At 62.8% G+C, this 57,671-nt stretch carries 52 protein-coding genes and 2 pseudogenes (1 of these 54 running past the window's edge); 28 read left to right on the top strand and 26 right to left on the bottom strand.

The features are described 5' to 3' along the window. The 7 genes from RM530_RS08820 to gatC all read right to left on the bottom strand — a co-directional run. On the bottom strand, positions 1–588 hold the 5' end (the start) of the coding sequence (locus RM530_RS08820; protein ID WP_311364856.1) for a hypothetical protein. It extends 1,599 nt beyond the left edge of the window; the window shows 588 of its 2,187 coding nt (coding positions 1–588); the start codon lies at positions 586–588; its stop codon lies off the left edge, out of view. Positions 589–618: 30 nt separating this feature from the next. Further along, positions 619–1,962, bottom strand: coding sequence for an OmpP1/FadL family transporter (locus tag RM530_RS08815; protein WP_311364855.1), 1,344 nt, complete (start codon positions 1,960–1,962; stop codon positions 619–621). Positions 1,963–1,999: 37 nt separating this feature from the next. After that, positions 2,000–2,206, bottom strand: a complete 207-nt coding sequence (locus tag RM530_RS08810) for a hypothetical protein (RefSeq protein ID WP_311364854.1) — start codon at positions 2,204–2,206, stop codon at positions 2,000–2,002. A gap of 433 nt (positions 2,207–2,639) precedes the next feature. Next, entirely contained in the window at positions 2,640–3,512 is an 873-nt protein-coding gene (gene hslO / locus RM530_RS08805; RefSeq protein WP_311364853.1) for an Hsp33 family molecular chaperone HslO, read from the bottom strand. 62 nt (positions 3,513–3,574) lie between these two features. Further along, positions 3,575–5,032 carry an Asp-tRNA(Asn)/Glu-tRNA(Gln) amidotransferase subunit GatB gene (gene gatB / locus RM530_RS08800; protein WP_311364852.1) on the bottom strand — a complete coding sequence of 486 codons (1,458 nt, stop codon included), beginning with the start codon at positions 5,030–5,032 and terminating at the stop codon, positions 3,575–3,577. Between the two features lie 70 nt (positions 5,033–5,102). Then, on the bottom strand, positions 5,103–6,560 hold the full coding sequence (gene gatA / locus RM530_RS08795) for an Asp-tRNA(Asn)/Glu-tRNA(Gln) amidotransferase subunit GatA (RefSeq protein WP_311364851.1): 1,458 nt from the start codon (positions 6,558–6,560) through the stop codon (positions 5,103–5,105). 87 nt (positions 6,561–6,647) lie between these two features. Further along, positions 6,648–6,935, bottom strand: a complete 288-nt coding sequence (gene gatC, locus RM530_RS08790; protein WP_349256206.1) for an Asp-tRNA(Asn)/Glu-tRNA(Gln) amidotransferase subunit GatC — start codon at positions 6,933–6,935, stop codon at positions 6,648–6,650. 207 nt (positions 6,936–7,142) lie between these two features. Between gatC and RM530_RS08785 the strand changes: the two genes are divergently transcribed. The 16 genes from RM530_RS08785 (at position 7,143) to RM530_RS08710 (ending at position 20,960) form a co-directional block, all read left to right on the top strand. Next, positions 7,143–8,180, top strand: coding sequence for a rod shape-determining protein (locus RM530_RS08785; RefSeq protein ID WP_311364849.1), 1,038 nt, complete (start codon positions 7,143–7,145; stop codon positions 8,178–8,180). A gap of 96 nt (positions 8,181–8,276) precedes the next feature. After that, a complete protein-coding gene (gene mreC / locus RM530_RS08780) occupies positions 8,277–9,284 on the top strand; it encodes a rod shape-determining protein MreC (RefSeq protein ID WP_311364848.1) in 1,008 nt (335 codons plus the stop codon). After that, positions 9,281–9,769 (top strand): rod shape-determining protein MreD, encoded by a 489-nt coding sequence (gene mreD, locus RM530_RS08775; protein ID WP_311364847.1) that lies wholly within the window; start codon positions 9,281–9,283, stop codon positions 9,767–9,769. Before mreC ends, mreD begins: the two co-directional genes overlap by 4 nt. A 98-nt stretch (positions 9,770–9,867) precedes the next feature. Beyond that, positions 9,868–11,823: a penicillin-binding protein 2 gene (gene mrdA / locus RM530_RS08770; RefSeq protein ID WP_311364846.1), complete on the top strand. Its 1,956-nt coding sequence runs from the start codon at positions 9,868–9,870 to the stop codon at positions 11,821–11,823. Then, positions 11,820–12,935: a rod shape-determining protein RodA gene (gene rodA, locus RM530_RS08765; RefSeq protein WP_311364845.1), complete on the top strand. Its 1,116-nt coding sequence runs from the start codon at positions 11,820–11,822 to the stop codon at positions 12,933–12,935. Before mrdA ends, rodA begins: the two co-directional genes overlap by 4 nt. 8 nt (positions 12,936–12,943) lie before the next feature. Next, on the top strand, positions 12,944–13,969 hold the full coding sequence (gene mltB, locus RM530_RS08760; RefSeq protein ID WP_311364844.1) for a lytic murein transglycosylase B: 1,026 nt from the start codon (positions 12,944–12,946) through the stop codon (positions 13,967–13,969). Next, a complete protein-coding gene (locus RM530_RS08755) occupies positions 13,966–14,811 on the top strand; it encodes a septal ring lytic transglycosylase RlpA family protein (protein WP_311364843.1) in 846 nt (281 codons plus the stop codon). The genes mltB and RM530_RS08755 overlap by 4 nt, the downstream gene beginning before the upstream one ends. Positions 14,812–14,898: 87 nt before the next feature. Continuing rightward, a complete protein-coding gene (locus tag RM530_RS08750) occupies positions 14,899–16,065 on the top strand; it encodes a D-alanyl-D-alanine carboxypeptidase family protein (RefSeq protein ID WP_311364842.1) in 1,167 nt (388 codons plus the stop codon). 3 nt (positions 16,066–16,068) lie between these two features. Next, the gene (locus tag RM530_RS08745) at positions 16,069–16,332 is read left to right on the top strand and encodes a YbeD family protein (RefSeq protein WP_311364841.1); all 264 of its coding nucleotides are present in this window, start codon (positions 16,069–16,071) and stop codon (positions 16,330–16,332) included. Continuing rightward, positions 16,329–16,964 (top strand): lipoyl(octanoyl) transferase LipB, encoded by a 636-nt coding sequence (gene lipB, locus RM530_RS08740; protein WP_432276085.1) that lies wholly within the window; start codon positions 16,329–16,331, stop codon positions 16,962–16,964. The genes RM530_RS08745 and lipB overlap by 4 nt, the downstream gene beginning before the upstream one ends. Before the next feature lie 244 nt (positions 16,965–17,208). Then, complete coding sequence (locus RM530_RS08735) at positions 17,209–18,027, top strand: ABC transporter ATP-binding protein (RefSeq protein ID WP_311364840.1); 819 nt, start codon at positions 17,209–17,211, stop codon at positions 18,025–18,027. Continuing rightward, positions 18,024–18,794, top strand: coding sequence for a lipid asymmetry maintenance ABC transporter permease subunit MlaE (gene mlaE / locus RM530_RS08730; RefSeq protein ID WP_311364839.1), 771 nt, complete (start codon positions 18,024–18,026; stop codon positions 18,792–18,794). The genes RM530_RS08735 and mlaE overlap by 4 nt, the downstream gene beginning before the upstream one ends. A 15-nt stretch (positions 18,795–18,809) precedes the next feature. Then, complete coding sequence (gene mlaD / locus RM530_RS08725; protein ID WP_311364838.1) at positions 18,810–19,289, top strand: outer membrane lipid asymmetry maintenance protein MlaD; 480 nt, start codon at positions 18,810–18,812, stop codon at positions 19,287–19,289. Positions 19,290–19,293: 4 nt separating this feature from the next. After that, positions 19,294–19,941 (top strand): MlaC/ttg2D family ABC transporter substrate-binding protein, encoded by a 648-nt coding sequence (locus RM530_RS08720; RefSeq protein ID WP_311364837.1) that lies wholly within the window; start codon positions 19,294–19,296, stop codon positions 19,939–19,941. Between the two features lie 24 nt (positions 19,942–19,965). Continuing rightward, positions 19,966–20,247 carry an STAS domain-containing protein gene (locus RM530_RS08715; RefSeq protein ID WP_311364836.1) on the top strand — a complete coding sequence of 94 codons (282 nt, stop codon included), beginning with the start codon at positions 19,966–19,968 and terminating at the stop codon, positions 20,245–20,247. Further along, positions 20,244–20,960 carry an MlaA family lipoprotein gene (locus RM530_RS08710; RefSeq protein WP_311364835.1) on the top strand — a complete coding sequence of 239 codons (717 nt, stop codon included), beginning with the start codon at positions 20,244–20,246 and terminating at the stop codon, positions 20,958–20,960. Before RM530_RS08715 ends, RM530_RS08710 begins: the two co-directional genes overlap by 4 nt. Positions 20,961–21,080: 120 nt before the next feature. Here the strand turns inward: RM530_RS08710 and purL are convergent, their stop codons facing one another. From purL to RM530_RS08695, 3 genes are read right to left on the bottom strand one after another with little or no spacing between them, the layout of a single operon-like run. Beyond that, a complete protein-coding gene (gene purL / locus RM530_RS08705; RefSeq protein WP_349256205.1) occupies positions 21,081–24,920 on the bottom strand; it encodes a phosphoribosylformylglycinamidine synthase in 3,840 nt (1,279 codons plus the stop codon). A gap of 23 nt (positions 24,921–24,943) precedes the next feature. Beyond that, complete coding sequence (locus RM530_RS08700; RefSeq protein WP_311364833.1) at positions 24,944–25,705, bottom strand: MBL fold metallo-hydrolase; 762 nt, start codon at positions 25,703–25,705, stop codon at positions 24,944–24,946. A gap of 10 nt (positions 25,706–25,715) precedes the next feature. Then, complete coding sequence (locus RM530_RS08695) at positions 25,716–26,051, bottom strand: DUF1820 family protein (RefSeq protein ID WP_311364832.1); 336 nt, start codon at positions 26,049–26,051, stop codon at positions 25,716–25,718. A gap of 211 nt (positions 26,052–26,262) precedes the next feature. Between RM530_RS08695 and RM530_RS08690 the strand changes: the two are divergent. Beyond that, positions 26,263–26,412: pseudogene (locus tag RM530_RS08690) on the top strand (transposase); the annotation flags it as partial. 74 nt (positions 26,413–26,486) lie between these two features. Here RM530_RS08690 and RM530_RS08685 read toward each other — a convergent pair. The 12 genes from RM530_RS08685 to RM530_RS08630 form a co-directional block, all read right to left on the bottom strand. Further along, positions 26,487–28,436 carry a hybrid sensor histidine kinase/response regulator gene (locus RM530_RS08685; protein ID WP_311364831.1) on the bottom strand — a complete coding sequence of 650 codons (1,950 nt, stop codon included), beginning with the start codon at positions 28,434–28,436 and terminating at the stop codon, positions 26,487–26,489. After that, positions 28,433–28,906, bottom strand: coding sequence for a response regulator (locus RM530_RS08680; RefSeq protein ID WP_311364830.1), 474 nt, complete (start codon positions 28,904–28,906; stop codon positions 28,433–28,435). Before RM530_RS08680 ends, RM530_RS08685 begins: the two co-directional genes overlap by 4 nt. Positions 28,907–28,913: 7 nt before the next feature. Then, positions 28,914–31,154 carry an ATP-binding protein gene (locus RM530_RS08675; RefSeq protein ID WP_311364829.1) on the bottom strand — a complete coding sequence of 747 codons (2,241 nt, stop codon included), beginning with the start codon at positions 31,152–31,154 and terminating at the stop codon, positions 28,914–28,916. Positions 31,155–31,281: 127 nt separating this feature from the next. Continuing rightward, complete coding sequence (gene nhaC, locus RM530_RS08670; RefSeq protein ID WP_311364828.1) at positions 31,282–32,754, bottom strand: Na+/H+ antiporter NhaC; 1,473 nt, start codon at positions 32,752–32,754, stop codon at positions 31,282–31,284. A gap of 131 nt (positions 32,755–32,885) precedes the next feature. Further along, positions 32,886–34,217: a sensor histidine kinase gene (locus RM530_RS08665; RefSeq protein WP_311364827.1), complete on the bottom strand. Its 1,332-nt coding sequence runs from the start codon at positions 34,215–34,217 to the stop codon at positions 32,886–32,888. 44 nt (positions 34,218–34,261) lie between these two features. Then, the gene (locus RM530_RS08660) at positions 34,262–35,599 is read right to left on the bottom strand and encodes a sigma-54-dependent transcriptional regulator (protein WP_311364826.1); all 1,338 of its coding nucleotides are present in this window, start codon (positions 35,597–35,599) and stop codon (positions 34,262–34,264) included. A 19-nt stretch (positions 35,600–35,618) separates the two neighbouring features. Next, positions 35,619–35,849: a hypothetical protein gene (locus tag RM530_RS08655; RefSeq protein ID WP_311364825.1), complete on the bottom strand. Its 231-nt coding sequence runs from the start codon at positions 35,847–35,849 to the stop codon at positions 35,619–35,621. Positions 35,850–35,892: 43 nt separating this feature from the next. Further along, entirely contained in the window at positions 35,893–37,104 is a 1,212-nt protein-coding gene (locus tag RM530_RS08650; protein ID WP_311364824.1) for an ABC transporter permease, read from the bottom strand. Between the two features lie 2 nt (positions 37,105–37,106). Further along, positions 37,107–38,414, bottom strand: a complete 1,308-nt coding sequence (locus RM530_RS08645) for an ABC transporter permease (RefSeq protein WP_311364823.1) — start codon at positions 38,412–38,414, stop codon at positions 37,107–37,109. A gap of 13 nt (positions 38,415–38,427) precedes the next feature. Further along, positions 38,428–39,138: an ABC transporter ATP-binding protein gene (locus tag RM530_RS08640; protein ID WP_311364822.1), complete on the bottom strand. Its 711-nt coding sequence runs from the start codon at positions 39,136–39,138 to the stop codon at positions 38,428–38,430. Positions 39,139–39,188: 50 nt separating this feature from the next. Continuing rightward, positions 39,189–40,460: an efflux RND transporter periplasmic adaptor subunit gene (locus RM530_RS08635; RefSeq protein ID WP_311364821.1), complete on the bottom strand. Its 1,272-nt coding sequence runs from the start codon at positions 40,458–40,460 to the stop codon at positions 39,189–39,191. A 161-nt stretch (positions 40,461–40,621) separates the two neighbouring features. Continuing rightward, entirely contained in the window at positions 40,622–42,073 is a 1,452-nt protein-coding gene (locus tag RM530_RS08630; protein ID WP_311364820.1) for a TolC family outer membrane protein, read from the bottom strand. 184 nt (positions 42,074–42,257) lie between these two features. Here RM530_RS08630 and RM530_RS08625 point away from each other — a divergent pair, with 184 nt between their 5' ends. The 4 genes from RM530_RS08625 to RM530_RS08610 all read left to right on the top strand — a co-directional run bounded on the left by RM530_RS08625 (position 42,258) and on the right by RM530_RS08610 (position 47,586). Beyond that, positions 42,258–43,472 (top strand): hydrolase, encoded by a 1,215-nt coding sequence (locus tag RM530_RS08625; protein WP_311364819.1) that lies wholly within the window; start codon positions 42,258–42,260, stop codon positions 43,470–43,472. A 122-nt stretch (positions 43,473–43,594) separates the two neighbouring features. Beyond that, positions 43,595–44,620: an arginine N-succinyltransferase gene (astA, locus tag RM530_RS08620; RefSeq protein WP_311364818.1), complete on the top strand. Its 1,026-nt coding sequence runs from the start codon at positions 43,595–43,597 to the stop codon at positions 44,618–44,620. 183 nt (positions 44,621–44,803) lie between these two features. Beyond that, entirely contained in the window at positions 44,804–47,086 is a 2,283-nt protein-coding gene (gene ggpS, locus RM530_RS08615; RefSeq protein WP_311364817.1) for a glucosylglycerol-phosphate synthase, read from the top strand. A 14-nt stretch (positions 47,087–47,100) separates the two neighbouring features. Continuing rightward, entirely contained in the window at positions 47,101–47,586 is a 486-nt protein-coding gene (locus tag RM530_RS08610; RefSeq protein ID WP_311364816.1) for a glutathione peroxidase, read from the top strand. 24 nt (positions 47,587–47,610) lie between these two features. On the opposite strand, the gene tgt is transcribed toward RM530_RS08610, so the two are convergent. From tgt to RM530_RS08595, 3 genes are all read right to left on the bottom strand, one after another. Further along, on the bottom strand, positions 47,611–48,735 hold the full coding sequence (gene tgt / locus RM530_RS08605) for a tRNA guanosine(34) transglycosylase Tgt (RefSeq protein WP_311364815.1): 1,125 nt from the start codon (positions 48,733–48,735) through the stop codon (positions 47,611–47,613). A gap of 38 nt (positions 48,736–48,773) precedes the next feature. Beyond that, the gene (locus RM530_RS08600; protein WP_311364913.1) at positions 48,774–49,784 is read right to left on the bottom strand and encodes an integron integrase; all 1,011 of its coding nucleotides are present in this window, start codon (positions 49,782–49,784) and stop codon (positions 48,774–48,776) included. A 78-nt stretch (positions 49,785–49,862) separates the two neighbouring features. Further along, a complete protein-coding gene (locus tag RM530_RS08595; protein WP_349256204.1) occupies positions 49,863–50,354 on the bottom strand; it encodes a DNA N-6-adenine-methyltransferase in 492 nt (163 codons plus the stop codon). Between the two features lie 118 nt (positions 50,355–50,472). On the opposite strand from RM530_RS08595, the gene RM530_RS08590 reads away from it, so the two are divergent. The 6 genes from RM530_RS08590 (at position 50,473) to RM530_RS18970 (ending at position 55,943) form a co-directional block, all read left to right on the top strand. Then, complete coding sequence (locus RM530_RS08590; protein WP_008927334.1) at positions 50,473–50,775, top strand: putative quinol monooxygenase; 303 nt, start codon at positions 50,473–50,475, stop codon at positions 50,773–50,775. 1,286 nt (positions 50,776–52,061) lie between these two features. Continuing rightward, complete coding sequence (locus tag RM530_RS08585) at positions 52,062–52,673, top strand: hypothetical protein (protein ID WP_311364813.1); 612 nt, start codon at positions 52,062–52,064, stop codon at positions 52,671–52,673. 33 nt (positions 52,674–52,706) lie between these two features. After that, positions 52,707–53,240, top strand: a complete 534-nt coding sequence (locus tag RM530_RS08580; RefSeq protein WP_311364812.1) for a hypothetical protein — start codon at positions 52,707–52,709, stop codon at positions 53,238–53,240. 55 nt (positions 53,241–53,295) lie between these two features. Then, positions 53,296–54,654 (top strand): SEL1-like repeat protein, encoded by a 1,359-nt coding sequence (locus RM530_RS08575; protein WP_311364811.1) that lies wholly within the window; start codon positions 53,296–53,298, stop codon positions 54,652–54,654. Between the two features lie 582 nt (positions 54,655–55,236). Next, a complete protein-coding gene (locus RM530_RS18975; RefSeq protein WP_311364810.1) occupies positions 55,237–55,392 on the top strand; it encodes a hypothetical protein in 156 nt (51 codons plus the stop codon). 371 nt (positions 55,393–55,763) lie between these two features. Then, a complete protein-coding gene (locus RM530_RS18970) occupies positions 55,764–55,943 on the top strand; it encodes a hypothetical protein (RefSeq protein WP_311364809.1) in 180 nt (59 codons plus the stop codon). A 242-nt stretch (positions 55,944–56,185) separates the two neighbouring features. Here RM530_RS18970 and cypR read toward each other — a convergent pair whose 3' ends face one another. Next, positions 56,186–57,235 (bottom strand): transcriptional regulator CypR, encoded by a 1,050-nt coding sequence (cypR, locus tag RM530_RS08560; protein ID WP_311364808.1) that lies wholly within the window; start codon positions 57,233–57,235, stop codon positions 56,186–56,188. A 128-nt stretch (positions 57,236–57,363) separates the two neighbouring features. Here cypR and RM530_RS08555 point away from each other — a divergent pair. Next, a pseudogene (locus RM530_RS08555) lies at positions 57,364–57,570 on the top strand (IS1380 family transposase); the annotation flags it as partial. Positions 57,571–57,671 lie beyond the last annotated feature (101 nt).

Genomic DNA, 57,671 nt, shown 5'->3' with positions numbered 1-57,671 from the left:
AAGCTGCGTCAATACCGGGTCCTGCACGAACTCGTCGGTGGGCTGCGCGAACTCCAGGGACTTGCCCCCAGCCGCCGCCGTAACGTCGCTGCCGATGACGATGCCATTGTCGGGATTGTCGTCGTCGTCGAAAGTCTGAAAGAAGACCGCGACATTGGTGGCGATGTCGTCCGCGCTTACGCCCGTAGGTACCCCACCGGCCGCAACCGTGCTGTCGGCAATCGTCTTTGGGGAAATCCTGTAGCGTCCTGGCACCGGGGCGCCGACCATGATGTTGCCGACTGAAAAGCCGAGCGTGTCGCCGCTAAGGTAGGTGAAGGCGCCGCCGGTGCCGGTCAGGCCGGACATTCCCGACGGTGCGCTGCTGAAGGCGACACCCTGGACGCCGGAATCGACGAGAAAGCCAGTCAGCGTCAGCGTATCGCCACGATCACCGCCATCACCGCCATCACCGCCATCGTCCATCATGTCACCACTATCGCCGCTTCCGCCGCCACAGGCGACCAGCAGCAATATCACCGAAGCTGCGATCGCACGGCGCAGCGTGCCAACGCCGCCGAGCCCCCACATCCGTCCGGATTCGCCCATTCTCCTTCCCCTTTCCATTTTCCTTCCCCTTTAAAGTGTGGCGCCGAAGATCAGCGTGAAGTTCGTCGCATTGATGTCCACCACCGACTGACCACCGAAATTGAGTTCTCCGAGGTCACCGAGCGTGCCGTGGCCGTCTCCCGAACTGAAGTAGAAACCAAGCTTGTAGGTCCGCGTGTCATCGCGGTAAGAGGCGGACAGGGCTCCACCCAGCAAGTCCACGGACTCACGGCGCTCGAACGCGCCAGCGTCTTCGGCATCCAGATTGGCGTTGTCAGTGTAGAGCGCCATTCGCAGACCCACGCGATCGCTCAAACGCCATTCGCTACCGATTGACCAGTTGGTTACAGCATCGAACTGGCGCGTCACCGGCGGCGAGGCTCCATCGGCACCGGCCACGATGTCGTCATCGACCGACAGGTATTGGTCGACCTGCACCGACACCGTCCACGAGGGCGTCAGGTCCATCGCCAAACCGAGCGAGAATTGCCAGGGATGCGCCTGCTTTTCGGAACTTTTGGAGTCCGCGGACGCATCGAGGTAGTCGACCAGGGCTTCGCTGCGGTCGGCATTGGTCGTGGTGAGATTGCGCACGGAACGATAGAAATAGTCGTAGTCGCGGGTCAGCGCGAAGTCCCGCGACACGGTCCAGCCCGCCTTGAACGCGCCGTTGCGATATTGCAGGCCGAGCTGCGGACGAACGCCGATCTGTGTGTCCTCGATGCGATAGCTGGTCAGCACGTACAGTCGGTCGGTCGATCCGGCTTCGGCGCCCGGCTTGGTGGCATCGCCACCGATGCTGCGGGCTTCGCGTTCATCGCGATAGGTCCCGAACAGGGACGCACCCCAGGACCAGTTCTGGTTCAGCGCCTGCGCGAAACTCGGGCCGATGTTGTAGTGACGATAGTCACCATCTCCGGTCAGGAACTGATCGACGTGGGCGCTGCCGACGTCGAAGCTGCCCCGATCCGACTGCCGATCCGACAAGTAATCGCTGACCGTGATCGAAAACCCGATGGTGCCGGTACCGATATGGCGCAGGATGCCGAAGTAGCTCGGAACCAGGCCCGAAGACCTCACCTCCAGCGAACCGCCGTCCGGAAAGAAGTCTTCGAATTCGACATTGGAGATGCTCAGCACGTTGACGGTGGCCGATGCCAACTCCTCCGAATAGACGGTACCGGCCGGGTTGTAGTACAGGCCGGCCGCGTCGTCCGACAAGGCGGCGTAGGCGCCGCCGAAGCCGGTGGCACGATCGCCGATCAGCAGGTTGCGATAGTGGAATGAGTCGGCGTGGGCGCGGGGTGCGCAAATGCCGGCGAGTAGCACGGCGACGGCCAGCAGGCCATTGCGGCTGAGAATGTGTCGTTGCATGGAAGCCATCCGAAAAAAGGTCGTCGAGCGTGACGGTCTAGCTGCCGTCGCTATCGATGGCGGAGTCGGCCGACTTGTCTCTGGCCGTAGCCGTCGCCGTACCGCCGTTCAGCGAGGGCGCGTTGGCAACGAAGCCCTGCAATGTGATCGATGACTTGTCGCCATCACCGCCGCCACCGCAGGCGGCCAGCAGCACAGAAAACAATCCAGCCGCCAACATGGCGGACCATCGTTTGTTGCTCATGGTTCATTCCCCCGAGAATGTCCTTGCCACTCGATGCGCAGGAAGAATGCGTAAAAACAGCTGCGTCGAGTTTAGAAACGGGGGGCGCTTCAAACCTGACCTTTTTGCGACCAAAGTCAGACGGAATCGTGAATGTATGGGGGTTCGCGGCCGATCGGCACGGCAGGCGGATCCGAAGTCAGTGATTGGGGAACAGCCGCGCCGACAGGGCGGCTACCCGGCCCTGCTGACGGTTCAACTCACTCGGGTACGCTTTTATCAGTTCAAGCGACCAGTGCAATGTGCGCGACTAACGGCTATGCCGCGAGCTGCGCCCTGCAGAATGAACCTGCTGCGGCACGGCCGTTCCCCTCATCCACCGCTCGCAGTCGCGCGCGCGCCCTCTCCCGCAAGCGGGCGAGGTCAGTCGGCATCACGTCGCGCGTGATTCACGTTAATGCGTCTGCTGAATCGGGTTCGGCTCACGCTGGGCCTCGGCGCCGTCGAACAGCTCCTGGACTTCGCTGCGTACATAGCGGTATTCCCGACCGCAGAACTCGCAGGTGACCTCGACATGGTCCCGCTCCTCGAAGATCGGTTCGATCTCGTCGCGGCCCAGAGACAGCAGCATCTGCGAAATGCTGGCGCGCGAACAGGTACAGGACAGCTGGACCTCACGCGGTTCGTGACGCCGCAGCGGCTCCTGATGGAACAGACGCCTGAGCACGGTATCGGAATCGGTCGAAAGCAATTCCTCGGCCTTCAGTGTGCCGAACAAGGCGCAGAGGTGTTGCCAATAGCCATCCGCATCGTCGCCGTCCGCGCCCGGCACGCGTTGCAACAGCAGGCCGGCCAGAGTGGTCGCCCCCGAGGCCAGCCGCAGCCGTGTCGGGAGCTGCTCGGACTGTGCGAAGTAGCCCTCCAGCGAGGCGGCGAGGCTGTCGCCGCTGATCTCGACGTAGGCCTGATAAGGCTGGCCATGCCGAGGCTCCAGCAACCAGGCAAGCAGCCCGCCCTGAAGCAGTTCCTTGAAACTGCCATCGATTTCGGGGCCAGCCTTGGCCATGGCACGCACGCGCAACTGATGATCCACCTGCGCCACCAGCAGCTGAATCCGGTCCCCGCCCTGAAACTGCAGGTTGATGCGGCCTTCGAACTTGAGGTGCGATGCCAACATCGGCGCCGCAGCCGCCGCCTCGCCCAGCAATTGCCGGACATCCGCCGAATAGTCGCGCGCACCGAACATCGCTTCCACACCCTCGTCGATGCGCAGGATCACGCCACGCGCGCCCTGGCGGGAGAAGTCGAATGGAATCAGTGTGTTCATGGCTTGCTCTTGAGACGTGAGGCGAAAGGGCTACGAGCCTCTCGCCTCACGCCTATCACTCATTAAGCCGCCGGTCCCAGCAATTGCTTGAGCAGGCGGTTGACCTCGGCCGGATTGGCCTTGCCGGCGGTCGCCTTCATGGTCTGGCCCACGAAGAAGCCGAACAAGCGGTCCTTGCCAGCGCGGTACTGTTCAAGCTGGCCGGGGTTGTCGGCCATGACCTGCTCGATGATCTTGACGATGGCGCCTTCGTCCGTGATCTGGCGCAGTCCCTTGGCATCGATGATCGCATCGGCCTCACCTTCACCCGCCATCATCGCCTCGAACACGTCCTTGGCGATCTTGCCGGAGATCGTGTCATCGGCGATGCGCTTGATCAACCCCGCCATCGCGGCGGCAGACACCGGAGAATCTGGAATGTCGTGCCCGGCCTTGTTCAAGGCGCCGAGCAGGTCGGTGATGACCCAGTTGGCGCAGAGCTTGGCGTCGCCGTCGACCAGACGCACCAGATCCTCGTAGTAGTCCGCCAAGGCACGCGAGCCGGTCAGCACCGTCGCGTCATATTTGGACAGGCCGTACTGGACCATGAAACGGTCGCGCTTGGCTTCCGGCAGTTCCGGCAGCGAGCGGCCGATCTCGTCGATCCAGGCGCGTGTGCAGATCACCGGCAGCAGGTCGGGGTCGGGGAAGTAGCGGTAGTCGTTGGCATCTTCCTTGGTCCGCATCGAGCGTGTTTCGCCGGAGCCGGGATTGAACAGCCGCGTCTCCTGGACGATCGTCCCACCGGCCTCGATCACCTCGATCTGGCGCTCGATTTCGTACTCGATCGCGCGTTCCACGTAACGGAAGGAATTGACGTTCTTGGTCTCGGTACGGGTGCCGAACTTCTCGGTGCCCTTGGGCCGCACGGACACGTTGGCGTCACAGCGAAACGAGCCTTCCTGCATGTTGCCGTCGCAGATGCCGAGGTAGACCACCAGCTGATGCAGCTTCTTGAGATAGGCCACGGCCTCGGCCGCCGAGCGGATATCCGGCTCGGAGACGATTTCGATCAGCGGTGTGCCGGCGCGGTTGAGATCGATGCCGGAGGTCCCGACGAAGCCCTCGTGCATCGACTTTCCGGCGTCCTCCTCCATATGCGCACGGGTGATGCCGATGGTCTTGATCACGCCTTCGGCCAGTTCCACATCGAGCTTGCCGTCGTAGACGATCGGCAGTTCGAACTGCGTGATCTGGTAGCCCTTGGGCAGATCCGGATAGAAGTAGTGCTTGCGCGCGAACACGCAGCGCTCGGCGATCTTGGCGTCCACCGCCAGACCGAACATCACGGCCATGCGCAGGGCCTCGCCGTTGAGGACCGGCAGAACGCCGGGCAGGCCCAGGGTGACGGCATCGGCCTGCGTGTTCGGCGCTGCGCCATAAGCCGTGGCCGCACCCGAAAATATCTTGGACTTGGTGCTGAGCTGGCAATGCACCTCAAGTCCGATGACTGCTTCCCATTCCATATTCGCTTCGCTCATGTAAGGCGTGAGGGGTTAGGCGAGAGGCGCAGGGCGCCATCACAACGCCTCACGCCTAAGACCTGTCGCCTCACGCAAAGCCCGCGGGGCTTTGCAGGTGCCATTCGGTGGCCTGCTGATACTGGTGCGCCACATTCAGCAGACGCCCTTCCTCGAAGAAGTTGCCGATCAACTGCATACCGACCGGCAGGCCGTCGACCAAACCACAAGGAACCGACATCGCCGGCAGGCCGGCCAGATTCGCCGCGATCGTGTAGATGTCGTTGAGATACATCGCCACGGGGTCTTCGCTCTTGTCGCCGAGCTTGAAGGCCGGCGCGGGCGTGGTCGGCCCCAACACCACGTCGACGTCTTCGAAGGCACGCCGGAAATCGTCGTAGATCAGTCGGCGCACCTTCTGTGCTTTCAGATAATAGGCATCGTAGTAACCGTGGCTGAGCACATAGGTTCCGATCATGATGCGACGTTGCACTTCGGCACCGAAGCCTTCACCACGACTGCGCTTGTACATTTCTTCCAGCGTCTTCACGCCTTCGGCGCGATGACCGTAGCGGGCGCCATCGAAACGCGCGAGGTTGCTGGAGGCCTCGGCCGGCGCCACCACATAGTAAGTCGGCACAGACAGTGGCGAGTTCGGCAGGGAGATTTCCTTGACCGTCGCGCCAAGCGCTTCGAACTGCTTGATCGCGACTTCGATGCTGCTGCGCACGGCCGGATCCAGGCCCTCGGCGAAATACTCGCTGGGCAGGCCGATGCGCAAGCCCTTGATCGACTCGCCCAGACCCGCGCTGTAGTCGTCCACCTCACGATCGAGACTGGTCGAATCCAAGGGGTCGAAGCCGGCCATGGCGTGCAGCACCGTGGCCGCATCTTCGGCCGTATGGGCGACGACCCCAGCCTGATCGAGACTGGAGGCGAAAGCGATCATGCCGTAGCGCGAAACACGTCCATAGGTCGGTTTGATGCCGGTCAGACCGGTCAGCGCGGCCGGCTGGCGAATCGAGCCACCGGTATCGGTGGCGGTGGCGGCCGGCGCCAGTCCCGCGGCAACGGCAGCGACAGAACCGCCGGAACTACCGCCGGGCACCCGCTCCAAATCCCAGGGATTGTGCACCGGGCCGTACCAGGAGGTTTCATTGGACGAGCCCATCGCAAACTCGTCCATGTTGCACTTGCCGAGCATCACCGCCCCACCCTCGACATGCAGCTTGCGCACGACGGTCGCGTCATACGGCGCGATGAAGCGGTCCAGCATCTTCGAGGCGCAGGAGGTGCGCACCCCGTCGGTGCAGAAAATATCCTTCTGCGCGAGCGGGATGCCGGTCAAAGGGCCGGCATCGCCAGCGGCCAGGCGCGCATCCGCCGCATCGGCGGCCGCCAGCGCCCGGTCGGCCGTCACGGTGATGAAGCTGTTGAGCCTGGCGTCGTGCGCTTCGATACGCCCGAGAAAGTGGGTGGTCAGCTCGCGGCTCGAAAACGTCTTCGCGCGCAGGCCGTCAGCCATCTGCTTGATTGTGAGTTTGTGCATATTCTTTTGAAAGAGATCGGCCAGGGGCGCTGCGCGAGGCTGCGTCCGTTCGGAGGCAGCCTCGACGCTCAGCGCCTTTGCTTGGCCTTATTCAATGACCTTGGGAACAACATACAGGCCACCTTCGGCCTGCGGCGCCAGTGTCTGAAAACGCTCACGCTGATCGGACGCGGTCACCGCGTCCGCGCGCAGACGCTGGACCATGTCCAGAGGGTGCGCCATCGGCAACACCTCGTCGGTTTCGGCCTGGCGCAGTTGGTCCACCATTTCAAGAATGCTGGAAAGCTGCCCAGCGTACGGCGCGAGCTGCTCCGGACGCAGTTCGAGGCGGGCAAGATGGGCAACCTGCTGGATTTGTTCGGGTGTCAGACTCATAGGGTTTCCGCCGATACCACTGTCGATGCCAAAATTTTTGGCCTCGGTACCGGTTTGATCGCTTGGAAAATCGATTATGATGCTCAGCGCGCCCATTCTACATGCAGAGCGCTACAAGCAGCGCGCGCCGCCGTGTCCCCCGGTTCGTCGGCGCACTGCTCTCGCCATCACGCACAATTCCAACCCGGACGCCCCTCCGCACCGCCGATGCTCGACGCTTTCCGCCGCCTGTTCGTCAACGATCTTTCCATTGACCTCGGGACCGCCAATACCCTGGTCTTCGTCCGTGACGAAGGCATCATTCTCAATGAACCTTCGGTGGTCGCCATCCGCACGGAAGCGGGCGGGCGCAAGCGCGTCGAAGCGGTCGGCAAGGACGCCAAGGAGATGCTGGGGCGCACCCCGGGCAACATCACCACGGTGCGCCCGCTGCGCGACGGGGTGATCGCCGACTTCACCGTCACCGAGAAGATGCTGCAGCACTTCATCCGCAAGGTGCAGAAGTCGCGCATGCTCAAGCCGATGACGCGCGTCGTGGTCTGCGTGCCCTACGGTTCCACCCAGGTGGAACGCCGCGCCATCCGCGAATCGGTGGAAAACGCCGGCGCACGCAAGGTCTACGTGATCGAGGAACCGATCGCCGCAGCGCTGGGCGCCGGCATCCCCGTCGGCGAGGCCCGCGGCTCGATGGTGCTGGACATCGGCGGCGGCACCTCGGAAGTCGGCGTGATCTCGCTCAACGGCATCGTCTACGCCGAATCGGTGCGCATCGGCGGCGACAAGTTCGACGAGGCGATCATGAATTACGTCCGTCGACAGTACAACATGCACATCGCCGAACCCACGGCGGAGCGCGTCAAGATCAAGATCGGCACCGCCTTCCCGGGCCACGAAGTCCAGGAAATCGAGGTTGTGGGCCGCCACGCCGCCGCTGGCGTGCCGCGCACCTTCACCATGAATTCCAATGAAATCCTCGATGCGCTGCAGGAGCCGCTGACCGGCATCGTCGCGGCCGTGAAGAAGGCGCTGGAGCGCACGCCGCCGGAACTGGGCGCCGATATCGCCGAACGCGGCATCGTGCTCACCGGCGGTGGCGCCCTGCTGCGCGATCTCGACAAGCTGCTGTCCGAGGAAACCGGCCTGCCGGTGATCGTCGCCGACGACCCGCTGACCTGCGTGGCGCGTGGCGGCGGCATGCTGCTCGACATGCTCGACTCCCACGGGGAGTTCCTGTCCTCGGAGTGAGCCGATTTCCGGACTAGGCCCGCGCCGCAATCCCCCTTAAGCTAGCCCTTTGATACGGGGAAGTTTTTTGCTGCGCGACAGCCTGTCGGCCACGATTTGAACACTCTCAGCGGCAATACACGGAAACCACTGTTTCAGCGGGGCTCGGGGCTCGGCCTGCGGGCGGCCCTGTTGCTGCTGCTTTCGTTCGCTTTGCTGGCGGTCGACCATCGCACCGAGACCTTCGATCCGGCGCGCAACGTCATGTCGCAACTGCTCGCTCCCATCATCTGGACTTCGCGCCTGCCGAGTACGGTCTCGGCGATCGGCAACTACGCGCAGACACGCGGCGAGCTGATGGCGGAAAACGAGCACCTCAGCGAAAGCCTGTTGCGGCTGCGCGCCCGCACCTCCAAGGTACAGGCCCTGGAAGCCGAGAATCAGAGGCTGCGCGAACTGCTGTCGTCGTCCGAGCAGATCGAGGACAGCGTGCTGGTCGCCGAAATCCTCGCCACCAACCAGGATCCGTATCGCCACCAGATCGTGCTCAACCGCGGAACCGGCGACGGCGTCTACCGCGGTCAGGCGATCATCGACGCTTACGGCGTGCTCGGCCAAGTGGTCCGCGTGCTGCCGGACACGGCTGTGGGTCTGCTGATCACCGACCCCGACCACGGTGTCCCGGTGGAGGTCAATCGCACCGGCCTGCAGACGGTGGCGCTGGGCCGCGGTGACGGCCAAGGCCTGTCCCTGCCGTTCCTGCCGGGCAATGCCGACATCAAGGTCGGCGATCTGTTGGTGTCCTCGGCCCTGGGCGGTCGCTTCCCGCCCGGCTACCCGGTTGGCGAGGTCGCGGAGCTGCTCTACCAGCCCGGCGAGCACTTCATGGAAGCCATCGCCTACCCGACGGCACGAATCAACCAGGGCCGGCAGGTTTTGCTGGTGTGGAGCGAGACGGTCCAATCCGAACCCGGGATTACCGAAACCGAGTCTGCCATGCCCGCTGCCGAGGGGGCCGGCGTCGAGCCGAAGGAAGCGGCTGCGCCCACCGCGGAACAGGCCGGGCCGCCCAAGCCCCTGACGCCTGCAACGCCGAACACCGCGACCACGGCCCCCGAGCAATGACCACCAGCATCCGTTCGCAATACCTGATGCTGATACCGGCACTGATTCTGGCGCTGGTGCTGCAGACCATTGCGCTGCCGCCGCTGCTGTCGGCGATGCGGCCATCCTGGGTCGCCCTGATCCTCGGCTACTGGGCCTACCGCAGCAACGGCGTGGGCTTGCTGCTGCCATCTGCGGCGGCCGGTCTGTGTCTTGACGTGATGTTCAACACTGCCCTGGGCACGCATGTCGTGGCGCTCACGGTGGTGGTCTACGCGACGCTCAAGCTGCGGGGATTTCTGTACCTGTCACCTCTGTGGCAAACGACGCTGATCCAGGCGCCGATCTGGCTGCTCTACAGCTTCATCCTGTTCTGGGCCGATGGGGCCACCCTGCACGCAGCCGCCCCTTTGGCGCGCTGGCTGCCGGTGATCAGCACCACCGTGCTATGGCCGCTGATGTTTCTGATTCTCCAGCTGCTGCGCCCGGTCACACGGCCACGGTGACGGCCATGCCGACAGAGAGGAAGCCCCGAAAAATGAATCCTGCGCCGGGCACCGCCGCCCTCACCCCACCACCCGCTCCGCAGCTTTCGGCTTAAAGAATGGGTAACTACGACGCGATCAAGGATCTGCACGCCGAGCGGCAGACCTTCTTCGTGCGCGCGCTGGTGGCGCTGATCGCCTGCGGCATCGCCATCGCCATCCTGGTGTCGCGTCTGGTCAGCCTGCAGGTGTTCCAGCATGCCGACTTTCTGACGCGCTCCAACGAAAATCGCATGCGGCTGGTGGTGGTGCCGCCGGTGCGCGGCCTGATCTTCGATCGCAATGGCGCGGTGCTGGCCGACAACGTGCCGTCTTTCGTACTCGAACTGATCCCCGAACAGGTTGACGACATCGAGAACACACTCAAGCGTTTGTCGCGGATCGTCAGCCTCGACAACGAGGATATGGAACGCTTTCGCGACCGGCTTCGGCGCACGCCACGCTATCGCGGAGTACCGATCCGCACGCGCCTGACAATGGACGAAGTGGCCCGCTTCGAGATCAACCGCCACGACTTCTCCGGCGTCGATATCCGCGCAGGGCTGACGCGGCGCTATCCGCTCGGTGAGTCGGCGGCCCACGTGGTCGGCTACGTCGGCGGCGTCTCGGAGGAGGAACTGCGGGAATTCGGCGCCGAGGGCTATCGCGGCACCACGCATATCGGCAAGAACGGTGTGGAACGTAGCCACGAAGTGAACTTGCACGGCAAGGTCGGCGCGAAAATCGTCGAAACCAACGCCACCGGCCGGCCGTTGCGTGATCTCAATTATGATCGCGGGGCTCCGGGCCAGAGCCTTTATCTGACCGTGGACGCGCAACTGCAGGTGGCCGCCGAGGCGGCACTGGGCGACCGCGAAGGTGCCGTCGTCGCGATCCAGCCGAGCAGCGGCGAAGTGCTGGCGCTGGTGTCCAAGCCAGGATTCGACCCGCACCTGTTCGTCGATGGCATCGGCTTCAAGACCTACAAGGCGCTCAACGCCAACCCCACCAAGCCGCTGTTCAACCGCGCGCTGCAAGGCCAGTACCCGCCGGGCTCGACGATCAAGCCGCTGATGGCGATGGCGGGGCTGGAATACGCCGTGACCACCGAGCATGAACGCGTGTTCTGTCCCGGCTACTACGAATTGCCCGGGTCCAGCCGCAAGTATCGCGACTGGAAGCGGCGCGGCCACGGCTGGATGGACATGGATCGCGCCATTGCCGAATCCTGCGATGTCTACTTCTACAAGCTCGCCGAACAGCTGGGGGTGGACCGGATCGAAGCCATGCTCTCGCAGTTCGGGCTGGGTTCGGCCACCGGTCTGGACCTGCCCGGTGAAAAGGGCGGCCTGCTGCCCTCCAGGGACTGGAAACGGGCCGCCAAGCGCGAGGCCTGGTATCCCGGTGAGACCTTGAACATCGGAATCGGTCAGGGATACATGATGATGACGCCGGTACAGCTGGCCCAGACCATGGCGCTGGTCGCAATGCGCGGACAAGGCTATGTACCGCACATCGTCCACGCCGAGGAAGACCCACTGAGCCATACCATGCGCCGCGTCGCTCCCACGCCGGTGCCGAGCATCGAGACCCGCGACCCACGCGCCTGGTCTGAGGTCATCCACGCCCTGATCGAGGTGACGACCACTCAGGGCGGCACCGGCTACCGCGCCTTTCATGATGCGCCCTACCTTGCGGCTGGCAAGAGCGGTTCCGCCCAGGTCGCAGGACTTGCCCAGGATGAAGCGGCCCCCGAGCTCTCGTCCGTACCGAAACATCTGCGCGATCACGCACTGTTCGTCGCCTTCGCACCGGTCGAATCACCGCAGATTGCGGTCGCGGTGATCGTCGAGCACGGTGGCGGAGGCGGGTCCGTGGCCGGGCCGGTGGTCCGGGCAGTGATCGACGACTGGCTGCTGCGCGACGCCGATCCTACGGCGGACGCCGATGCCGGAAATGCGGCCGGCGCGACGGTCCTTACTCCGGCGGCGGCGGCGGCGACGACGACGACGACCGCACCGGAAGGTGCCGGATGACGGAACTCGATGCCGCCCCGCGTTCGCAAATTGGCCTGCTGGCGCGACTGCATGTGGACGCCTGGCTGGCCGTACTGCTGCTGGCGGTCTGTTCGGTCGGGCTGTTCGTGATCTACAGCGCAACCGGTAGCGACGGCGGTGCCGTGATTTCCCAAGTGCAGCGCATCGGCATGGGCATCGTCGCGCTGCTGATCTGCGCGCAGGCACCGCCCGAGCTGTATCGCAACTTTGCCCCCTATCTGTATGCCGCCGGCCTGCTGCTGCTGCTGGCGGTGCTGGTGCTCGGCGACCACTCCAAGGGCGCGCAGCGCTGGCTGGACCTCGGCGTCGTGCGCTTCCAGCCGTCGGAGATCATGAAGATCGCGGTGCCGATGATGGTCGCCAGCTACCTGCACGGCAGCAACATTCCGCCGCGCCTGCAGACCCTGGCCGGCGCCGTCGTTCTGGTGGCGGTGCCGACTGCGCTGGTGGCGGTGCAACCCGATCTCGGCACCTCGCTGCTGGTGGTCGCCGCGGGGGGATTCGTGCTGTTCTTCGGCGGTCTGTCATGGCGCTGGATCGCGTCGGTGGTGGGACTGGCCACGGCGGCCGCGCCGATCGTGTGGATGAACATGCGCGAATACCAGCAGCAACGTGTACTGACGTTTCTCGACCCATCCAGCGACCCGCTCGGTGCCGGCTATCACATCACCCAGTCCAAGATCGCCATCGGCTCGGGCGGCATTTTCGGCAAGGGCTGGCTCAACGGCACCCAGGCCAGCCTGGATTTCCTGCCCGAATCCCATACCGACTTCATCTTTGCGGTGTTCGCGGAGGAAATGGGTCTGCTCGGCGTACTCGCACTGCTGACGCTGTACACGCTGATCGTGGCACGCGGCCTGGTCATCGCCCTGCGGGGGCAGGACACCTTCCAGCGGATTCTCGCCGGCGGCCTGTCGCTGACGTTCTTTCTGTACGTGTTCATCAACATCGGCATGGTGATGGGCCTGATGCCGGTGGTGGGCGTACCCTTGCCGCTGGTCTCCTTTGGCGGAACCTCCATGGTCAGCCTGATGGCCGGCTTCGGTATCCTCATGAGCATCCAGACCCACCGCAAACTGATCTCGAGCTAATGCACTCCATGACTAGACGCCCCCCCGGGAAAAGACTCCTGCTGACGCTCGCGCTGCTTGCCCCGGTCATGGCGTCCGCCGATTACAGCGGCAACCCGCGCGCCGCCGAACTCAAGCGGATTCTGGCGGACGACTACGCGTTCTCGGGCGCCGATCTGGCGGCGGTCGATCAAGCGCTCGTGAAGGCCGAGCGCGTGCCGCGCCTGATCGAAAAGGAGCAGACCGCCAAGGAGAAAACCCTGACCTGGACCGGCTACCGCCCGATTCATGTCAACGACGCCAATGTGCGCCGCGGCGTCGCGTTCATGAACGAATACGAAAGCTGGCTGGAACGTGCGCACCGCGAATACGGCGTCGCACCGGCGGTGATCGCCGCGATCCTCGGCGTGGAAACCAAGTTCGGCGGCTATACCGGACCGCACCGCGTGCTCGACGCGCTGACCACCCAGGGTTTCGAACACCCGACCCGCTCCGACTTCTTCTTCAGCGAACTGGTGGCATTCTTCGTGCTGTGCCACGAGCAGCAGCGCCAGCCCGAAGACATGCTGGGTTCCTACGCCGGCGCCATGGGCGCAGCGCAGTTCATGCCAAGCAACTACCGGCGGCTGGCCGTCGACTTCGACGGTGACGGCGATACCGACCTGTGGAGTCTGCCGGACGCGATCGGCTCGATCGCCAACTACCTCATCAAGTACCGACCGCAGGTGGCCTGGCAGCGAGACCAGCCCTTGATCGCGCCGCTGCGGCCCACAACCGGTTTCCGCGCGCCGGCGGACGCGGTCAACACCAAGCTGCCATCCGAGACGCTCGGACAATTGCGCGAGTCTGGCGCCCACATCGACGCCGACCTGGACGACGCCACGGCGGCCGGCATACTCGAACTCAAGCTCGACAGCGGTCAGCATGAATATTGGGCGGGCCTCAACAATTTCTATGCGGTGATGAGCTACAACCCGAGGGTCTACTACGCCATGTCGGTGACTCAGCTGGCCGAAGCGCTGAGCCAGGCACGCAGCGAACAAGCCGCTCGATGAAGCCGTGGCGGCTTGCGCTGCTGGGTCCGCTGCTGTGGCTGAGCGCCTGCGCCGGGCCACGCGCGCTATCCGACGGACCGCCGTCAGCGGGCGACGTTCCGGCACCGCTACGCGCCGACGCCGCCCCGGACGAAATCAAGGACGCCGTGCCTCGCGCCGAGCCGCGCAGCAAGTATGGCAACCCGCCGTCCTACAGCGTCCATGGCAAGACTTACTACGTGCTGGCCAGCGCCGAAAACTTCCGCGAACGCGGCCGCGCCTCCTGGTATGGGCGCAAGTTTCACGGCCGCCGCACATCCAGTGGCGAGCCCTACGACATGTACGCGATGACGGCCGCGCACAAGACTCTGCCGCTGCCGTGCTACGTGCGCGTGCACAATCTGGACAACGGACGGGAGGCGATCGTGCGCGTCAACGACCGTGGTCCGTTTCACGATGGTCGCGTGATCGACCTTTCGTACGCGGCAGCGCTCAAGCTCGGCGTCGTCGGCGCCGGCTCGGCCAATGTCGAGATCGAGACGATCGACCCACGAGCGCCGCGTACGCAGTTCGCCGCAAGCACACCGGGACCTCCAGCCGTGCAGCGGCCGCCCGTTCCGATCAATGACACGACGCCGCACTACCTGCAGGCCGGCAGTTTCAGCGATCCGGTCAATGCCGTCGCGCTGCGCGAGCAGCTCGGCAGCATCGGCATCCAGCAGGTGGAAATTCGTGTCGAGGAGATCGCGGACAGCCACATGCACCGCGTTTTGATCGGACCCTTTGCTCAGGAATCCGAACTGGAAGCGACGCGCGACCAATTGCTGGTCAATCGATTTTCGGCAATTCCCGTCATTCGGTGAGGTGATCGGCGCCGATATTCGCTGCACAAGCATTAACATGGGCAAGATTCGCCCCCATTCCCGTTCGGGTCCCCCCGCTTCGAAGGCATGAAAATCAAACTCTTTTCGCTACGCTCGCTCCTCGTTCCGCTGGCCCTGCTCAGTCTGTGGCCACTCGCCGCGGCCGCGCAAAGCGTGCCCCCGCCCCCCAGTCTGGACGTCAAGAGCTGGATTCTGCTCGACGCGCAGACCGGTCAGGTTCTGACCGGCAGTGACTACGACGAGCGCGTCGAGCCCGCAAGCATCACCAAGGTGATGACCACCTACGTGATCTACGACGAGATCGCGCAGGACCGGATGCATCTCGATGATGACGTGCTGATCAGTGAAAAGGCCTGGCGCCAGGGCATCGACTCCAGCGAATCGCGCATGTTTCTGGACGTGGGCTCGCACGTGAAGGTCGAGGACCTGCTGCGTGGCATCGTCATCCAGTCCGGCAACGACGCCAGCATCGCCATGGCCGAACACGTGGCCGGCACCGAGGAAGCCTTCGCCAGCCTGATGAACCAGCATGCCAAGCAACTCGGCATGAAGAATTCGCATTTCGTGAATTCCACCGGCCTGCCGGACCCGCAGCACTACACCAGCGCGCATGACGTTGCGCTGCTGGTGCGCGCGCTGATCAAGAATTTTCCGGACGACTACGCGATGTATTCGCAGAAGGAATTTACCTACAACGGCATCAAGCAGCGCAACCGCAATGGCCTGCTGTGGCGTGATTCGACGATCGATGGCGTCAAGACCGGCCACACCTCCAAGGCCGGCTACTGCCTGGCCACCAGCGCGGTGCGCGACGGCCGCCGCCTGATCGGCGTGGTCATGGGCGCCGGCAGCTGGAATGGCCGCGAGCAGTCCAGCCTCGCCATCCTCAACTACGGCTTCCGCTTCTTCGATACCGTGAAGCTCTACGAAGCGGGATCGCCGATCCAGACCCTGCGCATCTTCAAGGGCTCGACCGAGGAACTGCCGGTCGGCACCATCGACACGCTGGCCGTCAGCATTCCGCGCGGCGCACAAGACAAGCTGTCGGTGCAGGCAGACGTACAGCAGCCGCTGATCGCGCCGGTGCAGGCCGGGCAGACGCTGGGCACGGTCACCGTCAGCCTCGACGGCGACACACTGCTACAGGAGCCGCTGGTCGCGCTGCAGGAAGTTCCCGAAGGCGGCCTCTGGGACAAACTGGTGGACGAGGTCCGTCTGCGCTTCTTCGAGTGAGCCATGGCCGACCCTGCCCCGCCGAAACTGACGTACCCCTGTCGCTTTCCGATCAAGGCGTTCCTGCGTCCCGATAGTGGCGCGGAAAGCCGTGTCCGGCGCATGGTGCAGGACGCAATCGGCGCGCCCTCGCAAATCAGCCGCCAATTGTCCAGCCAAGGCAACTACACCTGCCTGACGTTCGACTTCGTCGCCGACAGCGAGGACCACGTGGCCCGTGTGCGTGCGGTACTGCGCGCGGAACCGGCGGTATTGATGTCTCTGTGAGCGCCGCAGGCGCCGACGCGCCCCTGGTTCTTTCGCTGGGTCAGCAGCCCTATCCCGAAACCTTCACGGCGATGCGCGCGTTCACCGAGTCCCGCCAGCGCGGCTCGCGTGATGAAATCTGGCTGCTGCAACACCCGAGCGTGTTCACGCTCGGCCAGGCCGGAAAACCGGAACACCTGCTGGCGCCCGGCGACATTCCCGTGGTGCAGAGCAATCGGGGGGGGCAGGTCACCTATCACGGCCCAGGGCAACTGGTGGCCTATGTGATGCTGGATCTGCAAGGCCGCGGCTACGGGATTCGCAGTCTGGTCACTCGCATGGAGAATGCACTGATCGCCTGCATGGCGGATTTCGGCATTACCGCAAGCGCGCGTCAGGATGCGCCCGGCGTCTATCTGGACGATGGTCGCAAACTGGCCTCGCTGGGTCTGCGCGTCAGCCGCGGCTTCTGCTATCACGGTCTGGCGCTCAATGTTGCGATGAATCTCGAACCGTTTCAGCGCATCAATCCCTGCGGCCATGCGGGTTTGCAGGTGGCACAGCTGTCGGAAATCGGTGGACCGAAGACGGTTATCGACGCGGAGCATTCGCTGATCCCCCATCTAAGGGATTTTCTGTACGCTCCTGATTGAGGCACAATATCTGCCTGAGCAAGCATTTTCGTCAACCCACAATAAATTCAGAATCTAAACTCAGAATCGTAGAACCCGCATTCCATTCAACACGCCATGAAACAGTTCATGTGGGGTTCAGCCCATCACGGTTTACCATCCGGCCGCCGCATGCCCGTCCAAGCTGGCGTGCCAGCGGGGCATTGGGCATGCGACAATTGCCTGTGACTATCGTCCATCCGAATCCCATTCAAGGCCTGACACAATGACAGCTCATTCAGCTGACGACGCCCTTGTGCGTGTGCGCGGCCTGCGCTTCGCCTACGGTTCGCGTCTGATCTATGACGGAATCGATGTCGACATTCCGCGTGGCAAGGTCACCGCGATCATGGGGCCATCCGGCACTGGCAAGACCACCTTGCTGCGTCTGATCGGCGGCCAGTGGCGTCCGGACGCCGGCACCGTGGAGTTCGATGGCGTGAATGTCCACAAGCAGTCGCGCGGCCAGTTGTTCGAGATGCGCAAACGCCTCGGCATGCTGTTTCAGTCCGGCGCACTGCTGACCGACCTGACGGTGTTCGAGAACGTGGCCTTTCCGCTGCGTGAGCACACCGATCTGCCGGAATCGATGATCCGCGATCTGGTGCTGATGAAACTGGAGGCCGTAGGCCTGCGTGGCGCGCGCGATCTTGCCCCGGACGAGCTCTCGGGCGGCATGGCACGACGCGTCGCGCTGGCGCGGGCGATCGCGCTCGACCCCGCCATGGTCATGTATGACGAACCCTTCACCGGCCAGGACCCGATTTCCATGGGCGTGCTGATGCGGCTTGTGCGGACGCTCAACGACGCCCTGAACCTGACTTCGATCGTGGTCTCGCATGACGTCAACGAGGTATTGTCGATCAGCGACCACGTCTACGTGGTTTCCGCCGGCAAGGTCGTCGCCAGCGGCTCACCGGATGAGGTCCGCAATGCGGGCTCCGAATGGGTCAAGCAGTTCGTGGACGGTCTGCCGGACGGCCCGGTCCCGTTCCACTACAAGGCCGGCGACTACGCCGAGGAACTGATGGGAGCGGCCAAATGAGTTCGCTGCTCACGATACTCGGCAATTTCTCGGCCGGAGCCGGACGCGCCGTGCTGTTCTGGTTCGGCATCCTGGCCGCGATACCCGGCGCCCTGCTGCGGCCGCGCGTGATCATCCGTCAGTTCTATGACAGCGCGGTACTGTCGCAGATCATCATCGTGGTATCCGGTTCGTTCATCGGCATGGTGCTCGCGCTGCAGGGATACCGCACGCTGGTCAACTTCGGCGCCGAATCCTCGTTGGGTGTGTTTGTGGCGCTGGTCATCATCCGCGAACTGGGGCCGGTGGTCACCGCACTGCTGTACGCGGGCCGCGCCGGCTCGTCGATGGCCGCGGAAGTCGGTCTGATGCGTGCAACCGAGCAGCTGTCCGGCATGGAAATGATGGCGGTGGACCCGATGAAACGCGTCATCGCGCCGCGCTATATCGCCGGCGTGCTGGCGATGCCGCTGCTGACCGCGATCTTCACGGTGATGGCAATCGGCATCGCCGGCGGCTACGCGGTCGGCGTGGTGCTGCTGGGCGTGGACGACGGCTCTTACTGGTCGCAGATCCAGTCGAGCGTCGACCTGCGCGACATCGGTGACGCCGCGCTCAAGGCCCTGGTGTTCGGTCTGGTGGTGAACTGGATCGCGCTGTATCAGGGGTATCACGCGGCACCGAATTCCGAGGGTGTTTCACGCGCAACGACGACAACGGTCGTGTATTCGTCGCTGGCCATCCTCGGCCTCGACTTCGTGCTCACCGCCATGCTGTTCCAGAAGTAGTTAGGGCTCCAAATCATGCAATCACGTTCACTTGAGATTCTGGTCGGATTCTTCTTCGCGCTCGGCGTCGCGGCGATCTTCGTGCTTACCTTCCGTGTCGCCGGGCTGCAGAACGTGGGCGGCGGGCCGACCTACGAGGTTACCGCCATGTTCGAGAATATCGGCGGACTCAAGCCGGGCGCCTCGGTGACGATGGCCGGCGTCAAGATCGGGCGCGTACGCAACATCGCGATCGACCGCACCACCTTCGAGGCGCGCGTGAAGATGGACCTCGCCGCCGACTACGACAATATCCCCAAAGACTCCAATGCCAAGATTCTCACGGCGGGCCTGCTCGGCGAGCAGTACATCGGCTTCGAACCCGGTGGCGCGCTCGAATCTCTGGAGCAGGGTGACACCGTCACCTTTACCCAAAGCGCGCTGGTATTGGAGAACCTCATCGGCCAGTTCCTCACGTCGATGACCCAAAAGGGTTCCAACGAATCCAAGGAGTAACCGCATGAACGTCCTGAAAACGACCCTTGCCGCCGCGGGCCTGCTGGCCATCGCCGGGCTGGCACACGCACAGTCCGCCAAGCCGGACGAGATCATCCGCTCCGCAACCGAAAGCGCGCGCGAGCAGATCAACGAAAACTACGAAACGTACAAGACCGACAGGCACGCCTTCTACACGATGATCGATGAGACCGTCGTGCCGCGCTTCGACGTGAAATACATCTCGCAGCTGGTACTGGCGCGCAACTATCGCAGCGCCACACCGGAACAGCGCAGCCGTTTCACCGATGCCTTCCAGACGATGATCGTGCGCTCCTACGCCGACGCCCTGCTCGAGTACTACGACGACGTGGACATCGAATGGGCGCCGCTGCGCATGGCCGAGGACGCCACCGATGCCTCCGTCGGGGCGAAAATCATGCGCAACAACGGACAGCCGATTCCGCTCGACTTCCGCGTCCACAAGACCGATGACGGCGACTGGAAGATCTACGACATCGCCGTGGAAAACATCAGCGTGGTCAGCAACTTCCGCGCCCAGTTCGCACAGGAAGTGAAGAAGAACGGCCTCGATTCGCTGATCGCGAAACTGGAAAACCTGCAGATCAAGGCGCCAACCGTCGAGGTCGATGAGCCCGCGCAGAGCTCCTAGCCGCCGCGCAGGAAAGGAGACAACATGGTCAGCGTCAGTCCCGGCCGTATCGAGGGGGAACTCTGTTTCGCCACCGCAGACACCGTCTTGCGTGAAAGTGCCCAACTGCTCGAGACCGGCAGCATCGACCTGTCCGGCGTCACCCGTGCGGACAGCGCGGGTGTGGCCTTGCTGCTGGAGCTGCGCCGCCGCCACGGTGCGCCACTGCCACTGACGCAGATTCCCGCGCAGCTCGGCGGCCTGATCGAGTTCTTCAATCTGGGGGCGATCCTGATGCCCCCGCAGCCCAGCGGAAGCGCACCATGATTCGACTCCTTATCGCGGTCCTGACTACGATCACGCTGGGCGCTTGCGCACATGCGCCAGCTTACGATCCCCAGGATCCGCTGGAGGTGGTCAACCGCAAGGTCTACAAGTTCAACGACGTGGCTGACCGTTACGTATTGCGGCCGGTCGCCAAGACCTATGCCGACATCACGCCGCAACCGGTCAAGACCGGCGTCAGCAATTTCTTCGACAACCACCTCACCTACCCGATCACCATCGTCAACGGCGTGCTGCAGCTCAAGTTCAAGCAGGCCGCATCCGATACCGGACGTTTCCTGCTCAACTCCACGGTCGGCATCCTCGGCCTCGTCGACGTCGCCAGCCAGCAAGGCATGGAACGCCACGACGAGGACTTCGGGCAGACCCTGGGTTACTGGGGCGTCGGCGAAGGCTGGTTCCTGATGCTCCCGCTGCTCGGGCCCTCGACCAATCGCGACCTGATCGGCCGTGGCGGTGATTACTTCTCGGATCCGACCTACTATGTCGACGAGCCCCAGGTCGAATATCCGCTGATCGCACTGCGCGCCGTGGACAGCCGCGCCGGTCTGCTCGGCACACCGGAAAACTTCCTCAATCAGCAGCTGGACCCTTACGTAGCCATACGCACGGCCTACCTCGAAAAGCGCTGGAACCTGATCCACGATGGCAACCCACCTCCGGACGACGATTTCGAGGATTTCGGCGACGAGTGAGGCGTGAGGCCACCGACCGCCGCGGCTTTTCAAGCTTCTACGCCTGACGCCTTTCCCCTCACGCCTCACCTGCAATCACGCTTTCACGCCTGTCGCCCCCACCCCTTGCGCCTCACGCGCTCACCCCACCCAGGCCCGCACGTTTTCGAACATCCGGAACCACGGCGTGAATCGCTGTTCGCGGTTCGGCCACCACGAACCCACGGTGCCGGCAATGGTTCGTTCCGGGTGCGGCATCATCACCGTGATACGACCGTCCGCGTTGCAGATGCCGGTCAGGCCATCCGGCGAGCCATTCGGGTTGTACGGATAACTCTTCGCCACCGCGCCGGCAGCGTCCAGATAACGCATTCCGACCTGCCCGTTCGCCCGTAACGCGGTCCGCTGTTCGAATGAAGCGAACTTCGCCCGGCCCTCCCCGTGCGCAACGGCGATCGGCAGACGCGAGCCGGCCATGCCGGCCAGGAAGATCGACTTCGATTCCACGATTTCAACCTGCGCCCAGCGCGCTTCGAACTGCTCGGAGCGGTTGCGCACGAACTGCGGCCAGTGCTCGCTGCCGGGCACCAGTTCGGCCAGCGCCGCGAACATCTGGCAACCATTGCAGACGCCCAGCGCGAAGCGATCCGGCTGTTCGAAGAACGACTGGAACATGCCGCGCGCGCGTTCGTTGAACAGTATCGAACGCGCCCAGCCACGACCGGCACCGAGCACGTCTCCGTACGAGAAGCCGCCGCAGGCCACGAGCCCGGCATAGTCATCCAGGGTCTGCCCACCTTCCAGCAGATCGGACATGTGCACGTCCACCGCCTCGAAGCCGGCGGCATCGAAGGCATATGCCATTTCCACCTGACCGTTGACGCCCTGTTCACGCAGGATCGCCACGCGCGGGCGGCGCCCGACACTCGGCGTGGATGTCCGGAATACCGGCGCGACGGTGGGGTCGAAGCCCAGGTGCACGCCGAGTCCGCCGTCGGCTTCAAGGCCTGCGGCGGCGAATTCCTCGTCGACGCAGGCGGGCTCGTCGCGCAGCTTCGCCATGCGATAACTGGTTTCGAACCAGGACTTGAACAGGTCTTCACGCGCGCCTTCGAACACCACCGCGCCACCGGCGCGAACGCGGATGCGGCCATCCGTCGTGGGCCTGCCAAGTTCTTGCACACTCAGCCCGTCAAAGGCCGCGCGTATGGCCGATACGTCGGCACGGCGAACCTGCACCACAAACCCCAGTTCTTCGGCGAACAGCGTGGCCAGCACATCGACGTCCGCGAGATCGACATCGAGCCCGCAATGCCCGGCGAAGGCCATTTCCATCAGCGTGGCGAGCAGACCGCCGTCGGATCGATCGTGGTAGGCCAGTACGCGAGCTTCGGCGTTCAGCGCCTGTATTCCGGCAAAGGCCTGGCGCAGCAGCGTCGGCGCATCGAGGTCCGGCGCCCGGTCGCCGAACTGTCCGTAGACCTGCGCGAGGATCGAGCCACCCAGACGGTTCTGGCCGGCACCGAGATCGACCAGCAGCAATACCGTGTCGCCGGCATCGGTGCGCAATTGCGGCGTGAGGCTGCGCCGCACGTCGCTCACCGGCGCAAAGGCGGATACGATCAGGGACAGGGGCGCGAACTGCATGTGGCGTGCATCGCCATCCTCCCAGACGGTGCGCATCGACAGCGAATCCTTGCCCACCGGAATCGCGATGCCGAGTTGCGGGCACAGCTCGGCACCGACGGCGCGCACGGTGTCGTACAGGCGCGCATCCTCATCGCCAAGCCCGGCCGCCGCCATCCAGTTTGCGGACAGCCTGACCTCGCCGAGGCTGGCGATCGGCGCCGCCATCAGATTGGTGATCGCCTCGGCCACCGCCATGCGGCCCGAAGCCGGCGCGTCCAGCAGCGCCAGCGGCGCACGCTCGCCCATGGCCATGGCCTCGCCCGTCACCGCCTCGAAACTGCTGGCGGTCACGGCGCAATCCGCCACCGCTACCTGCCAGGGACCGACCATCTGGTCACGCACCGTCAATCCACCGACCGTGCGATCCCCGATCGTGATCAGGAAATTCTTGGCCGCCACGGTCGGGTGCTGCAATACCCGAATCACCGCTTCGTCGAGCCGGATGGCGCTGCGGTTCAGCGCCGGCAGTTCACGGACGGCGCGCACCGATTGGCGCTGCAACTGCGGAGCCTTGCCGAGCAGTACCGACATCGGCATATTCACGGCGTCCTGCGCTTCGAGTTCATCCTCGACCACCAGCACGCGCTCGGCCAGCGCCGTTCCGACGACAGCGTACGGACAGCGCTCGCGCCGGCAGGCCGCGTCGAGCACCGCCAGACCGGCGTCGTCCACCGCGAGCACGTAGCGCTCCTGGGATTCGTTGCACCAGATTTCCATCGGCGAGAGCGAAGGGTCGGCGATATCCACCGCGCGCAGGCGAATGCGTCCGCCACGACCGTTGTCGTTGATGATTTCGGGCAGGGCGTTGGAAATGCCGCCGGCACCGACGTCGTGAATCGACAGAATCGGATTGGCCTCACCCAGCGAAGCACAGTAGTCGACGACCTCCTGGCAGCGCCGTTCCAGCTCCGGATTGGCGCGCTGCACCGAGGCGAAATCCAGCGCCTCGCTGCTGGAGCCGGTGGTCATGCTGCTGGCGGCACCGCCGCCCAGGCCGATCAGCATCGCCGGCCCACCCAAGACGATCAGCTGCGCGCCGGCCGGCACGTCGAGCTTTTCGACCAGCCCGTCGCGGATGTTGCCGTAGCCGCCGGCGATCATGATCGGCTTGTGAAAGCCGGTACGGCTGCCGTCCGGCAAGGTCTGCTCGAAGCTGCGGAAATAGCCGGCCAGATTGGGCCGGCCGAATTCGTTGTTGTAGGCCGCCGCGCCGACCGGGCCCTCCAGCATGATCTGCTGCGCCGTGGCCATGCGCGGGGGGCGCGAATCCGCCGCCTCCCAGGGCTGGGTGAATCCCGTGATGCGCAGATTGGACACCGAAAAGCCGCAAAGGCCGGCCTTGGGGCGACCGCCGCGCCCAGTGGCGGCCTCGTCGCGAATTTCGCCGCCGGCCCCGGTCGCCGCACCGGCATGCGGCGAAATGCCGGTGGGGTGGTTGTGCGTCTCGACCTTCATCAGGATGTGAGCCGGTTCCTGGCGCGTCCGCCAGATGCGATCGGAACCCAGCATGAAGCGCGGCGCTTCCGGGCCTGCGATGACCGCGGCATTGTCCTTGTAGGCCGAAAGCACACCGTCCGGCGATGCGGCATGACTCATGCGGATTATGCCGAACAGCGAGTCCGGCTTGGTTTCTCCATCCACTGTGAACTCGGCGTTGAAGATCTTGTGACGACAGTGTTCCGAATTGATCTGCGCGAACATCATCAATTCGGCGTCGCTCGGATTGCGGCCCACGCCGGCGAAGTATTCGGCGAGGTAGTCGATCTCATCGGCAGACAGCGCCAAGCCCCAGTCCCGGTTCGCCGTCGCCAGGGCGTCCTTGCCGCCGCCGAGCAGGTCGACCTGCCGCAGCGGCCGGCGCTCCGGGGTTTCGAATACCTGGGCCAGACCCTTGATGTCCGACACCAGGCTTTCGGTCATCGGGTCATGCAACCGGGCATGTGCCACCGCCGGCAAGTCCGTGATTCCTTCGAACACCAGAACGCGACCGCGTTCGATGCGCTGCACGCCGGCCAGTCCGCAGACACGGGCAATGTCGGTGGCCTTGCTGCACCACGCGGACACCGTGCCGACACGCGGCACCACGAACAAACGCAGACTGCCGTCCGGCAATTCGCCTTCACCCGCTTCCAGCAGACGCCGGACCGCCGCCAGTTCGGCGTCCGCGGCCGTCGCCATGAAAAATTCCGAAACACGCAGACCGCTGAGTCCCGGCGCCTGTGCGATGAGCGCTTCGCGCAGGCGATCGATACGAAACCTGGAGAGAGCCGGTCCGCCCGGTAGCAAATGCACAGTCATTTCAGGTGGATCGTCACTCAGGAAATTTCACGCCAGGCCAGGCCCTGGTCCTGCTCGGCTGCGACCAGCCAATGCGTCTCGCAACCCAGCGCCTCTGCTCCGGCGGTCAGCGCCAGCTCGGGCGTGTTGTTCTTTTCGGAAAGATGCGTCAACACCACGTGCTGCACGCGCGAAGTGTCGATGCGTCTCAACAGATCGGCCGCCTGCATGTTCGAAAGGTGCCCATAGGCGCCACCGACCCGGCGCTTGAGCGACTCCGGATACGGCCCGCTGGCGAGCATGGCGCTGTCATGATTGAACTCGATCAACAAGGAATCACAGGCCTGCAGCATCCGGCACATATGCGGCGTGACGCTGCCCGCATCGGACAGCACGCCAATGCAGGTCGCACCGTTGCCGACCACGAACTGCGCCGGTTCACGCGCATCATGCGGGACCGGATACGGTGACATTTCCAGATCACCGATCGCAAAGGGGGTGTGCGGATCGAAATGTTCGATGCACGGCACGTCCACGTCATTCCAGACGGCGTGGGTTCCGCGCGTCATCCACACCGGCAAACCGTAGCGCCGGGCCACTCGCGCGACGCCACCAAGATGATCGGAATGCTCGTGCGTGACCACGATCGCCGCCAGACTTTCGGGTTCCACGCCGAGCCGCTGCAAACGTCGCGTGGACTCCTGCACCGAGAATCCGCAGTCCAGCAGCACATGGGTGTCCCGGCAGGAAAACAGGGCGGCGTTGCCCTTGCTGCCGCTGCCCAGCAAGGCGAAGCGCAATCGTCCCGACTTACTTTTGATGACCGCCTCCCGGCGTGAACGTCGGAAACGGCGTCACTTTCGATGAGTCACCGGCCACCGGCTTGATGCGCGCGGCGCCCTGAGTCTTCACCTCGTCGATTCGCACGATCTGGTGCACCGGCACGTAGAAGCGCTCCACGTTCTCGAATTCCGACTTGAGCCGTTCCTCGGTCGGGTCCACGACCACGCTCGATTTTTCGCCGAATATGATCTGTTCGACCTCGACAAAGCCGAGCAGGCCGCCATGACTGATCTGACGGGCATAGAGCTCATAGACCTGGCCCTGCTGCACGAAGCTGACTCGGTAAAGACGCTGTTTGGTCATCGATGCGATGAACGTTCCGGACTGAGGAGGTGGATATGTATTATCCGGGCAAGGAGCTTCCGGGAACAACCAGCATCACGACATCCGCCGGGCCCTGAGCGAAACGCGACTTCGAGCGCGCGGAATCGGCACGGGCCTCGCCAAAAGCGGCGGACAAGTCCAAAGCTGCCTGCATCTTGACGTCGGCACGCTCAGTCCATTGCTCAAGCGCATGGAACGCATCAACCGCGAGATCAAGCGGCGCACACGCGTGGCCGCGCTCTTCCCCAACGAGGACGCCTGCCTGCGCCTGGTGACCGCAGTGGCGATGGGGATTCCCGAGGAGCGGGTGAGCGGTAAGGTCTACCTCAGGATGGAGTAAACCGAGCAAGAGACCAACGAAGAATCGGCGAGGAATTACAGAAACGGGGTTGCTTTATCAGATATTCAGCAGGCTCAATATTTGGTCAATATGCTGATCAGTTCGCTCAGATGCTCGAAGTTCACGGGCTTGGTGATGTGGGCGGTGAAGCCGGCTTCCTGGCTTTTGAGGATGTCTTCGTCCATGCCGTAGCCGGTAATGGCGATCGAGGGCCTTTGTTGTATGCGTTTGAATTCGCGAGCGACTTCGGTGCCATCACCGTCCGGCAAGCCGATATCACCGACCAAGAGATCGAAGACCCCGGTCTGCGCGAGCCGTTTGCCGCTGGCCACGGTATTCGCCAGCGAAACCTCGTGACCCAGGATCTTGAGCAGTCTGGCCATGGCGCGGCTGGTGTCTTCGTTGTCTTCCACCAACAGGATGCGCAGGGGGCGTTCGTAGGCGCGACGGTCAACCGATACCGGTCCCTCGGTCTCGTCTGGCACCGGATCGAGCAGCGGTAGCGTGAACGTGAAGCGCGCTCCGCGCCCTGGCCCGGCACTTTCGGCGATCAGCTCGCCGCCGTGCTTGCAGGCCAGCGCATGTGCGATCGCCAGGCCCAGGCCGAGTCCGCCGAACTCGCGGGTGATCGAGATATCGGCCTGTTCGAACGCGGAAAAGATTCGCGTCAACGCGGCTTCGCTGATGCCGATACCGTTGTCGCTGATACATACGCTGTAGTGATCGGCGTCCGGGTTGAAGGATTCAACCACGATACGGCCACCGCTCCGGGTGAACTTGATGGCGTTCTTGAGCACATTCCAGATGATCTGCTGGGTACGGCCAGCATCGGCCGACACCAGCGAGTGTTCTGCCTCCAGGCGGACTTCCATCTGTTGCCGCTTGCCTCGCACTTCCGCTCTTCCCATTTCCACGACTCCGTTAAGGCAGGCGTCCATGTCCAGCGGCTTGAGGGTGAGGCTGAGCTTGTTGTGGGTGATGCTGGTGAGGTCCAGCAGGTCGTCGATCAGGCGCGCTTCGAGTTCGACGTTGCGGCGAATCATCGGCGGCACGTCTTCGAGCGAAGCCGGCAGGGCCGATTCCTGGTCGAGCAGGTGCACGGCCGCGAGGATCGGTGTCAGGGGGGTGCGCAGTTCGTGCGACAGCATCGCCAGGAAGCGGTCCTTGGCCGCGTTGGCGGCCTCCGCCTGTTCCTTGGCCGCCTCCAGGGTTTCGGCCGCGCGTCGGGCTTCGGTGGTGTCACGAATGATCTTCGAAAATCCGACGACATGGCCCGCGTCGTTGCGAATCGCCGTGGTCACGATCGAGGCGAAGAATTCGCTGCCGCCGCGGCGCTTCATCCAGCACTCGACCGAATGGCTTTCGTGCTGCAAGGCGTTCTGTAGCGATTCGTGCAGCGAGCCGCAATCGGTTTCCTGTCCTTGATACAAGAGGCTCGCGGGGCGCCCCTTCATCTCTTGGAGCGAGAACCCGAGAATATCTTCGGCGGCGCGGTTCAGGCTCCTGATCCGCCCTTCGGCGTTCAGGCCGATGACGGCGTAGTCGCGCAGGGCATCAACCAGGCGCCGATAGTTGGTCTCCGAGGTTTCCAGCGCACGTTCTGCGCCGATGCGCTGGCGCCGCTCCTTGGCCTCTGCGAGCGCCCGTTCCACGACCATCGGTAAACGTTGCAGACGCTGTTTGACGACGTAGTCGGTGGCGCCCTTCTTCAGAATCTCGACGGCGTGTTCTTCACCGAGAACGCCGGACACCACGACAAACGGCAGGTCCGGCGAGCGTTCGCGGACAATCGCCAGGGCTTCGGCGCCCGAGAAGGCCGGTAACATGAAATCGGCGAGCACGATGTCGATGTCTCCGACGTCCAGCGCCCAGCAGAAATCGGCCTCGGTCTCGACCACATGCAGAGAAACCGGCATGCGCAGGCTCTCCAGACGCAGACGCGTCAGGTCCGCGTCCAGGCGATTGTCTTCAAGCAGCAGTATGCGGATTGGGGTTCCCTCGGATTCGGGACCCGGCGGGTTCATTTTTGCGCGCTCCTTCGGGCAACGCGGGCGGAACCGGGAGGTGGCTCGTTGAGCACCGCCCAGAAGATTCCGAGGTCCGTGATGGCCTCCACGAATTCACCGAACGCGACGGGCTTCACGACATAGGCGTTCACACCCAGTTCGTAGCTGCGCAACAGATCGGCCTCCTCGCGCGAGGAGGTCAGCATCACCACGGGAATGCTTCTGAGCGCCGGTGTCGTGCGGATCACCTGCAGCACCTCGATTCCGTCGAGCCGTGGCAGTTTCAGATCGAGCAGAATGACCGCCGGATTGCCGTTGTGACGGGATTCGTAGTCGCCGCGGCAGAACAGGTAGTCCAGTGCGTCGACACCGTCTCGCGTGATCACCACCTCGTTGGCAAGCTGGCTCTTCTCGAGCGCGATCAGGGTCAGCTCAAGGTCCTTGGGATTGTCTTCCACCAGAAGTATGGGTTTGAGTGAGGTGCTCATGACGTGTTCAGAGTTTGGGTAGATCAAATGAAAAAACCGCACCGTGGCCGGTCTCCCCTTCCGCCCAGACGTGACCGTCATGTCGTTCGATGATTCTGCGGACGTTGGCGAGCCCGATACCGGTGCCTTCGAAATCCTCCATGCGATGCAGGCGTTGAAACACCCCGAACAGCTTGCCGACATACTTCATGTTGAAGCCGACCCCGTTGTCGCGAACGTGGACGACATGGGTGGTGGCCGTGTCTTCGCCGTCGATACGGATAACGGCCGGCTCCCGCCCTCGCGAATACTTGACCGCATTCGACAGCAGGTTGCGCATCACCATCTGCAGGAAGGCCGGATCGCCGCGTAGCACGGGCAGTTCGCCGAATTCCCAGCGAACGTTACGGCCCGCTGTCTCGGCGTCGAGATCCTTGATCACCGATTCGGCCAGCTCGCGGATATTCACCTGCGTGGGTCGTAGTGCGGCCCGCCCCATCTGCGAGAATGTGAGCAGGTCATCCACCAGCGTGCCGGCGAAGGTCGCGGATTCCTCGACGTTGGCGAGATACGTACGCCCTCGATCGCTCAAGCCCTCACCTTCGAGTTCGCGCAGCAGATCCGCGTAGCCGACGATATGACGCAGCGGTGCGCGCAGGTCGTGCGACACCGAATACGAGAACGCCTCCAGCTCGCGGTTGCTGCGCTCCAGCTCATGCGCCAGCGCCGCCATTTCCTCGGCACGGCGCAGAACGATCGTCAGGATCGCGCTGCGCAGTTCCAGCGCCGCGTCAAGCTCGCCGGCGCTCCAGGGGCGGCTGCACTCCGTATGCGTCTCGCTCCAGGCCTCGAAGCTGTTGCGCGGACTGAGCATCGTTGGCTCGGCGGTTGTCGCGGTCTTGTCCGGCCTGCCGGCCCAGGTCACGGTGCGCCGGACCTTCGGTCGGAACCAGACGATGTAGTTGCGGTGCACCTGAGAGATCGACACCGCCATAACGCCAGCCGTGTCGCCCATGGGGACCACGTCGGCCGGAAGATCACGGTCGATACAGGCGCTCGAGAACACCGTGTTGGACGAATGGGCGGACAACCAGCCCACCAGCTTGAGCACTTCGGCTTCATCGGGGGTATCACCGAATAACTCGCAACGGCCGCCGAACAGGATCGCGGCCCCACCGGCACCCGCGAACGCCAGCAGATCGGTCGGGCTGGACATCAGTCCGGCCACGAAATCATCGCGATCCGCGATCGCGGACAGCAGTCCGACCAGAATGCGCCGCAACTCGAGCCGCTGCTGGGTCTGCGCGCGCTCTTCGTTGGCTTCGATCTGCAGCGACAGGATCTGCCCCAGGTGCTCGCAGGCGGTGCGGGCATCGAACGGTACCTGGCGGGGTTCGGCGTTATGGCACGAGATCAGGCCCCACAGGCGACCGCGCACGATGATCGAGACCGACATGGACGCGAGGATGTCCATGTTCTTCATGTACTGGATGTGTACCGGCGAGACGCTGCGCAGCCCCGAAAAGCTGAGGTCGGTAGGCGCGCCGCTCAGCGGGTTGTCGCGCGGATGCAATGGCGAAGGGCTGGCATTTGCGTCCGCGATCAGACGCACGCGATTTCTGAGATACAGCTCACGGGCCTGAGGTGGCACATCGGACGCCGGAAACAGCATGCCCAGGCAGGACTCGTAGGATTCGTCGCGCCGCTCTGCCAGCACCTGGCCATGCCCGTCCTCGTCAAAGCGGTAAACGAGGATGCGGCCAAATCCGGTGATGGTCTTGGTCTCCTGCGCGGCGAGCTCGCACAGCGCATCCACGGAGCTCGCGCTCTGAAGGTTCGATACGAACGATCGGACCAGGGGGTAGATGCCTCCGAAGCCCATGTCCTGTTCGCGCCGGGTGGGTTCCAGTTCGAGATACAGCAGTTGGTCGTTGCGGTGGAGCACGCCATCGAAGCGGCGCGCATTGGCCGTGAGCACGCCGATGTAGAGGGGTGCTTCCTCGATATCCGCCCTGCCCCTGGCCGTTCGCAGACGCTCCATATCGGATTCGCCCAGCAGCTCGGCACATTCCCGGCCGACCAGGGCATCGGCGCTGTGGCTCAACCAGATGTCGGCACTTTCGCTGGCCTGGACGATCCTGAGATTCTCGTCCATGCACAGCAATACGCCGTGCGGCTGCACGCTGCCCGGAACGTGAATCGGTTCGCGCTCGCACGCATTCAACAAATCCCGCGCAGCGGCGGCCTGTTCCGCGTGCCCCGACGTCATGACTGGGTTCATACCTCGGCAATCCCCACTCTGGCGACGCGGACTCTCCGCATCTTTCCCAATTGAATGAAGAAATTACCAAACGATCATGAACGGCAACGAAACGTACACGCCAGGCGCTCGCCGATCAGCTGGCAGCGCTGGCGGAGTTCTTGCGCAGCAGCCTGAAGCCGGCCAGCGCCATGGAAATTGCGATCAGTGGCGACAGCCAATTGAAGAAGGCGAAAGGCAGATAATGGAAGGTGGAAACACCCAAGGTCGCCGTCATGTAGGCGCCGCAGGTATTCCATGGCACCAGCACGGAGGTCAGGGTGCCGCCGTCCTCGATGGCGCGCGACAGATTGCGCGGATCCAGGCCCACGCGTTCGTATTCGATCCGGTACAGGCGTCCGGTGAGCACGATGGAAATGTACTGATCGGAGGCGACGATGTTGACGCCGACGGCGGTCAGCACCGTCACCGCCACCAGCGCACCGGCCGTCTTGACCCCGCGCAGCACCCCGACGATCAGGCGTTGCAGCAGACCGGCGCGTTCCATGCAGGCGCCGAAGGCCATCGCGCACAGAATCAGCCAGATCGTGTTGAGCATGCTGGACATGCCACCGCGATTGAGCAGCTCGTCCAGATTGGCATTGCCGCTGTCGCCGGCATAGCCGTCGAACAGCGCGTGCCACAGCCCGCCCACAGCCCGCACGCCAGGATTGTCGGAAATCGAGGCGCCGAGATCGGCGACGCGCTCGGGTTGAAACACGGCCGCGAACAGCAACCCGGCGGCGACGCCCGCCGCCAACGTCGGCAACGCCGGTACGCGGCGCATTGCCAGCACCAGCACCAGCGCGACCGGAATCAGCAAATGCAGGCCGATGCCAAACTGCGTGTCGATCGAGGCCAGCAAGGCCTCCGGCCCTTGCGCCGTGCCGGACAGGTCGGTGGTCAGGCCGAGCACGGTGAAGCCGATCAAGGCCAAGGTGAAGCTGGGCAGGGTCGTCCAGCACATGTGGCGAATATGATCGAACAACTCGGAACCGGCGACAGCCGGCGCGAGATTGGTGGTGTCGGAGAGCGGCGACATCTTGTCGCCGAAATAGGCGCCGGAAATCACCGCGCCCGCCGCCGCCGCCGGGCTCAGGCCCAGCCCGCTGGCAACGCCCATCAGTGCCACGCCGACGGTACCGGCGACGGTCCAGGAACTGCCGATGGCCAGCCCGATCACGGCGCAGATCAGGCAACTCGCCGGGTAATAGACCGCCGGGTGCAGCAGTTGCAGGCCGTAGTAGATCAGCGTGGGCACGGTGCCGCAGAGAATCCAGCTACCGATCACGGCACCCACCATCAGCAGAATCAGCATCGCGTTGGACGACACCGCGATGCTCTGGCCGACGGCCTCCTCGAAGTCCTTCCACACCAGGCCGTTGGCAATACCGATCGCCGCCGCCACGCCGGCCGCCACCAGCAGGACGATCTGGTTCGGTCCGTAGGAAGCATCGCTACCGAACAGGGCCACCGCCGCCACCAGCATCAGCGCCAGTACCGCCAGCGGCGCCAGCGCCTGCCACAGGCTCGGCACGCGCAGTTCGTCCACCAGATCGTCTCCGCTCATTGAGATCCTTGTCGGCGGCCCTGTGACCGCGCAGCTATTTTCGGTTCGTTATCGTTGTGCGGCCGTACCGCGAGCATCGGTCCAGTGAAGCAAACCCCGTACCGGACGCATAATGGCGAAGAGCCACAGCCTCAGGCCAGGGGCTCCCGCGCGGCGGCCGGCAGCGCCAAACGCACCCGCAGACCGCCGCCGCTGCGGTTGGACAAATGAATGCGACCGCCGTGCGCCTCCACGATTTCGCGGGCCAGCGCCAGCCCCAGGCCGGTGCCGCTGCGCTTGGTGGAATAAAACGGCAGCAAGGCGTTGGCGAGCACCGCCTCGCTCATGCCGCTGCCGCGGTCGGCGATGTCCACGCGGAATTCATCGGCCACCCGCTGCACCGAGACCCGCACCTGGTCGGCGGCGCCGCCGGATTCGTGGGCGTTCTTGATCAGGTTGATGAGCACCTGCTCGATCTGCGTGCGATCCAGCCACACCGGCGTCTCCGGCAGGCCGCCGTCCAGCGTGAACGAGACCTGGCCCGCGAGCGTGTCCATGAACTCGGCCCAGTCCAGACGCGCCAACTGCGGCACCGGCAACTTGGCAAAACGCGCGTATCCGTCGATGAAACCGTGCAAATGCCGCGTGCGCTCGCGGATCGAACCGAATACCTGCGGCAGACGCGCGGTATCGCCGCGCCTCGCCAACTCCGCGCCGGAATGCGCCATGGACGAAATCGGCGCCAGGGAATTGTTGAGCTCATGGCTGATGACGCGGATGACCTTTTTCCAGGTGGCCACTTCCTGCCGCGACAACTCCCGCGTCATGCGCCGCATCAGGTAGAGGCGGTGCGGCCGTCCCTGCAGGCGAAAACCCCGCCGCGAAACGTGAAAAGTCTCGTCGATGCCCTCGATCGCGACGGTGAACAAGCCATCTTCGCCGCTCGCCACCGCGTCCCGTACCACCTCGGGCAGCTTATCGAGCAGCGATGAAAACGCCAGCCCGCCGATGCTGCGGCCGTCATTGAACAGCTTGCGCGCGGCGAGGTTGGCATAGGCGATGCGACCGCTGTGCTCGGTCAGCACCAGGGCCACCGGCGTGTTTTGCACCACCGTATCCAGCATCAACTCGCGCTGTACCAAATGCTGGCGCTGTTCGCGCAGCGTGCTGCCCAGTTCATTGTGGACAGCGACCAACCGGCCAAGCTCGTCATTGCGGTCGTTGGTGATGGAGACGCTGAAATCGCCATCACGGTAACTCGCCACCGCACTTTGCAGTGCCCGCAGCAGTTTCGCCGCCGGCTGTATCGCCTGGCGCGCGATCAGCAGCGCCAGCGGCAGGCCGAAGCCCAGGCTCAGCAGCAACGACCAGCGCTCCTCCCCCAGCAAGGTGGCAAACAACACCGCCGTCAGCGCACCACAGGCGTAGACCGCCATCAGCAAGGCGGCGAGCCTGCCCTCGACAGAGAAACTACGCCGGGCCATGACCGCCCACGGGTCTATCGCTCATGACGGTTCCGGAAACCCGATCAGGATTCCGAAACACCGAAGCGTTCCATGCGCCGATACAGCGCCTGACGCGACAGCCCCAGCGCCTGCGCCGCGCGGCTGACCACGCCGCCGGCGGCGGCCAGCGCCGCTTCGACGGCGGCCTTGTCCGGCTCGTCCAGATTGCGCGCCGCAGCGGGCTTGCGCGCCGGCAGATCGAGATCGGCCACCTCGATCACGCCGTCCCGGCACAGCAGGCGGGCGCGTTCCAGCGCGTTGCGCAGTTCGCGCACATTACCGGGCCAGGAATGGGCCATGAGCGCGTCCCGTGCCTCGTCGGAGAGGCGTGCCTCGCCATTCAGGAAATGCTCGGCCAGCGGCGGGATGTCATCGCAGCGCTCCGCCAGCGGAGGCAGGCGAACCTCGATGACATTGAGCCGGTAGTAAAGGTCTTCGCGAAACGTGCCTTCCTCGATCATCGCCGGCAGATCGGCATTGGTGGCGCTGAGCAAACGCACCTTGACGTGCCGCGTGCGCGCCGACCCGAGGCGCTCGAAATCGCCGGATTCGAGCACGCGCAGCAACTTCACCTGCCCCGACAATGGCAGATTGCCGATTTCGTCCAGGAACAGCGTGCCGCCGTCGGCCCGTTCGAAACGCCCTTCGCGTGCTCGGGTCGAACCGGTGTAGGCGCCGGCCTCGGCCCCGAACAGCTCCGCTTCGATCAGCTCGGATGGCAGGGCACCGCAATTGACGGTGACGAAGGCGCCGCGCCTCACGGCCGAATTGGCATGCAGGATGTCGGCGATGCGTTCCTTGCCGGCGCCGTTGGGGCCGGTGATCAGCACCGGAATCTCGGCCCGCGCGACCTGGCAGGCCAGCTCGATCACACGCTCGGTGGCGGTGGCGCCGTAGACGATGCCGCGCAGGTCGTAGCGCGATTCGAGTTCCGCGCGACGGCGGCGCCGTTCGCGCCGATGGCGCGAGACCTCGCGCGTGCTCTCGGACAACTCCAGCAGATTTTCGACCGTGGCCGACAGTTTGGCGTCGTCCCAGGGCTTGGCGACGTAATCCGCGGCGCCGGCCTTGACCAGTTCCACCGCCGTTTCCAGGTGCGTCCAGGCCGTCAGCAGAATCACCGGCAGGTCCGGATGGCGCTCACGGATCGCGCGAAACAGCGCCACGCCCTCCTCGCCCGAGGTGGTGTCCGCGGTGAAGTTCATGTCCTGGATGACGACATCGACATCACTGCGGTCGAGTTCGGCCAGTCCGCCCTCCGGCGAATACGCGATCAGGGCGCGGATTTCGTGCAACGACAGCAACAGCGCCAGGGCGTCGCCGACCGCTTGGTTGTCGTCGATGATCAGTACGGTGCGCATGGATCAATCCTACCTTGCCCTATGCCTCGCGCGTCGCCACCATCGGCGGCACGCGGGACGCACGGCGCGCCGGTTGCAGCACGGCGGCTACAAGGATGTAGGGCAGCGACAGGCGCGCCATCTCGTAATGCGTGACCAGCCACAGGTTCAGCAGTACACCGCGAACGAGGTCATCGAGGCGCCGATGCCCAAAGCGATCCTCAGTACCATCAAGGCCGTCAGCGCCGGTGTGCGGCGTGGGCTGCGCCACGACAATCCCGCGAAATATCCCCACCTGGTTCAGTGATCCCTTGTTATGCCCTGCGTGAGGCGGTTGCCGGCGGCACACGCGTGGCGCGCAATGCCGGATACAGCACGGACAGCTGGCCCAGCAGCCACAGTGCCGCGGCACCCATCGGCAGATAGAACAGCGGCAGACGCGGCAGTTCGTAATGCTGCATCAACCAGGCGTTGATGCCGTAGGCCGCGAACATGCCGAACAGGATGCCCGAGCTGACGATCAGGAAATTCTCAAGCTGGAAGTAGCGCAGGATGTTGCCGCGCGTAGCGCCGAGCGCACGGCGGATACCGATGTGGCGCTGGCGGCGCTGCACCCAGAAGCTGGCCAGCCCGACGATGCCCAGCGCCGTCACCACCAGCAGCGCGACGATCACGGTCATCAGCAGTACGGCCATGACGCGGTCCTGGCGAAAGTAGTCCTCGCGCAATTGGGTGAAGGTTTCCGCCCCCCGCACGATGCGGTTCGGCTGCAAGGCCTTGAGCTTGGCTGTGGCGCTCTTGATCACGCCATCCAGGTCGGCGCCCTGCGCACGCAGGACGTACTGGGTTCCGGGTGCGCCCCGCGTGGGAAAGATCATGCAGTCGTGAGCCGTGCTGTCATCCCAGATCGACGGCCGCACCAAGGTTTCGACCACGCCGATGACGCGCAGCGGATCGCTGCTACCCATATAGATGGGCTTGTTCAGAGGCGGTTCGCCAGGCCAGAGGCGATTCGCCAGAGTCTGACTGATGATGATCGAGCTTGGCGTCACGGCACCGCTGGCGACGTCGTCGAAATCGTAGTACTCGTCCGGCGAGAAATCGCGGCCGGCCACCAGTTTCAGACCGAAGGTGGACAGCATGTCACCGCCGTCGTAGTACGTGGTGGCATTGACCACGACGTTCTTCTGATCCGGCGCGGTGCGCACACCGGAATTCCAGGATGATTGTCCGAACGGTACCTGCTGCGTGGTGGTGACCGAGACCACGCCGGGGATGCTGCGCAGCCCGGCGATGTCCTCGCGAATCCGCGCCATCTTGTCTTCCCCGTCGTCGAGGCTGGCGGCGCGAATGCGCAGCAGTTCGCTCTCCGCGACGCCGCTGAGCATCTGACTGCGTTCCATTCGACTGACGATCAGGAAGGTGGCGTTGCAGATGATCGCGCAGGCCAGTGCGATCTCGAACGCGATCAGCAGGGCCGCGGTCTTCTGATGACGCAGCGCTTTGAGTATCGGTTGGATATCCATGTTCACTCGCTCTTGAGCTGTAGCGCAGGCGGCACACGGCAGGCCTGCCAGGCCGGCAGCAGGCCGGCGACGAGACTGGCAATCACGGCCATCAACACCGCAGCGCAGAACATCAAGCCATTGAGGTGCGCAAGCTCCGCATAGTCCACCGGCTGCATGCGCACGGCGGCGAGCCCGGCCAGCGACAGCACCAGACCCAGCAGCGCCCCGGCCGCCCCCACAACCCCGGCTTCGAGCAGGAACTGAAAGAAGATCGAGGTTCGAGGAGCGCCGAGCGCTCGTCTTACAGCCACTTCGTTGCTGCGGCGCAGGAACTTGGCGAGCATCAGCCCCACGGTGTTGACGATGCACACCACCAGAAATCCGAGCGCGGTCCAGGATTGCAGGCGCACGTCCTCGGGCACGACCTTCTGATAGTCCAGCCATTGCATCAGGCTGCGCAGCCGCACGTTGGCCGGCCGCTCGAAGCGCCCCAGCCGCCGCTGCTCCTCGCTGTAGCTCGTCAGGAAATTCAGGTAATCCTTGTGCTTTTCGGCCGAGTCGAGTTCCACCCAGTACTGCAGCCACATGCAGCTTCCGGAGGTGAGCTGCTGCTGTGGCGTGAGCCGTTCTTCGCCGAAGCAGTTCATCGTGCCGTTGCGCCCCATCTCCAGCTGGATGGCCGTCTCCAGCGGAATGAAGGCCTCTTCGGAATCCGAATAATTGCCGGTGTTGAGGTCGTAGAAATGCGGGTTCGGGCGCCATTCGTCGATCACGCCGACGATGCGGAAGTCCTGATTGTTGAGGCGCAGCGTGCGGCCCACGCTGTTGCCGCCATCGAAGAGCTTGTCGTTGAGCCGGCGCGAAATCACCACGACGCGCGCATGCGCCTCGTCGTCCGCTCCGGTCCAGCCGCTACCGTGCAGAAACGGCACCTCGAACATCGCGAAGAAATCGGCCGAGGTGTAGCGCAGATCCAGCAGGTACGGATCGACCCCCGCCTTGTCCGGAATGACCGCCGCGCCGCCGCCGGTCATCACTGCCTGACGGTCGGCGCGACGCGCATCCAGCAGGTTCTTGGCGTCCAGATAGCTGATGACGTCGGGCGGCTCCTCGCCGGGCTGATAACCCAGCGAATCCTGCGGATCGATCTGCGGATAGAACAACGTGTCGCTCTTGCCCGGCAGGGGATCGCCGGACAGCACCTGCAGCACTGTCAGCGTGGTCACGCTGGCGCCGATGCCGATGCCGATCGCCAGCACCATCAGCGCCGTGAGTCCGGGATTGCGTTTCAGGCCGCGCACGGCAAGCCAGGCGTAGTAACGGAACATGGTGATGCCGGCCTCAGGCCTGCACGGCGCTGGCGGCGGTCAGCCGTGCCTCGGGATCGCCGAGGTCCACCACCTGCCCGTCGACGATGTGCACATTGCGCTGCGCACGCGCCGCCAGTTCCGGATCGTGCGTGACCATCACGATGGTCGCGCCGTCGCGGTGGATTTCCTCGACCAGCTCCATGACGGCGCGCGCCATCTGCGTGTCGAGGTTGCCGGTGGGTTCGTCCGCCAGCAGCAGACGCGGACTGCCGGCCAAGGCACGCGCGATGGCGACGCGCTGCTGCTGACCGCCGGACAGCTCGGCCGGATAATGCTTGGTGCGGGCCGACAGACCGACACGCGCCAGCGCGTCCTCGATGCGGCGCTTGCGTTCGGAGCCCTTCATGCCGCGGTAGCGCAAGGGCACGTCGACGTTGTCGAACACATTGAGATCGGGAATCAGATTGAAGGCCTGGAAAATGAAGCCGATCTTCTCGTTGCGGATGCGCGAGCGCGCATCGTCGCCGAGACGGCTCACGTCCTGGCTGTCGAGTTCGTAGGTTCCGCCCGTCGGCGTTTCCAGCAGGCCGGCGATGTTGAGAAACGTGGTCTTGCCGGAACCGGAAGGACCGGTCACGGCCACGAATTCGCCTTCGCGCACGTGGATCGAAAAGTCACGCAAGGCGAAGGTCTCCACCACTTCGGTGCGGAAGGCCTTGGACAGACGGGCCATCTTTAGCATGTAAATAATCCTGTAAGTTTAGGCAATTACGAGACTTTCTTAAAGTACGTTTAGCGACTGATGACAACGCGCTGAGCGCCATCGAAGTTGTCGCTTCCGGAAATCACGATGCGTTCGCCGACCTGCAGTCCGTCGAGCACCTCGACCTTGTCGATGCTGGCGGCGCCGGTATGGATCACGCGGCGCTCGGCGATGTCGCCCTGAACCACGTAGCCGCTGTTGCCGCCACCGGATTCCAGGAACGGACCGCGCGCGACCATCAGCACATCGTCGCGGGCGTCGAGCAGCACGCGCACCGACAGGCGCTGGTTCTGACGCAATCCCTGCGGCGCATCGCCGGTGAAGCGCACGCGGGCCGTGACCTCGCCGCTGACGACCTCCGGCGAGACGGCGCCGACTTCACCCGTGAATTCGCGGCCACTGCCGCGAATCTCGGCCGGCATGCCCACCGCCAGATCGCGCGCGAAGCTTTCCGGCACCTTGAGTTCCACCTCCAGCGCGCTGAGGTCGACCACCGTGAGCAAGGGCGTGTCCTTGGCGACATAGGCGCGCTCGGCGACCAGCAGCTGACCGACCTGGCCCGAAACCGGGGAATGCAGGCTCAGCAGATCGACCTTGCGATCGAGATCCTTGACCAGCAAGGCCTGCCGGTCACGCGCCAGGCGCTTGGCATCGACCTCGAAGGCCAGGCCTTCGGACTGCAGGCCGCGGTCGCTCTGCGCGTGCTTGTAGGCCACCTCGGCCTTGTCCAGCGCGGCCTGGGTGCGCATCACCTCGATCTCCGGAATCACGCCGAGATCGAAGGCCTTCTGCGTCCGCGCCTGCTCGGTCGCCGCGGCATTCCGGTCGATGCGTGCCTTCTCCAGGGTCTCGTCCGCCACCAGCGCCTTCTGCCGGGCGTCGAGCTGTGCGCGCCGGTAGTCCACCGTCATCGCCTGCAAGGCTGATCGCTCCTGCGCCAGTTCGCTCTCCAGCTCCGGGCTTTCGATGGTGCCGAGCACCTCGCCTTGCGCCACGTCATGCCCGGCCGTGATTTCGAAGCTCACGGTGCCGGCGGCGGCGGCGTACAGCGTGGGGCTGACGGCCGCGACCACCCGCCCCTCGGCCGCGATGTCCCGCACGAAACGCCCGCGCTCCACCGTGGCGATCGACAGGCGCGAGGCGCTCACCGATTTTTCGGCTGACCACAGGCGCGCCAGCCCCGGCGCCAGCATCACGATGCCGATCACGATCAGCAGCGCAATCGCGATCGGCAGACGCCGCCGTTTCCAGAACGACGCTCGCTCGACGACCCGGTCCTGCGCACTCGTGTCACGAAACATCTATCGACTCTCCAGCCGCGAAGCGCGGCGTGATGACAGCAACGCGCAAACCGCGATCCATTTTAAGTTTATTAAATAATTAATTGTTTTATTTAATAATTTTACAAATAAAAGCGAGGGAAAACGCGTCCGCTGACGGCGCCCGGACAGTCCGCCGGACATCAGGGCTGGCTCCGCTTGGCATCCGCGTCCAGCAGCGCGTCGATGGCCACCAGATCGGCCTCCACCAAGCGCCCGGCCAGAGCCTTGAGCCGCAGCAGGTTGGTCAGATAGTCGTAGCGCGACTGGTAGTAGCTGCGCAGCGCGGCGTAGTAGTTGTTCTGCGCATTGAGCAGATCGAACTCGGTGCGTGTGCCCACTTCAACGCCGCTGCGGCTGGCGTTCAGCGCGATGCGATTGGCGTTCACGGCGCGCTGATTCGATTGCAGCTTGTGGATGCCGGCAATCACGCCGCGATAGGCCAGGCGTGCCTGCCGATCCACATCCCGGCGTGCGCTTTCCAGACCGGCTTCGGCGCCGCGCTGCAAGGCACTGGCCTCGCGTACCCGTGAGCGCAGCAGACCGCCACTGAAGATCGGCCAATCGACGTAGACGCCGAGACTGTCGGCGCGATAGTCGCTGCCGAGCTGCGGCGACAGCGCGGTGTGTCCGAGCGTGCCCTGCAACTGCAGGCTCGGCAGATGCTGTGCACGGGTCGCCGCCACCGTACGTTCGGCGGAGTCCGTGTCCAGGCTGGCCGCCAGCACCGAGTAGTTGTCGCGCGAGGCGGCCTGCGCCCAGTCGTCGGCCGATTCCGGATCCGGGCGGCGCAAGGGAATCTCCTCGGCCAGCGGCGTGACCGCGAGGTCCAGCGTGCCGGTGATCTGCGCCAGGGCGCGCTGCGCGTCCATCAAGGCGGTTTCCGAATCGATCACGCTTTGCGCAGTGAGTTCGTAGAAGGCACGCGCCTCATCCACGCCGATGCGTGCACCGAGACCGGTGCTGAGCCGCTTCTGCGCCTGGTCCACCAGCGTGGCATAGGACTCGCGCTCGGCCTTGTTGGCGAACAAGGCGTCGGACGCCGCCAGAACCTCGAAATAAGCCTGGGCGACCCGCAGCATCAGGTCCTGCTGCGCCGCGCGATAGCTCGCCTCGGCACTGGCCACGTCCAGGCTCGCGCTCTGCAACTGGTGAAAGGCCTCGAAGCTCCACAGGGTCTGCGTCAGGCTCAGCGACCACTCACGGCGTGAGCCGGACAGACGCACATCGTCAGCGGCGTCGGGCTCCGGATCGGAAGGGTCATCCGGTACACCGGCCGCATCGGATTCATAGTGATAGTGCTCCCGCGCATAGCCGGCATTGGCATCGAGCTGCGGCAGAAAACTGGAAACCGCCTGCGGGCGCGCCTCGATCGCCGCATTGCGCGCTTCCAGCGCCGCGACCAGCGTCATGTCCTGCGTCAATGCCTTGCGATAGGCCTGCATCAGACCCTCGGCCTGCGCCACGCCCGGCAGCATGCACAGCGCAACGGCCAGCATGATGGCCGAGCTGATGCTCGCAACGACGCGCGGCTTCGCCGACTCCCCGGCACTGCGCATAATCTTCTCCGAACGGTCCAGGGTGTGATGGCGCAAGCGGCATACCAGTTTGATTGTCGAATTATCTTGTTGATTTTATTTACTTGAATTCAAATCTCACCAAACAGGACACTGTCCGCGGACTGTCGGCCGGACGTACCGGACAGGGCCGGCGGACAATTCCGGCCAACCGGCGATTGGAGCGGCGACCGTACAATGGTGCTTTGCACGCAGGATCGCCATGGACGCCGCATACGCGCCGCTATTGCAAGGCATCGCCGATCAGCAGTCCGCGATGCGGGACGAGCTGATCGCCCTGTCCAACATCAACTCCGGCAGCTTCAACGTCGAGGGCGTCAACACCCATGGCGAACGCCTGATCGCCCTGTTCGCGGATCTGCAAGCTCAGGTGGAACACATTGAAGTCGCGCCGTTCGCCAGCATTGCGGACTCCGGCGAGCTGCGCCAGCGCGCGCTCGGTCGCGCCATCCGTCTGCGCAAGCGTCCGCAAGCGCCACTGCAGGTGTTCCTGTGCGGACATCTGGACACCGTGTTCGCGGCCGATCATCCGTTTCAGACGGCACGTCAGGTCGACGCGGACACCCTGCACGGCCCCGGTGTGGCCGATCTCAAGGGCGGTCAGCTGGTCATGCTGCAGGCGCTGCGCGCCCTGGAGGCCAGCCCCTGGAATGCAGCCATCGGCTGGGAGGTGCTGTTCAATCCCGACGAGGAAATCGGCTCGCACGGTTCGGCTCCGCTGCTGGCCGAAGCCGCCGCGCGCAACCGCTTCGGCATGATCTACGAACCGTCCTTCCCGGACGGCAATCTCGCCGGGACGCGCAAGGGCAGCGGCAATTTCGACGTGATCGTGCACGGCCGCGCCGCGCACGCCGGACGCGAGCACCACCTGGGCCGCAATGCGATCCGAGCCTGCGCCGATTTCGTGGCAGCGCTGGACGCGCTCAACGGCACGCGCGACGGCATCACCATCAACCCCGGCTACATCAAGGGCGGCGGCGCGCTCAACGTGGTGCCGGCGCTGTGCGTGTTCAAATTCAATGTGCGCACTTCCACCGCCGAAGACGAAACCTGGATGCGGGCGCAGCTCGAATCACTGATGGCGGACATCGGCCAACGCGACGGCATTCGCCTTGAACTGCGCGGCGGTTTCACCCGGCCGCCCAAGCCGTTCCACGGGCTGACCGAAAAGCTCGCCGGACTGATCGGAGACTGCGGTCGCGAACTGGGCTTCAGTCTGGAATTCCTGCCGACCGGCGGCTGCTGCGACGGCAACAATCTGGCGGCGCACGGCCTTCCGAATATCGACAACCTCGGCGTTGTCGGCGGCAAGATTCACTCGGACGCCGAATACATGCGCATCTCCAGTCTGAGCGAGCGCGCACAACTCTCCGCACTGCTGTTGCTGCGTCTGGCGCGCGGCGAAATATCGCTCTGATTGACTGACTGACTCGCTCGCTCGCTCGGGATTCCGCCCGGGCCGTATACAGTAGCGGACACACCCATTTTGAAGCCGCCCCGGTCCGAGGCGGCTTTCAGCCTTCAAGACATTGGCAAGGTATGAAAATCATCCGACCGATCCGGCTCGACGACCTCGACGCCCTGCTGCACATGGCCCAGACCGCCGGCACGGGGTTCACTTCCCTGCCCCCGAACGCCGACTACCTGCGCGAGAAAATCAAACTGTCGATGCACTCCTTCGCCACCGATGTGCGCGAAGCCGGGCATGAACGCTACATGTTCGTGCTCGAAGACACCGAGACCGGTGAGATCGGCGGCTGTTGCGCGGTGGAGGCGGCCTGCGGGCTGGACGAGCCGTTCTACAACTACCACGTGGGCATGACGGTACACGCCAGCCGTGAATTCAAGCTCTACAACCGCATACCCACGCTGTATCTGTCCAACGACTACACCGGCACGTCGGTGCTGTGTTCGCTGTATCTCAAGCCGGAGTTTCGTGCCGGCGGCACCGGGCGGCTGCTGTCCAAGTGCCGGTTCCTGTTCATGGCCGCGCACCCACACCGGTTTTCGAAAAAGGTCATCGCCGAAATGCGCGGGGTATCCAGCGAATCCGGCGAGTCTCCGTTCTGGGAAGGACTGGGGCGGCACTTCTTCACGATCGACTACGGTGATGCCGAGCACATCGTCGGCCAGGGCAACAAGGCCTTCATCGCCGAACTGATGCCGCCGCACCCGATCTACACCGTACTGCTGCCGGAAGCGGCGCGCGAGGTCATGGGCAAGGTCCACCCGCAAACCGCGCCGGCGCTACACCTGCTGCAACAGGAAGGCTTCCGCTATCAGTACTACATCGACATTTTCGACGGCGGCCCCACCGTGGAAGCACCGCTCACCGACATACGCACAGTGCGCAAATCACAGAAATTGTCGACGCAGGTCGGCGCTCCGTCGGCCGGCCCGCGTCACCTGCTGTCCAACGACGGCGTCGAGGACTTCCGCTGTACGCTCGTCGAGTACGGACCACAGCCGGATTCGGTGACCGTGGACGCAGCGACGGCCGCGCAATTGGGTCTGGACGACGGCAAGCAGGCACGCATCGTGGCGCTGAGCTTCAGCGATGGCTAAGCGACTGAGCCGCAGAATACTGATCGGCTGGGGCTTGGTGCGCCGGTTTCGAGCACTCCGCTTGAGTGCCGGTTCATGATCACCCACAATTAACAAAGCCAATCGTCGATACTGATCGACGCATTTCCGCTCTATCGCGCTCCCGCTTCCGGCGGACGCGCAGACAACCGAGGGAGCCCGCGCATGCTGCTCGCCACCGATCTCGATGGCACTTTTCTCGCAGGCGACACCGAAGAGCGCCACCAGCTCTACCAGTTAATCGCCCGCCACCCCGACATCCAGCTTGTATTCGTCACCGGCCGCGGCCTGGAAACCGTGCTGCCGCTGCTGTCCGACCCGTCCATTCCGCAGCCGGACTACATCATTTGCGACGTCGGCGCGACGGTCTGCGACGGTCATACGCGGCAAGCCGTGCAACCGCTGCAATCCCAGATCGAAGGCCGCTGGCCGGGCGAGCAGGCCGTGGCCGCCGCCATGGAACGCTTTCCGGAGCTGGAGCGCCAGGCCACACCGCAGGAACGCCGGTGTTCGTATTTCTGCCGTGCTGGTGACGTGACCGAGGAGGTCCACCGCGTCGCGGCCGAATTGGATTGCGAGGTCCTGTTCTCGGCCAACACCTACCTCGACATCCTGCCGAAAGGTGTCAACAAGGGATCCACGCTCAAGGCCTTCATCGACAGCCAGAAGATCGACACCGAACAGGTGCTCGTGGCCGGAGACACGATCAATGACCTGTCGCTGTTTTCGTTCGGCTTCAAGGGCGTCTGCGTCGGCAACTCCGAACCCGCACTGCTGGAACAGACCAAGGGACTGGCGCGCGTGCTGCACGCGCACCGCACCGGCTGCGGCGGCATTCTCGAGGCGCTGGCGCATTTCGGCTTCCTGGGCCCGGAGGGCGTGGCCGCGCTCGGAACGCCGGACTACAAGCCCGGCAAGTCGGACATGGTCATCGTCTACCACCGGCTCCCCTACGAGGAAACCGTGGTCAAGGGCACGGTCAAACGCCAACGGCATCAGTCGCCGAACGGCATCCTGCCCACGCTGCTGAGCTTCTTCGAAAAGGACGCCAAGGGTAACGCCCAGCACGGTGCCTGGATCGCCTGGTCGGTGAAAGATCCCAAGATCAAGAATTTCGAAACTCACACCACGGTCGATGTGGATCGCTATCCCAACCTGATTGCGTCACGCGTTGCGCTGACCAAATCGGACGTGGACATCTTCTACAAGAGCTTCTCCAAGGAAGCCTTCTGGCCGCTGCTGCACACGTTCTGGGAACGCGCGCGTTTCCGCGAAGATCATTGGCAGGTATATCTCAAGGTCAACCAGAAGTTTGCGGAAGCCGCCGCGGCCGAAGCCGCGGAAAACGCCATCATCTGGATTCACGATTACAACCTGTGGATGGTGCCGGCGTTTCTGCGTGAAATGCGCCCGGACGTGCGCATCGCCTTCTTCCACCACACCTATTTCCCGTCCGCCGACATCTTCAACGTGGTGCCGTGGCGGCGCGCGATCGTCGGCAGCCTGCTGCAGTGCGACTACGTGGGTTTTCATATTCCACGTCAGGTGGAGAATTTCGTAGACGTTGTCCGCGGCGTCATGCCGATCCGGGTGCTCGAACGTCAAAGCTGCGCACCGCGCTTCCTGACCTACGGTTGCGCGATGGGTCTGGACGAAGTCACCAGCGTCATCGAGTCCAATGGCCGGCGCGTGCATATCGGCGCCAATCCGGTGGGCGTGAACATCGAACGGATCAACGAAATCCTCAGGTCCGACAAGACCCAGGCGCAGATGGCGGAATTGCGCACCCAGCTCAAGGGTCTGCGCCTGATCCTGTCCGTGGAACGCCTGGACTACACCAAGGGCATTCTGGAAAAGATGCAGGCCTACGAGCGCCTGCTCGCGGAAAACCCGGAACTGCATCGCAAGATCACGCTGATCTCGATCTGCGTACCGGCCGCCCGCGAGATGACGATCTATCGCAGCCTGCAGACCCAGATCGAGCAAGTGGTGGGCCGCATCAACGGCCGCTTCGCCCAGGTCGGCTGGCAGCCGGTGCAGTTCTTCTTCCGCAGCTTCCCGTTCGAGGAAGTGGTGGCGTACTACGCGATGGCGGATGTCATGTGGATCACGCCGCTGCGCGACGGCCTGAACCTGGTCGCCAAGGAATTCGCCGCCGCACAGGGCATCACCTCGGGACGCGGTGTGCTGGTGCTGTCCGAGTTTGCCGGCGCCGCCGCCGAACTCAAGGGCGCCCTGCTGACCAACCCGCACGATCACAACGACCTGGTCAGCTCGATCTACCTGGGCATCACCATGGGGCGCGCCGAATCCGAAGACCGTCTGCGTACCATGTACGACATCGTGCGTTACAACGACATTCGCCATTGGAGCCGCGAGTTCCTCGAAGCCGTGGAGCAGGCCTCCACCAAACCATCGTCCGCCGCACAGCCGAACGAAGCCGCCTGAACCGAAGGAATGCCATGAGCATCTACGACATCGAAGCGGCAAGCATTGACGGGCAGCCGCAGACTCTGGGCGACTACCGCGGGCAGGTTCTACTGATCGTCAACACGGCCAGCAAGTGCGGCTTCACGCCGCAGTACAAGGGACTGGAGGCGCTGCACCGAAAATACAAGGATCGGAAATTCTCGATCCTGGGTTTCCCCTGCGACCAGTTCGGCCACCAGGAACCCGGCGACGAAAACGAGATCAAGAACTTCTGCTCCCTGACCTACGATGTAAGCTTTCCGATGTTCGCCAAGATCAAGGTCAACGGCGACGACGCGCACCCACTCTACAAATTGCTCAAGTCCGAAAAGCCCGGCGTACTGGGCTCCGAACGGATCAAATGGAACTTCACCAAGTTCCTGGTCGGGCCGGAGGGCCAGGTGATCCGGCGCTACGCACCGACCGACAAGCCTTCCTCCATCGAAAAGGATGTGGCCGCACTGCTGGACACGATCTGAGGCTGTACGGGGCTTGTTGCCGGATCAGTCTTGCGAAGCTGCGTTCTTGGCACGCCCTTCGTCAGAGGCCAGAAAATTTGCCATGAAGCGCGGATAGTCGTCGGCATCGATAGCTGCCCGAATTCGGGCCATCACGTTCTGGTAGTAGCGCAGATTGTGGATCGTGTTCAGTCGCGGCCCGAGAATCTCGTTGCACTTGTCCAGGTGATAGAGATAGGCCTTGGAGTAGTTGCGGCAGGTGTAGCAGTCGCAGAGCGGGTCCAGAGGCGTTTCATCATCGCGATAACGGCTGTTGCGCAGCCGGACTACGCCCTGACTCGTGAACAGATGGCCATTGCGCGCGTTGCGCGTGGGCATCACGCAATCGAGCATGTCCACGCCACGCGCCACGCTTTGCACCAGATCGCGTGGCGTTCCCACGCCCATGAGGTAGTGCGGATAGGCCGGCGGCAGATGCGGCGCCAGATGGTCCAACACATGCAGGCGCTCCGGCTCCGGTTCCCCCACCGATAGGCCGCCGATGGCATATCCATCGAAGCCGACCTGCATCAGACGATCCAGCGATTCGGCTCGCAAGCCCTCGTGCATTCCGCCCTGAACGATGCCGAACAGGGCATTGTCACTACCGTTGTGGGCACTCTTGCAGCGTGCCGCCCACCGCGCCGACAGCTCCATGGATGCCCTTGCCTGCTCCAACGTCGCCGGATACGGCGTGCACTCGTCGAACTGCATCACGATGTCCGAGTTCAGGGCATGTTGAACCTCGATCGAACGCTCGGGCGTCAGCAGAATCCGGTCGCCGTTGATGGGCGACTGAAAGCGCACGCCCTCTTCGCTGATCTTGCGCAGTTCCGCCAGCGACCAGACCTGGAATCCGCCGGAATCGGTAAGGATCGGTCCGGGCCAATTCATGAACCCGTGCAGGCCACCGAAGCGCCGCATCAGCTCCGGCCCTGGGCGCAGCATCAAATGGAAGGTATTGCCCAGAATGATCTGGGCGCCGATGTCGCGCAGTTCCTCCGGCGTCACCGACTTGACCGTGCCGTAAGTGCCGACCGGCATGAACACCGGCGTTTCGACAACGCCATGGTTAAGGCGCAGGCGACCACGTCGCGCCCCGGCGGACGTCTTGAGAAGTTCGAATTGCATGGCGGAATTGTCCGCGAGAACGGCGGCGACCGCTACAGCTACAGCGCATCCAACGGGCTGCGCACGCCGCGCCCACCGCGATTGAGCACATGCGTATAGATCATCGTAGTGCTCACGTTCTGGTGACCCAACAACTCCTGCACCGTCCGAATGTCATATCCACTTTCCAATAAATGCGTGGCAAAAGAATGGCGGAGCACATGCGGCGACACCGGCTTGGAGATCCCCGCCCGCACCGCCGCCTGCTTCACCTCCCTTTGCACCGTCTGTTCGGAGACGTGATGGCGGCGCTGGGCGCCTGTTCGTGGATCTTTCGATAACCCGGACGCGGCAAATACGTACTGCCAGGCCCATTCACGCCCCGCATTCGGATACTTTCGATCGAGCGCATCCGGCAGCCAAACGTCCACCCGCCCCGCTTTCAGGTCCCGCTCAAACATTTGGTGCCGCACCAACAGCCGCACGCGCATCGGTTCGATAAGCACTTGCGGCAGCACGGTCACTCGATCCTTGGCGCCCTTGCCGTCACGCACCGTCACCTGCGACATTGCGAGGTCTACATCCTTGACGCGCAGACGCACCGCCTCCATCAGACGCATGCCGGTTCCGTACAGCAAACGCGCGATCAGGCCAGGAACATCATCCGAAGTCTGAGCCAGCAATCGTTCCACCTCTGACCGACTCAAGACCACTGGCAAACGCTGCGGCTTCTTAGCGCGCGTGACGTCGCTCATCCAGGGCAGATCCACATCGAGAACGTCGCGATACAGAAAGAGCACCGAAGCGAGCGCCAGATTCTGGGTATTTGCCGCCACGTTCAAATCCACCGCCAGATGGCTCAGAAATGCCTCCACCTCCACCGCGCCCATATCCGCCGGGTGCCGCTTGCCGTGAAACACGATGAAGCGTTTAATCCAGTGGACATAGGTTTCCTCCGTTCGCAAGCTGTAGTGCTTGGCGCGTATACGGTGGCGGACCTGATCCAAGAGCTTGGGAGGCCTTGAATCCGATGCGGTTATGCTTTGAACAGACGTACTTTCTGATGACATATCCATTCTCATCAGTTACTTACAAAAATTCTGTACAGATTATACGTCTGATTGGCAGATTAGGCGTCATCCTGACATCTAATAAGCGTTAGAACACACCAGCGTCATGCCAAGGCCGCACGTCCGTAGCACTGCGGCGTTGTCGTGTCCGTAAGCAATCAGCGCAATCGGCGCGCCACTGTTGAATGGCGCTCGCCGGCCATCCACGTAGTGAAAGTGGGGCCGTCCACGCAGGAAGCACACGGCATCGGCTACGCCCCACACCGTTTCGTAGAACATTGCGGTTTCAGTGCGCGCCGGCACCAATGCAATCGCGTCGCCATGCTCGGCGCATCGCCGCAGCCATTTCACGGCCTCGCGGCCGAACGGCGGGTTGCACCACACGCGGCCCGTCCACGCCTGCGCCAGTCCGTCGTCGGTCTCGGTGTAATGTCGCTCAGCGGTAGGCCAAGGACGCCCCACTGGGGCGCAAGGGTCCAAGTCGAAGCGGCCAAGTGCGCGCAGGATCTCGGGCGGCGTCAGCCACTCGTCGTTCTTCATCTTCGCGCTTTGGTGTGCACTCAAGCCCATTGTTCTAACCATCGCTTCCAGGGCCGACGGCGCTACGCGCCGCGCCCTGAAGCTGTTCGTTAGACTTGCAAGAGAACATCGCGCATCGTGATGTCGTTTTAACAACAGGAGACATGCCATGGTCAAAGTAGCCTTGTTCGTTCGCCTTGAAGCGAAACCCGGAAAAGAGAAAGAGGTTGAGAACTTCCTTGTGAGTGGCCTTCCCATCGTCAATGAGGAGCCTGACACCACTGCGTGGTTTGGCATTCGCCTTGGACCAAGCACTTTCGGAATCTTTGATGCTTTCCCGGATGAAGCGGGTCGGCAGGCCCATCTCTCCGGCAAGGTCGCAGCCGCGTTGATGGCAAAGGCAGGTGAGTTGTTCTCCGAGCCCCCGTCCATCGAAAACGTTGATGTACTTGCGGCAAAGCTACCTAGCTAGCAAGCCTAACAATTCGTTCAAGCCGACGCCGCTTCGCGGCGCGGCTTAACTCAGGCGTTAGGTAGAAGGGGGCTTTATGTATAAGTTTTTCTGGTTGATCGGTGGGTGCATAGTTCTTATTGGTTGTGCCAGCAATCCAGGCGGCTACAAGTCGGAAGGTGCCGTCGAACAGAGGTTGACGGGCATGTCCGAAGCTCAAGTTGCGACGAAGCTCGGTGCGCCAACACAAAGAGTCAGCCTTTCAAACGGCGGCGAGTCATGGACATACCGTGATACCGCGGGAGGCCTGAGAGGAGGTGACTGTACCGTTGGGTTAGTTATAAAAAACGGAATTGTTCAGAGCGCCTCCGTGACAGCGAGAGATCGCTCGTTTCTGTCATTTCCTCTCGGGTCCTGCCAAAACCTTCTCGGTAATCTTGATTGAACCTAACAAAAAGCTGCAGTTGACCGCCTACGGCGCTGGCGCGCCTTCGGTGGCAACTGAGCTTGGGCGTTGGGCCTCAAAAGCGCGAGAACAGCATCCCTGCATGCCTCGGCCTCTACGGCGTTCATTCCGTGTGGCGCGTATCCGTGCGCCAGGGAGTAATACGTTCGTTCGTGGGAACGCGCGCGTTCCGACAGCACATCTACGGCATCCTTCAGAGCGCGTTCCCGGATTTGCCCTGCATGGCCTGCCGGGTCATCCAGCAGCCTATCTAGCCACAGCAAATGCTCCGCTGCCTTGCGCATGGCGTGCGCTGCAGAGTAGTTCGCGTGCTCTGCATGTCTGAGCAGTCGCCCAACAATGCGCTCCAGTGCGACCGTCACTCCGCTGCGCTCCGTTCCGGCGCCTGAGCTTTGGCGTTGGGCCTCAAAAGCGAAAAGCTGATTTATTGAGCAATAGAGTCCTCTCGGAGCACAATCTCAGCCATGATCCAAAACAGGTTTTCTCCGGCCCTTCATCACGCAAGGCTTGCGGGTTCGTCAACGCCTCGCCTTCGGCCTGCCTTGCTGCGCTCCGTCGAAACCTCATCTCCCGTCTCAGCGCCGCGTCATTCCAAGCCTTGCCGCGCAATTCCCGCGTCAGTGGCAGCCATGAAATGTCGGATTCCATTCAAGGCTTCGGTAGCGGGCGGCAAAGTCGCCGGGCTCGGCGTCATGGAGGCTCATCTTCGCCAGGGAACCTCGTGGCCCAACCAGGCGCTGCAGCCGACCTGCATTCCGTGGCTTCGCCACTCCATGCAGGCGGCTGAGCTTGGGCGTTGGGCCTCAGACCGATCGAAGTCCGAGGGTGAGAGAGGCCGCAAGTGACCGATGATTCTGTTGCGAAAGCTTACGAGCAGACGCCGTTGCTCGCCTTTTCCTGGGGCACCTGCTTGCAGTTGCAGATCCTAAGAGAGACGGCAGCAGAAATACGCTCTCTAATCGTGGCAGGCGTGAAACCTGACGGCCCGTGGGACGGAAACTCGCTTTCGAGAGCTCAAGGGCATTTCTGGCTTTGGGTACTGGGCGCGTATGAGGTGCTCCGCACAATGGCGCAGGCATCGTCATGCTTCACGCCAGAGCTTCACGCTCGCATCACAGTAGAGAAGCGCCATTTCAATCAGATTCGGATTCCATTTGCCAAGCAAGAGCGAGCCGGCGCCAAAAAGGGCGATGCAACATCGACGTGGCGAGAGGTTTTCTCTCTTGGATACAAGCCCGACGGCGACATCATCTTCTCCGTCGGCGGAACCGAGTTCTGCGCCAAGGACCTCATGGAGCGGTTCGAGCTGTTTATCAAGAGCATCAAGCGTCAGGAGGTGCTGCAAAGTCATGAGCAGTTCTTTCAAATACAAGGCGCGAGTGCGGCCCAACAACACGCTGCAGCCGACGTCCATGCCTCCGCGGCTTCGCCGCTCCGGCAGGGCCGCGGCTGAGCGTGAGCGTTGGGCGTCATTGGAGGCGTTTGCGTGAACCAACCCGATAAGGAGCCAACAGCCCTTCGCTATCTTGAACATGCGACAGCTGCGAATGAAGCGGCGAAGATGATACTGAGACTTGACGAACGGTGCGCTACCGCGGTGGAGGCAAAAATATCCATTGGCCTGTCGTTGCAAGCGGCCGAACTTGCCGGAAAGGGGATGCTACGAGCGCTCGGAACACCGGCCGCTGATATTCGCCGGAACCACAGAAACCAAAACCTATTGGAGTTGCTTTCGGCGGTAGAGGCCCGCTTGGAGGCTCACGAAAATGGAGCCGTGCGTTTGTATGGGCGATTCATGGATTGGCGCCCAATTATTGATGGTCGAGAGTTTCGCCAGACTGTTCGAGAGTATTTTGCAGATCACTTTGCGAGAGGAAAAAATGCATTCCCCAGAAACTACTTCTATCCGGACATGGAGACTTTTGCGGGACCAGTGCCGATTCAGGCGATTTACATAATGGTACAGAAGATCATTGAATGCGCCGATAACGTAGCGGCGGCAAATCCATCGGGACGTTAGAAACTTGGAGCGAGGGATTTCGTTTCATTGAACGTGATTTAGATGAGGTAGAGAAATGACAGGAATTCTGTCGATGTTTGGCCTCGATGAGCGCCAGCGATTGCGAAAGCGCGCCGATCGAGGTGATGCTGGTGCGGCATTTCAACTCGCGCTGCTTCTGCTCGAGAAGAGCCGCAAACATTACCGCGCACTTTCGGATGAGGAGCGCGATGATGTTAAAAAGCTCCTAGAGCAATCTGCCAGTGCAGGGATGGTCGATGCTGCGTTTGAACTTGGCAAGGAATTTCGCGAGTACAAGTGGCTACGTCATGCCGCAAGGAGTGGGCACTTGGAAGCTTCTGTTCAGTTAGCGGGCAATGCGAAATGGTTGGCTGAATTTGACGATTCTGAGAAGGACGAGGTATTTCGGCTTGCTGCCGCAGCACGTGAAGCTGGCCACAAGCGTGCGGCAGATGTGCTTCAAGAGTTGTACATATCGGAGTTCGGCTGTACTTTCGACCCAAGCATGTATTTTGATTGCTTAACAAACGCAGAGCGTAAGAGCCGATTGATAAAGATTCGGCTGGCGTGGTGCAACACATTTGGAATTGGCACCAAAGAATCTCCGAAAACGGCAGACCAATTATTTCGGGAGCTACACGATGATTTGCGTTTCGAACCAATGTCCAAACGAGATACGGAAGAACGCGATCTGTGGCTTTATCCACATGACCACAACCTGTTGGGATACGGCCCAGATTTTGCGGTCGCCAACGTGGCTAAATATATGGCGAAGTGTATGGGAGGGTTGTCTGATTTTATGGTTAAGTTGGAGAAGGACGATCCTGCTGCGAAATTCCTTCTGTATCTCGCACTTCATCATGCCCAGGTACCTTCGCTTCACTTTGATAAGCAAGAGCTCTTAAACGCCGCTGCGAAGAAGAAGTTTGCCCCTGCACTGTTTGCACTGGCGAGCACGCTTCCTTTCAACGACCCTAAGCGTAAAAAGTTAATGGCGGATGCCGGCCATAAGGGATATTTGCCGGCTCAAATGAAATTGGCGCAAAGCTCAAAAGAGAAATTTGAAAAAGCTGCATGGAAGACGGTGATTTTTGCGCAAGAAAGCTTCTATGGCTTTCGTCCAGACATTGAACGACAACTTCTTGATGCCGAGATGGAAGATTTCGCGCTTCGGGGAATTGGCTACTCGAGCCGTGAGTCATCGAATATTGTTTTACAACCGTCGGAAGGGGTGCCCGGCGAGGCTATTGAAGAGTTCTATGAGGTGCTGCTGTCGATCTACGCCAAGTATGTTAAGCCGTTTAAGCCGGTATCGACGCGTGAAATGCGAAGTGCCGTGTATAACGTAATCGGCTACGACGATTCCGTTTTGGAGGGCCGTCCGCCAAGGCCCCGGCTGCCGGAACTCCCATAAGCCGGTGCAGATGACGCCCAACAATGCGTTGCAAGGGACGTTTGACCCGCCGCGCACCCTTGCTGTCGCAAGGCCGCACGTCGCATCAAACGCCCCTGAACGCAGGCGTTGGGCCATAACAATAGGGAGGTGAGAGATGAGAGGGCTCTTTGTATTTGTGGCTATGGCGCTTGCCCCATTTGAAACGATGGGCGCTGATTCAGCGTCTTCGCGGGTGAACGTAAACGTCTACCAACAGTGCGCCGATGACTCCGTTGGGCAACGGCTAGCGTTCAAGATAAAAGAAGGCCTAAACAAATCCACTTCCATGGCCGCAGTTGATGGCTACAATGAGGCAGCAATCCATATCGGCCTAGTCTGCGTGAGTCCTGACCCTCAAGATCGAGGGTCGTTCTCAAGATATTCCTATCAAATAACCGTAACCAATTTCGAAGGTTTTTACGATTTCGCACTCACGTTCGGAGTTGGCACGTGCGGTACGCAGCGCGTAGCTGAATGCGCGGACGGAATCGTCGCCGCCGCAGACGTCGGGGTCAGGTCTTGTTCCTTGCCAAATTTCTTTGGCTTCGCTACGTTCCCCGCATGGCCCGCCCTCTGCGTATCGAATTCCCCGGCGCGATCCATCATGTGATGGCGCGCGGCAATGCCCGTCAAGCAATCTTCCTCAATGACGAAGATCGCGACGCCTACGAGAGCGGACACCGACAACTTCCGCAGATCGGTGCGCACTTCGGGTAGCACTACTCGACTACTCGACGGTAAACCGGATCGCGCGAGGTGTGGATCGGCGGGCTGCGTCAAGACGCAAGACCTGACCCCGACCTCCGTGACCCCGACCTCCGTGGGTATCGAAACCCGGCGCACTGGCTGGGGCTGATAACTCCCCGCCAGCAGGGATTGGCGGATCGCAGGCCATTGCGCTCGGGTATGGTCGGCAAAGTCCTCGACGGGCATACCGTCGATGCCGGGGGCTCCCCGGTTGGATTTCACCCGCTTCCACGCCTTGGCGACGTTGGCGGTTGCGACGACCGCTTCCATCGTCACTTCGTGGACGTCGGGGTCAGGTCTTGTTTCTTGCCAAATTTCTTTGGCTTCGCTACGTTCCCCGCATGGCCCGTCCTCTACGCATCGAATTCCCCGGCGCGATCCATCATGTGATGGCGCGCGGCAATGCCCGTCAAGCAATCTTCCTCAATGACGAAGATCGCGACGCCTACGAGAGCGGACACCGACAACTTCCGCAGATCGGTGCGCACTTCGGTTTGCACTACTCGACTACTCGACGGTAAGCCGGGTCGCGCGAGGTGTGGATCGGCGGGCTGCGTCAAGGCGCAAGACCTGACCCCGACCTCCATTTGACCCCGACCTCCATTTACGGCCGACCTTGACGCTCAACAGCAGCTCGAGAAACTGGGCCTTGTCTTCCACCCGAAACGACATAGAGCCCTGAATCTCTCAAAGAGATTTTCGCTTCAGATTCATTCCATCAGCTTCCCTCCCTTCCAAGCTTGGCCTGGCGCAATATCTCCCATTATTGCTGAGACTGCTTACGATACTCATCCGGCGTCAGCCCAAACCAGCGTTTGAATGCCCGACGAAAATTGGAACCGTCGTGGTAATTAAGCAGGGCAGCAATCGCATCGACCGATATCTCGCTTTTCAGAAGATAACTGCTGGCCTGTTGAGATAGCATTTCGTCACGAATTCTCCGGAAATTGCTGCCTTCCAGGCTAAGCCGTCGCGCCAATGTACGCTTGCTGATAAACAGCATGGCCGCCGCCTCGTCCTCGCTGAGCACACCGGGTGGGTGCGATAGCATCATTTTCTGAATTTGCTGGGTGCAACTGCCGGTTCTGGACGGCAATTGGTCCAGCATGGATTGGCACTGCTGCAAGGCCAGCGAATAGTTCTCATGGTTCGCCGAGGCGTTGGGGACTTGGCAGAGCGCGGCGGGTATTTTCAGCGCCAACTGTGGTGCTGAAAATTCAATCGTGCCGGGAAGGAATTCAGAATAGTAGCGGCTGTACCCAGGCTCGGCATGGGGAAAAAGAATATACGCATCTTCTACAGGATGACCAACGATGAACTCCGCGCACTGAAGAAGCACAGACGCAACGACTTCCGCCAACAGCCGCTGTACATCCTCGTCGAGCGTCACATCAAAATAACCGCTGCATTCCCAATATTCCTTGTTACGCTTCAAATTGAAATGGAAAAAATCGATACGTGTAGGCAGGTAGGTCTGGAAGGCTTTTAGCGCCACGAGCAGGTTGGGACTGCTGTTCACCATAAAGCCCAAGGCGCCGTGTGTAGTGGGCGTCAAGCGCTGCCCAAAACGCAAACCGAACATCTCATCATCAGTGAGGCGCAGGACATTTTGTAGAATCTGAATCTGCTGGGTCGATGTGAGCAGAGTGGCCTCCCGCATCAACTGATCGGCTGAAATTCCCGTTGCGTTCAGTAATTTCGGCAGCTCACGCGCCTGCAGGCCGAGCGCCCGCGCAACAAGACGCGAGTAGTTGGCGGGAATACAAGCGGTTCCCGAAGCAATGGGTGGTGTGACGTGGTGCCTGCTGGTCATCAAACTTCCCGCTTTGGGTGAATGGTCATATGGTAACCCTGAATCCGTGGGCCGCTCCCTACGGGTTAAGCATAACGCATTGAATGTGTTGTAAAATATCGACCATCACTCATTCGCCCTATTTGCCCATGCCCCGCTTTGAAGTTCGTCAGTCGTCGCGTCTGGATTTGACCTCCCATGCGGGGCTGGCGCTGCTCGGTCAGTGCTTTGAGGCGGCGCTGGTGGAGCCCTTGGTGGACGCGCGGATTCCCGTGTCTCAGGGCATGAAGGCCTCGGTTCTGGTGAAGTCGACGGCGGCACTGCTGGCGCTGGGCAAGAGTGACTTCGAGGCATTGTCATCGTCACAAATCCCTTCCCAGATCGCCCGGCTCTTGTGCAGTTGTATGAGGTAGAAAAGGGATAGCCGACCGACGCAAGTCCTTGTAAAACGAAGGTT

The sequence above is a fragment of the Banduia mediterranea genome (assembly GCF_031846245.1).
GTDB lineage: Bacteria > Pseudomonadota > Gammaproteobacteria > Nevskiales > Nevskiaceae > Banduia > Banduia mediterranea.
This window is presented reverse-complemented; position numbering and strand designations above follow the sequence as displayed.

What these genes read in the sequence shown, in the direction of transcription:
- RM530_RS08815 (WP_311364855.1), bottom strand. Translation starts at nt 1,962, where the DNA reads ATGCAACGACACATTCTCAGCCGCAATGGCCTGCTGGCCGTCGCCGTG.
- gatB (WP_311364852.1), bottom strand. Translation starts at nt 5,032, where the DNA reads ATGAGCGAAGCGAATATGGAATGGGAAGCAGTCATCGGACTTGAGGTG.
- RM530_RS08645 (WP_311364823.1), bottom strand. Translation starts at nt 38,414, where the DNA reads ATGTTCCGTTACTACGCCTGGCTTGCCGTGCGCGGCCTGAAACGCAAT.
- mrdA (WP_311364846.1), top strand. Translation starts at nt 9,868, where the DNA reads ATGGGTAACTACGACGCGATCAAGGATCTGCACGCCGAGCGGCAGACC.
- RM530_RS08610 (WP_311364816.1), top strand. Translation starts at nt 47,101, where the DNA reads ATGAGCATCTACGACATCGAAGCGGCAAGCATTGACGGGCAGCCGCAG.
- nhaC (WP_311364828.1), bottom strand. Translation starts at nt 32,754, where the DNA reads ATGAGCGGAGACGATCTGGTGGACGAACTGCGCGTGCCGAGCCTGTGG.
- RM530_RS08650 (WP_311364824.1), bottom strand. Translation starts at nt 37,104, where the DNA reads ATGGATATCCAACCGATACTCAAAGCGCTGCGTCATCAGAAGACCGCG.
- mreD (WP_311364847.1), top strand. Translation starts at nt 9,281, where the DNA reads ATGACCACCAGCATCCGTTCGCAATACCTGATGCTGATACCGGCACTG.
- RM530_RS08625 (WP_311364819.1), top strand. Translation starts at nt 42,258, where the DNA reads ATGGACGCCGCATACGCGCCGCTATTGCAAGGCATCGCCGATCAGCAG.
- RM530_RS08735 (WP_311364840.1), top strand. Translation starts at nt 17,209, where the DNA reads ATGACAGCTCATTCAGCTGACGACGCCCTTGTGCGTGTGCGCGGCCTG.
- RM530_RS08675 (WP_311364829.1), bottom strand. Translation starts at nt 31,154, where the DNA reads ATGACGTCGGGGCACGCGGAACAGGCCGCCGCTGCGCGGGATTTGTTG.
- RM530_RS08720 (WP_311364837.1), top strand. Translation starts at nt 19,294, where the DNA reads ATGAACGTCCTGAAAACGACCCTTGCCGCCGCGGGCCTGCTGGCCATC.
- RM530_RS08595 (WP_349256204.1), bottom strand. Translation starts at nt 50,354, where the DNA reads ATGGGCTTGAGTGCACACCAAAGCGCGAAGATGAAGAACGACGAGTGG.
- RM530_RS08810 (WP_311364854.1), bottom strand. Translation starts at nt 2,206, where the DNA reads ATGAGCAACAAACGATGGTCCGCCATGTTGGCGGCTGGATTGTTTTCT.
- mlaD (WP_311364838.1), top strand. Translation starts at nt 18,810, where the DNA reads ATGCAATCACGTTCACTTGAGATTCTGGTCGGATTCTTCTTCGCGCTC.
- RM530_RS08640 (WP_311364822.1), bottom strand. Translation starts at nt 39,138, where the DNA reads ATGCTAAAGATGGCCCGTCTGTCCAAGGCCTTCCGCACCGAAGTGGTG.
- RM530_RS08745 (WP_311364841.1), top strand. Translation starts at nt 16,069, where the DNA reads ATGGCCGACCCTGCCCCGCCGAAACTGACGTACCCCTGTCGCTTTCCG.
- tgt (WP_311364815.1), bottom strand. Translation starts at nt 48,735, where the DNA reads ATGCAATTCGAACTTCTCAAGACGTCCGCCGGGGCGCGACGTGGTCGC.
- astA (WP_311364818.1), top strand. Translation starts at nt 43,595, where the DNA reads ATGAAAATCATCCGACCGATCCGGCTCGACGACCTCGACGCCCTGCTG.
- ggpS (WP_311364817.1), top strand. Translation starts at nt 44,804, where the DNA reads ATGCTGCTCGCCACCGATCTCGATGGCACTTTTCTCGCAGGCGACACC.
- RM530_RS08635 (WP_311364821.1), bottom strand. Translation starts at nt 40,460, where the DNA reads ATGTTTCGTGACACGAGTGCGCAGGACCGGGTCGTCGAGCGAGCGTCG.
- gatA (WP_311364851.1), bottom strand. Translation starts at nt 6,560, where the DNA reads ATGCACAAACTCACAATCAAGCAGATGGCTGACGGCCTGCGCGCGAAG.
- RM530_RS08715 (WP_311364836.1), top strand. Translation starts at nt 19,966, where the DNA reads ATGGTCAGCGTCAGTCCCGGCCGTATCGAGGGGGAACTCTGTTTCGCC.
- RM530_RS08600 (WP_311364913.1), bottom strand. Translation starts at nt 49,784, where the DNA reads ATGTCATCAGAAAGTACGTCTGTTCAAAGCATAACCGCATCGGATTCA.
- hslO (WP_311364853.1), bottom strand. Translation starts at nt 3,512, where the DNA reads ATGAACACACTGATTCCATTCGACTTCTCCCGCCAGGGCGCGCGTGGC.
- RM530_RS08590 (WP_008927334.1), top strand. Translation starts at nt 50,473, where the DNA reads ATGGTCAAAGTAGCCTTGTTCGTTCGCCTTGAAGCGAAACCCGGAAAA.
- gatC (WP_349256206.1), bottom strand. Translation starts at nt 6,935, where the DNA reads ATGAGTCTGACACCCGAACAAATCCAGCAGGTTGCCCATCTTGCCCGC.
- RM530_RS08785 (WP_311364849.1), top strand. Translation starts at nt 7,143, where the DNA reads ATGCTCGACGCTTTCCGCCGCCTGTTCGTCAACGATCTTTCCATTGAC.
- mltB (WP_311364844.1), top strand. Translation starts at nt 12,944, where the DNA reads ATGACTAGACGCCCCCCCGGGAAAAGACTCCTGCTGACGCTCGCGCTG.
- cypR (WP_311364808.1), bottom strand. Translation starts at nt 57,235, where the DNA reads ATGACCAGCAGGCACCACGTCACACCACCCATTGCTTCGGGAACCGCT.
- rodA (WP_311364845.1), top strand. Translation starts at nt 11,820, where the DNA reads ATGACGGAACTCGATGCCGCCCCGCGTTCGCAAATTGGCCTGCTGGCG.
- RM530_RS08660 (WP_311364826.1), bottom strand. Translation starts at nt 35,599, where the DNA reads ATGCGCACCGTACTGATCATCGACGACAACCAAGCGGTCGGCGACGCC.
- RM530_RS08685 (WP_311364831.1), bottom strand. Translation starts at nt 28,436, where the DNA reads ATGAACCCGCCGGGTCCCGAATCCGAGGGAACCCCAATCCGCATACTG.
- RM530_RS08680 (WP_311364830.1), bottom strand. Translation starts at nt 28,906, where the DNA reads ATGAGCACCTCACTCAAACCCATACTTCTGGTGGAAGACAATCCCAAG.
- RM530_RS18970 (WP_311364809.1), top strand. Translation starts at nt 55,764, where the DNA reads ATGGCCCGTCCTCTACGCATCGAATTCCCCGGCGCGATCCATCATGTG.
- RM530_RS08665 (WP_311364827.1), bottom strand. Translation starts at nt 34,217, where the DNA reads ATGGCCCGGCGTAGTTTCTCTGTCGAGGGCAGGCTCGCCGCCTTGCTG.
- RM530_RS08710 (WP_311364835.1), top strand. Translation starts at nt 20,244, where the DNA reads ATGATTCGACTCCTTATCGCGGTCCTGACTACGATCACGCTGGGCGCT.
- mlaE (WP_311364839.1), top strand. Translation starts at nt 18,024, where the DNA reads ATGAGTTCGCTGCTCACGATACTCGGCAATTTCTCGGCCGGAGCCGGA.
- RM530_RS08575 (WP_311364811.1), top strand. Translation starts at nt 53,296, where the DNA reads ATGACAGGAATTCTGTCGATGTTTGGCCTCGATGAGCGCCAGCGATTG.
- RM530_RS08695 (WP_311364832.1), bottom strand. Translation starts at nt 26,051, where the DNA reads ATGACCAAACAGCGTCTTTACCGAGTCAGCTTCGTGCAGCAGGGCCAG.
- RM530_RS18975 (WP_311364810.1), top strand. Translation starts at nt 55,237, where the DNA reads ATGGCCCGCCCTCTGCGTATCGAATTCCCCGGCGCGATCCATCATGTG.
- RM530_RS08750 (WP_311364842.1), top strand. Translation starts at nt 14,899, where the DNA reads ATGAAAATCAAACTCTTTTCGCTACGCTCGCTCCTCGTTCCGCTGGCC.
- RM530_RS08755 (WP_311364843.1), top strand. Translation starts at nt 13,966, where the DNA reads ATGAAGCCGTGGCGGCTTGCGCTGCTGGGTCCGCTGCTGTGGCTGAGC.